This window comes from Salinicoccus kekensis, from assembly GCF_900220995.1.
Taxonomy (GTDB): domain Bacteria; phylum Bacillota; class Bacilli; order Staphylococcales; family Salinicoccaceae; genus Lacicoccus; species Lacicoccus kekensis.
In genome coordinates this window covers 1-57,671 of the sequence record NZ_OBQF01000004.1, presented here as the reverse complement: position 1 = coordinate 57,671, position 57,671 = coordinate 1, and the positions used below count along the sequence as shown (strand labels likewise).

At 48.3% G+C, this 57,671-nt stretch carries 63 protein-coding genes and 3 tRNA genes (1 of these 66 running past the window's edge); 58 read left to right on the top strand and 8 right to left on the bottom strand.

What is annotated here, in order from left to right; genetic code table 11:
- From CRN96_RS08540 to CRN96_RS08520, 5 genes are all read left to right on the top strand, one after another.
- A protein-coding gene (locus CRN96_RS08540; protein WP_097041176.1) for a carboxymuconolactone decarboxylase family protein crosses the window boundary here: on the top strand, positions 1-305 show its 3' portion. Its footprint begins 43 nt before the window's first position; the window shows 305 of its 348 coding nt (coding positions 44-348); the start codon falls outside the window, past its left edge; the stop codon is at positions 303-305.
- A 144-nt stretch (positions 306-449) separates the two neighbouring features.
- Entirely contained in the window at positions 450-1,361 is a 912-nt protein-coding gene (locus tag CRN96_RS08535; protein ID WP_097041557.1) for an agmatinase family protein, read from the top strand.
- Positions 1,362-1,405: 44 nt separating this feature from the next.
- Positions 1,406-2,626, top strand: coding sequence for an Nramp family divalent metal transporter (locus tag CRN96_RS08530; protein WP_097041174.1), 1,221 nt, complete (start codon positions 1,406-1,408; stop codon positions 2,624-2,626).
- A 65-nt stretch (positions 2,627-2,691) separates the two neighbouring features.
- Positions 2,692-3,915 carry an Nramp family divalent metal transporter gene (locus tag CRN96_RS08525; protein ID WP_097041172.1) on the top strand — a complete coding sequence of 408 codons (1,224 nt, stop codon included), beginning with the start codon at positions 2,692-2,694 and terminating at the stop codon, positions 3,913-3,915.
- A 36-nt stretch (positions 3,916-3,951) separates the two neighbouring features.
- Positions 3,952-4,368, top strand: a complete 417-nt coding sequence (locus tag CRN96_RS08520) for an OsmC family protein (protein ID WP_097041170.1) — start codon at positions 3,952-3,954, stop codon at positions 4,366-4,368.
- Between the two features lie 39 nt (positions 4,369-4,407).
- Here the strand turns inward: CRN96_RS08520 and CRN96_RS08515 are convergent, their stop codons facing one another.
- The 3 genes from CRN96_RS08515 to CRN96_RS08505 all read right to left on the bottom strand — a co-directional run bounded on the left by CRN96_RS08515 (position 4,408) and on the right by CRN96_RS08505 (position 7,548).
- Positions 4,408-5,028, bottom strand: coding sequence for a hypothetical protein (locus tag CRN96_RS08515; protein WP_097041168.1), 621 nt, complete (start codon positions 5,026-5,028; stop codon positions 4,408-4,410).
- Between the two features lie 67 nt (positions 5,029-5,095).
- The gene (gene coaW / locus CRN96_RS08510; RefSeq protein WP_097041166.1) at positions 5,096-5,899 is read right to left on the bottom strand and encodes a type II pantothenate kinase; all 804 of its coding nucleotides are present in this window, start codon (positions 5,897-5,899) and stop codon (positions 5,096-5,098) included.
- A gap of 65 nt (positions 5,900-5,964) precedes the next feature.
- A complete protein-coding gene (locus CRN96_RS08505) occupies positions 5,965-7,548 on the bottom strand; it encodes a BCCT family transporter (RefSeq protein WP_245844595.1) in 1,584 nt (527 codons plus the stop codon).
- Between the two features lie 297 nt (positions 7,549-7,845).
- Here CRN96_RS08505 and CRN96_RS08500 point away from each other — a divergent pair, with 297 nt between their 5' ends.
- From CRN96_RS08500 to CRN96_RS08490, 3 genes are all read left to right on the top strand, one after another.
- Positions 7,846-8,685: a GNAT family N-acetyltransferase gene (locus CRN96_RS08500; protein ID WP_097041162.1), complete on the top strand. Its 840-nt coding sequence runs from the start codon at positions 7,846-7,848 to the stop codon at positions 8,683-8,685.
- Positions 8,686-8,757: 72 nt separating this feature from the next.
- Positions 8,758-9,294: a DNA-directed RNA polymerase subunit delta gene (gene rpoE, locus CRN96_RS08495; RefSeq protein WP_097041160.1), complete on the top strand. Its 537-nt coding sequence runs from the start codon at positions 8,758-8,760 to the stop codon at positions 9,292-9,294.
- Between the two features lie 133 nt (positions 9,295-9,427).
- Positions 9,428-11,023: a CTP synthase gene (locus tag CRN96_RS08490; RefSeq protein WP_097041157.1), complete on the top strand. Its 1,596-nt coding sequence runs from the start codon at positions 9,428-9,430 to the stop codon at positions 11,021-11,023.
- Positions 11,024-11,046: 23 nt separating this feature from the next.
- On the opposite strand, the gene CRN96_RS08485 is transcribed toward CRN96_RS08490, so the two are convergent.
- Positions 11,047-11,559 carry a DUF2529 family protein gene (locus CRN96_RS08485; protein WP_097041155.1) on the bottom strand — a complete coding sequence of 171 codons (513 nt, stop codon included), beginning with the start codon at positions 11,557-11,559 and terminating at the stop codon, positions 11,047-11,049.
- A gap of 201 nt (positions 11,560-11,760) precedes the next feature.
- Between CRN96_RS08485 and fsa the strand changes: the two genes are divergently transcribed.
- The 27 genes from fsa (at position 11,761) to fabZ (ending at position 33,480) form a co-directional block, all read left to right on the top strand.
- A complete protein-coding gene (gene fsa, locus CRN96_RS08480; RefSeq protein ID WP_097041153.1) occupies positions 11,761-12,405 on the top strand; it encodes a fructose-6-phosphate aldolase in 645 nt (214 codons plus the stop codon).
- A gap of 29 nt (positions 12,406-12,434) precedes the next feature.
- Entirely contained in the window at positions 12,435-13,694 is a 1,260-nt protein-coding gene (locus tag CRN96_RS08475) for a UDP-N-acetylglucosamine 1-carboxyvinyltransferase (RefSeq protein WP_097041151.1), read from the top strand.
- 113 nt (positions 13,695-13,807) lie between these two features.
- Entirely contained in the window at positions 13,808-14,773 is a 966-nt protein-coding gene (gene glpX, locus CRN96_RS08470) for a class II fructose-bisphosphatase (protein WP_097041149.1), read from the top strand.
- A gap of 147 nt (positions 14,774-14,920) precedes the next feature.
- Positions 14,921-16,237 carry a transcription termination factor Rho gene (gene rho / locus CRN96_RS08465; protein ID WP_097041147.1) on the top strand — a complete coding sequence of 439 codons (1,317 nt, stop codon included), beginning with the start codon at positions 14,921-14,923 and terminating at the stop codon, positions 16,235-16,237.
- A gap of 116 nt (positions 16,238-16,353) precedes the next feature.
- The gene (locus CRN96_RS08460; RefSeq protein ID WP_097041145.1) at positions 16,354-16,611 is read left to right on the top strand and encodes a type B 50S ribosomal protein L31; all 258 of its coding nucleotides are present in this window, start codon (positions 16,354-16,356) and stop codon (positions 16,609-16,611) included.
- Positions 16,612-16,717: 106 nt separating this feature from the next.
- Positions 16,718-17,797 carry a peptide chain release factor 1 gene (gene prfA, locus CRN96_RS08455; RefSeq protein ID WP_097041143.1) on the top strand — a complete coding sequence of 360 codons (1,080 nt, stop codon included), beginning with the start codon at positions 16,718-16,720 and terminating at the stop codon, positions 17,795-17,797.
- The gene (gene prmC / locus CRN96_RS08450) at positions 17,784-18,638 is read left to right on the top strand and encodes a peptide chain release factor N(5)-glutamine methyltransferase (RefSeq protein ID WP_097041141.1); all 855 of its coding nucleotides are present in this window, start codon (positions 17,784-17,786) and stop codon (positions 18,636-18,638) included. The genes prfA and prmC overlap by 14 nt, the downstream gene beginning before the upstream one ends.
- A 5-nt stretch (positions 18,639-18,643) precedes the next feature.
- Complete coding sequence (locus tag CRN96_RS08445) at positions 18,644-19,693, top strand: L-threonylcarbamoyladenylate synthase (protein ID WP_179647157.1); 1,050 nt, start codon at positions 18,644-18,646, stop codon at positions 19,691-19,693.
- Positions 19,690-20,103, top strand: a complete 414-nt coding sequence (locus CRN96_RS08440; protein WP_097041137.1) for an arsenate reductase/protein-tyrosine-phosphatase family protein — start codon at positions 19,690-19,692, stop codon at positions 20,101-20,103. The genes CRN96_RS08445 and CRN96_RS08440 overlap by 4 nt, the downstream gene beginning before the upstream one ends.
- Before the next feature lie 68 nt (positions 20,104-20,171).
- Complete coding sequence (gene rpiB / locus CRN96_RS08435) at positions 20,172-20,600, top strand: ribose 5-phosphate isomerase B (protein WP_097041135.1); 429 nt, start codon at positions 20,172-20,174, stop codon at positions 20,598-20,600.
- Entirely contained in the window at positions 20,569-21,120 is a 552-nt protein-coding gene (locus CRN96_RS08430; protein WP_097041133.1) for a TIGR01440 family protein, read from the top strand. The genes rpiB and CRN96_RS08430 overlap by 32 nt, the downstream gene beginning before the upstream one ends.
- A gap of 24 nt (positions 21,121-21,144) precedes the next feature.
- On the top strand, positions 21,145-22,383 hold the full coding sequence (locus CRN96_RS08425; protein WP_097041131.1) for a serine hydroxymethyltransferase: 1,239 nt from the start codon (positions 21,145-21,147) through the stop codon (positions 22,381-22,383).
- A 37-nt stretch (positions 22,384-22,420) separates the two neighbouring features.
- Entirely contained in the window at positions 22,421-23,050 is a 630-nt protein-coding gene (gene upp / locus CRN96_RS08420; protein WP_072710485.1) for a uracil phosphoribosyltransferase, read from the top strand.
- Between the two features lie 22 nt (positions 23,051-23,072).
- Positions 23,073-24,206 carry a non-hydrolyzing UDP-N-acetylglucosamine 2-epimerase gene (gene wecB / locus CRN96_RS08415; RefSeq protein WP_097041129.1) on the top strand — a complete coding sequence of 378 codons (1,134 nt, stop codon included), beginning with the start codon at positions 23,073-23,075 and terminating at the stop codon, positions 24,204-24,206.
- A gap of 149 nt (positions 24,207-24,355) precedes the next feature.
- Complete coding sequence (locus CRN96_RS08410) at positions 24,356-24,709, top strand: ATP synthase subunit I (protein WP_230821902.1); 354 nt, start codon at positions 24,356-24,358, stop codon at positions 24,707-24,709.
- Between the two features lie 13 nt (positions 24,710-24,722).
- Complete coding sequence (atpB, locus tag CRN96_RS08405; RefSeq protein ID WP_097041126.1) at positions 24,723-25,460, top strand: F0F1 ATP synthase subunit A; 738 nt, start codon at positions 24,723-24,725, stop codon at positions 25,458-25,460.
- 47 nt (positions 25,461-25,507) lie between these two features.
- Positions 25,508-25,723 carry a F0F1 ATP synthase subunit C gene (gene atpE, locus CRN96_RS08400; protein WP_097041124.1) on the top strand — a complete coding sequence of 72 codons (216 nt, stop codon included), beginning with the start codon at positions 25,508-25,510 and terminating at the stop codon, positions 25,721-25,723.
- 96 nt (positions 25,724-25,819) lie between these two features.
- Positions 25,820-26,335: a F0F1 ATP synthase subunit B gene (locus CRN96_RS08395; protein ID WP_097041122.1), complete on the top strand. Its 516-nt coding sequence runs from the start codon at positions 25,820-25,822 to the stop codon at positions 26,333-26,335.
- Entirely contained in the window at positions 26,335-26,877 is a 543-nt protein-coding gene (gene atpH / locus CRN96_RS08390) for an ATP synthase F1 subunit delta (protein ID WP_097041120.1), read from the top strand. The genes CRN96_RS08395 and atpH overlap by 1 nt, the downstream gene beginning before the upstream one ends.
- 17 nt (positions 26,878-26,894) lie before the next feature.
- Positions 26,895-28,403, top strand: a complete 1,509-nt coding sequence (atpA, locus tag CRN96_RS08385; protein ID WP_097041118.1) for a F0F1 ATP synthase subunit alpha — start codon at positions 26,895-26,897, stop codon at positions 28,401-28,403.
- A 33-nt stretch (positions 28,404-28,436) separates the two neighbouring features.
- Positions 28,437-29,315 carry an ATP synthase F1 subunit gamma gene (atpG, locus tag CRN96_RS08380; protein WP_097041116.1) on the top strand — a complete coding sequence of 293 codons (879 nt, stop codon included), beginning with the start codon at positions 28,437-28,439 and terminating at the stop codon, positions 29,313-29,315.
- A gap of 21 nt (positions 29,316-29,336) precedes the next feature.
- Positions 29,337-30,749: a F0F1 ATP synthase subunit beta gene (gene atpD, locus CRN96_RS08375; RefSeq protein ID WP_097041114.1), complete on the top strand. Its 1,413-nt coding sequence runs from the start codon at positions 29,337-29,339 to the stop codon at positions 30,747-30,749.
- Positions 30,750-30,768: 19 nt separating this feature from the next.
- The gene (locus CRN96_RS08370) at positions 30,769-31,173 is read left to right on the top strand and encodes a F0F1 ATP synthase subunit epsilon (RefSeq protein WP_097041112.1); all 405 of its coding nucleotides are present in this window, start codon (positions 30,769-30,771) and stop codon (positions 31,171-31,173) included.
- Positions 31,174-31,217: 44 nt separating this feature from the next.
- Complete coding sequence (locus CRN96_RS08365; RefSeq protein WP_097041110.1) at positions 31,218-31,448, top strand: DUF1146 family protein; 231 nt, start codon at positions 31,218-31,220, stop codon at positions 31,446-31,448.
- 95 nt (positions 31,449-31,543) lie between these two features.
- Positions 31,544-32,833, top strand: a complete 1,290-nt coding sequence (gene murA, locus CRN96_RS08360) for a UDP-N-acetylglucosamine 1-carboxyvinyltransferase (RefSeq protein WP_097041109.1) — start codon at positions 31,544-31,546, stop codon at positions 32,831-32,833.
- A 14-nt stretch (positions 32,834-32,847) separates the two neighbouring features.
- Positions 32,848-33,036, top strand: coding sequence for a DNA-directed RNA polymerase subunit beta (locus CRN96_RS08355; RefSeq protein ID WP_097041107.1), 189 nt, complete (start codon positions 32,848-32,850; stop codon positions 33,034-33,036).
- Between the two features lie 3 nt (positions 33,037-33,039).
- Entirely contained in the window at positions 33,040-33,480 is a 441-nt protein-coding gene (fabZ, locus tag CRN96_RS08350; RefSeq protein WP_097041105.1) for a 3-hydroxyacyl-ACP dehydratase FabZ, read from the top strand.
- 6 nt (positions 33,481-33,486) lie between these two features.
- Here the strand turns inward: fabZ and CRN96_RS08345 are convergent, their stop codons facing one another.
- Positions 33,487-33,909: a YwpF family protein gene (locus CRN96_RS08345; protein WP_097041103.1), complete on the bottom strand. Its 423-nt coding sequence runs from the start codon at positions 33,907-33,909 to the stop codon at positions 33,487-33,489.
- A 183-nt stretch (positions 33,910-34,092) separates the two neighbouring features.
- Here CRN96_RS08345 and CRN96_RS08340 point away from each other — a divergent pair, with 183 nt between their 5' ends.
- From CRN96_RS08340 to yidC, 4 genes are all read left to right on the top strand, one after another.
- Positions 34,093-34,680: a single-stranded DNA-binding protein gene (locus CRN96_RS08340; RefSeq protein ID WP_097041101.1), complete on the top strand. Its 588-nt coding sequence runs from the start codon at positions 34,093-34,095 to the stop codon at positions 34,678-34,680.
- 531 nt (positions 34,681-35,211) lie between these two features.
- Entirely contained in the window at positions 35,212-36,177 is a 966-nt protein-coding gene (locus CRN96_RS13465) for a transglycosylase family protein (RefSeq protein WP_097041099.1), read from the top strand.
- Between the two features lie 225 nt (positions 36,178-36,402).
- Positions 36,403-37,302, top strand: a complete 900-nt coding sequence (locus CRN96_RS08330; RefSeq protein ID WP_097041097.1) for a nuclease-related domain-containing protein — start codon at positions 36,403-36,405, stop codon at positions 37,300-37,302.
- Between the two features lie 572 nt (positions 37,303-37,874).
- On the top strand, positions 37,875-38,750 hold the full coding sequence (yidC, locus tag CRN96_RS08325) for a membrane protein insertase YidC (RefSeq protein WP_097041095.1): 876 nt from the start codon (positions 37,875-37,877) through the stop codon (positions 38,748-38,750).
- A gap of 40 nt (positions 38,751-38,790) precedes the next feature.
- Here yidC and cls read toward each other — a convergent pair whose 3' ends face one another.
- Positions 38,791-40,272, bottom strand: a complete 1,482-nt coding sequence (gene cls, locus CRN96_RS08320) for a cardiolipin synthase (protein ID WP_097041092.1) — start codon at positions 40,270-40,272, stop codon at positions 38,791-38,793.
- A gap of 135 nt (positions 40,273-40,407) precedes the next feature.
- Here cls and CRN96_RS13460 point away from each other — a divergent pair, with 135 nt between their 5' ends.
- A complete protein-coding gene (locus CRN96_RS13460) occupies positions 40,408-40,557 on the top strand; it encodes an Lmo0850 family protein (RefSeq protein WP_269063303.1) in 150 nt (49 codons plus the stop codon).
- A 38-nt stretch (positions 40,558-40,595) separates the two neighbouring features.
- Here CRN96_RS13460 and CRN96_RS08315 read toward each other — a convergent pair whose 3' ends face one another.
- A complete protein-coding gene (locus CRN96_RS08315) occupies positions 40,596-41,777 on the bottom strand; it encodes an FtsW/RodA/SpoVE family cell cycle protein (RefSeq protein ID WP_245844593.1) in 1,182 nt (393 codons plus the stop codon).
- A 125-nt stretch (positions 41,778-41,902) separates the two neighbouring features.
- Here CRN96_RS08315 and CRN96_RS08310 point away from each other — a divergent pair, with 125 nt between their 5' ends.
- The 15 genes from CRN96_RS08310 (at position 41,903) to CRN96_RS08245 (ending at position 55,113) form a co-directional block, all read left to right on the top strand.
- Entirely contained in the window at positions 41,903-43,264 is a 1,362-nt protein-coding gene (locus CRN96_RS08310; RefSeq protein WP_097041088.1) for a UDP-N-acetylmuramoyl-tripeptide--D-alanyl-D-alanine ligase, read from the top strand.
- On the top strand, positions 43,254-43,958 hold the full coding sequence (locus tag CRN96_RS08305; RefSeq protein ID WP_342745144.1) for an alpha/beta hydrolase: 705 nt from the start codon (positions 43,254-43,256) through the stop codon (positions 43,956-43,958). The genes CRN96_RS08310 and CRN96_RS08305 overlap by 11 nt, the downstream gene beginning before the upstream one ends.
- A gap of 72 nt (positions 43,959-44,030) precedes the next feature.
- Complete coding sequence (gene cshA, locus CRN96_RS08300) at positions 44,031-45,518, top strand: degradosome RNA helicase CshA (RefSeq protein ID WP_097041083.1); 1,488 nt, start codon at positions 44,031-44,033, stop codon at positions 45,516-45,518.
- Between the two features lie 110 nt (positions 45,519-45,628).
- Complete coding sequence (locus CRN96_RS08295; RefSeq protein WP_097041081.1) at positions 45,629-46,093, top strand: PH domain-containing protein; 465 nt, start codon at positions 45,629-45,631, stop codon at positions 46,091-46,093.
- Positions 46,086-47,651 (top strand): PH domain-containing protein, encoded by a 1,566-nt coding sequence (locus CRN96_RS08290; protein ID WP_097041079.1) that lies wholly within the window; start codon positions 46,086-46,088, stop codon positions 47,649-47,651. Before CRN96_RS08295 ends, CRN96_RS08290 begins: the two co-directional genes overlap by 8 nt.
- The gene (locus CRN96_RS08285) at positions 47,608-48,081 is read left to right on the top strand and encodes a PH domain-containing protein (protein WP_097041077.1); all 474 of its coding nucleotides are present in this window, start codon (positions 47,608-47,610) and stop codon (positions 48,079-48,081) included. The genes CRN96_RS08290 and CRN96_RS08285 overlap by 44 nt, the downstream gene beginning before the upstream one ends.
- Entirely contained in the window at positions 48,078-48,425 is a 348-nt protein-coding gene (acpS, locus tag CRN96_RS08280; RefSeq protein ID WP_097041075.1) for a holo-ACP synthase, read from the top strand. Before CRN96_RS08285 ends, acpS begins: the two co-directional genes overlap by 4 nt.
- Before the next feature lie 12 nt (positions 48,426-48,437).
- Positions 48,438-49,586: an alanine racemase gene (alr, locus tag CRN96_RS08275; RefSeq protein WP_097041073.1), complete on the top strand. Its 1,149-nt coding sequence runs from the start codon at positions 48,438-48,440 to the stop codon at positions 49,584-49,586.
- A gap of 61 nt (positions 49,587-49,647) precedes the next feature.
- Positions 49,648-49,818 (top strand): hypothetical protein, encoded by a 171-nt coding sequence (locus CRN96_RS13270; RefSeq protein WP_179647156.1) that lies wholly within the window; start codon positions 49,648-49,650, stop codon positions 49,816-49,818.
- Positions 49,819-50,202, top strand: coding sequence for a type II toxin-antitoxin system PemK/MazF family toxin (locus tag CRN96_RS08270; protein WP_097041071.1), 384 nt, complete (start codon positions 49,819-49,821; stop codon positions 50,200-50,202).
- 31 nt (positions 50,203-50,233) lie between these two features.
- The gene (locus CRN96_RS08265; RefSeq protein WP_143544308.1) at positions 50,234-51,247 is read left to right on the top strand and encodes a SpoIIE family protein phosphatase; all 1,014 of its coding nucleotides are present in this window, start codon (positions 50,234-50,236) and stop codon (positions 51,245-51,247) included.
- Between the two features lie 98 nt (positions 51,248-51,345).
- Positions 51,346-51,672, top strand: a complete 327-nt coding sequence (locus CRN96_RS08260; protein WP_097041069.1) for an anti-sigma factor antagonist — start codon at positions 51,346-51,348, stop codon at positions 51,670-51,672.
- Positions 51,673-51,674: 2 nt separating this feature from the next.
- Positions 51,675-52,151, top strand: a complete 477-nt coding sequence (rsbW, locus tag CRN96_RS08255; RefSeq protein WP_097041066.1) for an anti-sigma B factor RsbW — start codon at positions 51,675-51,677, stop codon at positions 52,149-52,151.
- Positions 52,126-52,902 carry an RNA polymerase sigma factor SigB gene (gene sigB, locus CRN96_RS08250; RefSeq protein WP_097041065.1) on the top strand — a complete coding sequence of 259 codons (777 nt, stop codon included), beginning with the start codon at positions 52,126-52,128 and terminating at the stop codon, positions 52,900-52,902. The genes rsbW and sigB overlap by 26 nt, the downstream gene beginning before the upstream one ends.
- Positions 52,903-52,965: 63 nt before the next feature.
- Positions 52,966-55,113: a Tex family protein gene (locus CRN96_RS08245; protein WP_097041063.1), complete on the top strand. Its 2,148-nt coding sequence runs from the start codon at positions 52,966-52,968 to the stop codon at positions 55,111-55,113.
- A gap of 49 nt (positions 55,114-55,162) precedes the next feature.
- Here CRN96_RS08245 and CRN96_RS08240 read toward each other — a convergent pair whose 3' ends face one another.
- Positions 55,163-56,698, bottom strand: a complete 1,536-nt coding sequence (locus CRN96_RS08240; protein WP_097041553.1) for a catalase — start codon at positions 56,696-56,698, stop codon at positions 55,163-55,165.
- Between the two features lie 403 nt (positions 56,699-57,101).
- Between CRN96_RS08240 and CRN96_RS08235 the strand changes: the two genes are divergently transcribed.
- The 3 genes from CRN96_RS08235 to CRN96_RS08225 all read left to right on the top strand — a co-directional run bounded on the left by CRN96_RS08235 (position 57,102) and on the right by CRN96_RS08225 (position 57,518).
- Positions 57,102-57,173 (top strand) — tRNA-Glu (locus CRN96_RS08235).
- 134 nt (positions 57,174-57,307) lie between these two features.
- Positions 57,308-57,392, top strand: a tRNA-Leu gene (locus CRN96_RS08230).
- Positions 57,393-57,444: 52 nt separating this feature from the next.
- A tRNA-Gly gene (locus CRN96_RS08225) sits at positions 57,445-57,518 on the top strand.
- The last annotated feature ends 153 nt before the right edge of the window (positions 57,519-57,671 follow it).

Here is a 57,671-nt window from a genome sequence, read left to right as displayed (position 1 = left end):
CGAAAAGGATGCAGGAAATGTCCCCTGAAACGATGAGGGAATATAAAAAATTGCAGAATTCCGCATATGCGGCAGGTGCGCTTGATAAAAAGACGAAAGAAATTGTCGCTCTCACATATGCGATTGCGGATAAGTGTGAAGGCTGCATCGGCAACCACATCAACAAGCTGGTGGCGCTCGGCGCCTCGCGGCAGGAAATTGCCGATGTGGCCGAAGTCGCGATCGTCATGGGCGGCGGTCCGGGAATGGTATACGGCGGCAAAGCGTTGGAAGCATTTGATGAAGCTGTTGGAGAAGAAAATTAGAAAAAGTGCATTTATTGGAATACTTAATCATTAAATGATGGGATAATAGTTTTATAAACGGCGTATTAGGATATTTGATTAATATATAATTTAAAGGAGTGTTTTGACTTGGCTGAGAAAAATATTTACGGTAACACCCCGCCGATGCTCGGTGCGAAAAACCTGACTGATGCAAGTGAATACGATACGGATGTGCTCTTCTACGGCGTGCCGTGGGAAGCTTCGAGTACATGGGGGGACTATACGGGTGTGGAACTCGGGCCGAAGCAGATCCGCCTGTCTTCTGCGAGATACAGCACTTACCTCCCCGAACTCGATCACATCAACGTTGAAGATCATTTGACATTCGGGGATGTGGGCGATGTCACCATCAACCCGCATAACGTCCCGGACACTGTCGGCAACATTGAGGATTTTGCCGACAACCTTTGGAGCAGCGGTAAATTCCTGGTCGGGCTGGGCGGGGACCACAGCGTCACCTACCCGATCCTTAAATCATTGACGAAGACGGGGAAGAAAGTGGGCATCATCCACCTGGATTCCCATTATGACAACAACGAGGAATTCGAAGGGGATAAGTATGCGCGCAGTACACCGTTCAAGCGCCTCTATGAAACGGAGGGCATCAGGAACGAAAGCATGATCCATACAGGCATCAAAGGCCCGCGCAACAAGCCTGAAAACGGCAGGGCGGCTAAAGAGGCCGGCGCGGTGACACTCACAATCAATGACATACGTGCGCAGAGTGATCTGAAGGCATATGCGAACGAGATCTATGATATGGCGTCAAAGGATGTGGACGTCGTCTACCTGACGATCTGCAGCGACGTACTCGATTTCGCCTTCAACCCGGGCGGTCCGGTCGACGGCAACGGATTGAATTCCTATGAACTGCTCACGATGATATATGAATTCGGCAAACGCGGTCTTTGCGGCATGGACTACGTCGAGGTGTATCCGATGCAGGATGCGAACCAGAATTCCGCACATTTCGTATCCACTGCGATACTCTATGTCCTCGCCGGTCACGTACAGGGAGGTCACCATGATAAATAGGAGGTGATCTCCTATTTATTTTTCTAAAAAAGAGAGGTATTAGCATGGCTAAATCAACAATCATGGATAAACTGAAATCCATCGGCCCGGCCGCAATCATCACGGCGTCATTCATCGGCCCGGGCACCGTCACCACCGCGACACGGGCCGGTGCAGGATTCGGCTTCGCACTGCTTTGGACGATCCTTTTTGCGATTATTGCGACCATCATACTTCAGGAGATGGTGGCAAGGATCGGCATTGTCACAAAGCAGGGGCTCGGGGAGAACATCAGGGAGCTGTTCACCAATAAAATCCTGAAATTCGCCTCTGTGTACATCATCATGATCGCAGTGGCTGTCGGGTGTGCAGCCTATATCAGCGGGGATCTGCTCGGCACCTCACTCGGGGTTTCATACTTATTCAATGTACCGGAAAACATCGTGGCGCCGATACTCGGCACCATCATACTGATAATGGCGCTGACAGGCGGCTATAAGATCATAGAGAAGCTGATGGTGTTCTTCATCGTCATCATGAGCATCACATTCATCACGACGATGTTCGTCGCCGGTCCGAATGTTTTGGAGCTGTTGGAAGGGGCCTTCATACCGGGCATCCCGACCGGATCCACACTCATGGTGATCGCGCTGATCGGGACGACGGTCGTACCCTACAATTTCTTCATACATGCCCAGACTGCAAGTGAAAAATGGCAGGACACGAGCCAGCTGGGTGAAGCAAGGTTCGATACCATCTTATCCATCACCGTCGGCGGGCTCATCACCGCTGCAATAATGATCACCGCAGGCGCGCTGATCCAGGGCACGGAAGTGACGAGCATCGTGGAACTGGCTGCACCGCTTGAACCGCTGATGGGTGAATGGGCACCGATCTTCATCAGTGTCGGGCTGTTCGCCGCGGGATTCTCTTCAGCAACCGCATCCCCGATGGGGGCGGCGGCAACGGTCAGCAGCTTCATGGGCTGGAAGGGCAGTTTCCAGAACAGGAAGTATAAGATGGTCTTCAGCCTGGTGATCATCATCGGCATCATCACTTCAGCACTTGGGTTCGAACCGCTGGAAGTGTTATTGATTGCGCAGGCATTGAACGGCATGATCCTGCCGATCATCGCGATATTCATCATGGTCGTCATCAACAGGAAAGGTCTGATGGGCGAGTTCAAAAACTCGACGGCATTGAACATTGCTGGATGGGCAGTGACGGCCGTCGTGACGTTTTTAGGTGCATACAGCATGATTGATGCACTTATGAGTTTGTTTTAGGAGTGTTTGCAGCACCACGGTCAACCGGGGTATACGCCAGTTGACATAAAACAGGGGGGATAAACATGGGGAATTCATCAATCATCAACAAACTGAAAGAAATCGGTCCGGGGGCGATCATCACCGCTTCGTTCATCGGTCCGGGCACGGTGACCACAGCGACGCGGGCCGGTGCAGGGTTCGGATTCGCATTGCTGTGGGCGGTGCTGTTTGCAATCATCGCAACGATCATACTGCAGGAGATGGTGGCAAGGATCGGGGTCGTGACAAAAGAAGGGCTCGGGGAGAACATCCGGGAGCTGTTCACCAATAAAATACTCAAGTTCGCATCGGTCTACATCATCATGATTGCAGTGGCGATCGGCTGTGCCGCATACATCAGCGGGGACCTGCTCGGCACCTCACTCGGGATATCCTACTTATTCAATGTGCCGGAGAACATCGTCGCACCGATTGTCGGCGTCATAATTCTGATCCTGGCACTTGCGGGCGGCTATAAAGTCGTCGAAAAGCTGATGGTATTCTTCGTCATCCTGATGGGCGTCGTCTTCATCACGACGATGTTCATCGCCGGGCCGGATTTGCCGGCATTATTTGAAGGGGCTTTTATACCGTCCATCCCGAGCGGCTCGATCATACTGGTCATCGCGCTGATCGGTACGACGGTCGTGCCCTATAACTTCTTCATACACGCACAGACTGCAAGTGAAAAATGGGGGGATACATCAAAACTTTCCAGCATGAGATTCGACACCATACTGATGATCACGGCCGGCGGCATCATCACTGCAGCGATATTGATCACTGCAGGCGCACTGATCCAGGGCAGGGAAGTGACGAGTGTGGTCGAACTTGCGGCACCGCTTGAGCCGCTGATGGGCGCATGGGCGCCGATATTCATCAGTGTCGGCCTGTTCTCTGCAGGTTTCTCGTCGGCCATCGCGTCCCCGATGGGGGCGGCTGCGACAGTCAGCAGTTTCATGCGGTGGAAAGGCGGCTTCCAGAATAAGAAGTATAAAATGATATTTGCGATCGTAATCATCATCGGCATCATCACATCGGCCATCGGCTTTGAGCCGCTTGAGGTGCTGCTCATCGCGCAGGCACTGAACGGGATGATCCTGCCGCTCATTGCGATATTCATAATGATTGTGATCAATAAGAAAGGCCTGATGGGCGAGTTCAAAAACTCGACGGCTCTGAATGTCGCAGGCTGGATCATCACCGCGGTCGTGACATTTTTGGGCGTATACAGTTTCATTGATGCAGTGACGAGCTTTTTCCAGTAGAATGGTATGTGACTATTGCTGATCGGAGGAATCATAATGAAAGTGAATACGAAATGGCTCGGGGACATCTCATTCGAATCAACTGCGGATGTTTCCGGACACACCGTCAAAATGGATGCGAGGAAAGAGGCGGGCGGTTCGGGAAGTGCACCGTCACCAATGGAAATGGTGCTCCACGGTGTCGCAGGATGCATGGGCATCGATATGTGCGTGATCATGAGGCACCAGATGGATAAAGTGGAAAGCCTTGAACTTGAACTCGATGGAAAACGTGCAGAAATCGAACCGAAACGCTTCACCGATGTCGAGATCACAGTGAAGGTGGAGGGGGATGTGCCTGCGAAGATATTGAACCGTGCGCTGAATTTATCCCACGAGAAATACTGCTCCGCCGTGAACTCATTGAATGCAGACTTTACGGTCAAAGCGATTTTGAATGGTGAAGAGATATAAAACATGCTCCCCGGATGTCCGGGGAGCATGTTTTAATGCTTAATCATCAGCGAGGGAAGTGTCCTGGAAATCTTCAGTGTGCAGCAGCAGGGCCGTCACATAATCCTCCTGATCGTAAGGCATCATGATATAGTAGCCGTTGTCAGGGTCGCTGTCATAGAGCATCCTGAAGTTCCCGACGTCATCTTGGGTCGGCCAGCCGTAATTTTCAACGGCATCCATCTTGGAGAACTCTTCCGGGAAGATGATGATTCCGTCTATACGCATTTCCGAGGTATCGGCATCTTCTGCAGACGCAGGAAAATTGAAGCCGATATGTTCATAGTGGTAATAAACGCCGTCGGTGATTTCACCACTGCCTTCCGGCTCACCGAGTACGCCGGTCATATAATCGTAGCTCGAGCCGATCGAAATGGTGCGGTATTCGTAGGCTGCCGTGAAGAAATTGGAAATGAAGGCTTCAGATGTTATGTTTACAGGCGTCACCTCCGGAGGTTCCGGATCTTCTTCCTCGGCTTCTTCAGCATCATCCGTTTCCGCCACTTCCTCCTGCTCCGCTTCCTCCGGTAATTCCCCGTCCCCGGAATCCAGGCCGGCGAGCGTAGTTATACAGGAGATGAGCAGAAAAGGTACAGACATCAGTAATAGTATGAGTTTCATCGAACCCCTCCCGATATTCCTCTACCTTCCATTTTAAAGCACCGGAACGATAAAAACCATACGGAGATCACACCATCAATACACCGAGTGCTCCTGAGAATTCACCGTTTTCGATGAAGTGCGGCTGCATGCCTTTGAGTGAGACATAGTATCTGATCGTATCGATCATCACATCATTGTTCAGCAGTGTGGAACCGATGAAGACGATGTCTCTGGTGCCGAAACCATCCGCCAGATTGATGCCGACCGTGCTGACGGTTTCAGCGACGAGTCCAATGACCGCCCGGAGCTCATCGGCATGCCTGACCTTCTCCCTGTCCCCGGATTTCACATTGCCGAAATTACTTGCCGTAAGATCGCCGGGTATGGGCGAAGCGTCCCCTGCATATATATGATGGACTTTCAGGTCGATTGCGTCGCGGTCACCTTCTTTTGCGAGTGTGACGATTTCTTTAAATTCCTCGACACCTGTCAGGAGGTAGGATAATCCCATCAGTGTTCCGCCGCCGACGCCTGTCCCACCGGCCCTTTTCTGGCCGCGGGCATCGGCCTGGTGGAAAGAGGTGCCGGTGCCGACATTCAAATAGACGAATCTTTCAATATGTAAATCCTGTTCTTTCATCAGATATTTGAGTCCCTTATATGTTGCATCGAACTCGATGGCATGTTTCACTTCATGGGTCAATATGCGGCCCATGTATTCTGCCTTGCCCCCGGTGAGGTGGATTTCCGCTTCCGGATATTCCCGGTTCAACTCATCTGCGAAGCGGTCTATATCCAGGGCGGGCACCTTCCTGAAAACATGGCTGCCATCGTCCTTGATAAATACGATTTTCAATAAAGTGCCTCCGGCATCGATCCCTATCTTCATAAATCTGCCCCCAAAAAAATGTCATTGGCAATAGTATACCAATGACATTAAAAATTTTGTATAAATTATTTAAGTTTTGTCCTTCTTGGACGTCGCTTCAATGCTTCGTTGGATTCACGTCTGAGGGATTTTGAAACTGCAAAGATCATCAGTATCAGTATCAGTGTGAACGGCAATCCTGCAAGGAGCGAAGCGGCCTGTAGACTGCTGAGTCCGCCTGCAAGGATCAGTGAGATCGTCAGGAAACCGAGCAGCAGCCCCCATAACACTTTCAATCGTGTTGATGGATTTTCCGTGTTTCCTGAAGTCATCCCCGCAACGATGAATGTCGCCGAATCCGCGGAAGTCACCAGGAAGGTGAAGATCAGGACGATTGCGATGGCTGATGTGATGGCAGTCATCGGTATTTGCTCAAACATGGTGAAAAGTGCTGCAGTCTGGTCATCCAGGACGATTTCACCAATGTTCGTGCCATTGAATAAGTCGGAGTACATTGCCGTACCGCCGAGCGCTGCGATCCACAGGAATGAAAGCAGCGGAGGGACGATCAGTATGCCGAGTACATATTCACGTATTGTGCGCCCTTTGGATACCCGGGCGACGAACGAACCGATGAAGGGACTCCACGCGATCACCCATGCCCAGTAGAAGACGGTCCATTCCTGAACCCATGTCTCCCCTGAATAAGGCTGCGTCCGGAGTGAGTATCCGACATAGCTCCTCAAGTAGTCCCCGATGCCGAGGACGAAAGTTTCCATGATGAATGTGAAAGGTCCGGTGAACATCACGAATAACGTGAGGATCAATGCAAGGGCCATATTCAGGTTGCTGAGCCACTTGATGCCCCGCTTCAATCCGGTGATCGTCGAGAACAGGAACAGAACGACCATCAGGACGGTCAGGGTGATTTGTGTAGCAGGGCCTGAAGGCAGGCCGAAGGCGAAGTTCAGACCGCCGTCCATCTGCAGTATCCCAAGTCCGACCGATGTCGACATCCCTGTGATTGTTGCGATGACCGCCAAAATATCAATCAGCCTTCTGGACGGCTGATTATAATTCTGGCCGAACAAAGGTTCAAGTGATGTGGACACCATGCCGTTCTTCTTTTTACGGTACTGGCTGTACCCGATTGCGAGGCCCGCGACCCCGAATATCGACCACTGTGAGATGCCCCAGTGAAAGAACGTGTAGCCCATGGCGGTGCGTGCCGCTTCATAGGATTCGACTTCCCCGCCCGGGAAGGGGGCGATCATGAAATGTTCCATCGGCTCTGCGACCCCGTAGAATACGAGGCCGACCCCGAGTCCGCTCGAGAACAGCATGCCAATCCATGAGCGGAATGAAAATTCCGGCTTCGAATCATCCGTTCCAAGTTTGATGCGGCCGTACGGCGAAATTGCAAGAAACAGCAGGAATACGCCAAAACCGAAAACACTGATCAGAAACAGCCAGTTGAAGTTCCGGGCAATCGTATCGTAAATGCCATATGAGGCATTTTCCACCGTTTCAGGGAAAATGATGGCGAGCAATGCGGCGATCGCAATGACTCCGCCCGCACCCCAGAAGACAGTGCCAAGCTTGGAGCCCTGTTCGCCGGGTAAAATCTCTCTGTCGTTTTTAGCTTCATCCTGTCCTTTTCCTTTACTCACTCTGAAAACCTCCATAAATTTTTTTCAGCATGTCTACGGAAATATGGTCGCTATGTATATTCTGGGAAGTTTCCATAAAAGACACCGCTGGTACCCCGTACCAGCGGTGAGACGCTGATAGTAAAATAATTGCTGAGTAAATTGTCAATTAAATTACTTTGATATTGATTTGATGAAACTGAAATGTTTGTCCAACTACATTTCGGGTTAATCTTTTAGAAAGACCGAAGTATAATTGAAAAGGTATATTCAGTATCATAACAAATTAAATACATATGTCAAAAAGGGGTCACAATTATGAATAATATCGAAATACGCCCGTTCAAAGAGGCGGACAGGGAAGAACTGAAAAGTTTCAAATTGAGCGGCGCACAGCTCGAATACACCAGCCTGCCGCTTGAAGTGCTTGATGAGGCGGTGGGGGATGAGGAGCGGATGCCGTGTGTCGTCGTCAATGAGGAAGATGGGGTCGTCGGCTTTTTCGTGCTCCATAAGCATTACAGGCATGAAGGGTATGATACGGTGAAGGAAGCGGTGTTCGTCCGTTCCCTGTCCATCAACGAAAATGTCCAGGGGAAGGGGTATGGAACCGAAGTGGCGATGAATCTGCCGCTTTTCGTCCAGGAGCATTTCTCCGATTTCGACCACCTGCATCTTGTCGTGGATACAGAGAATGCCGCGGCATGGAACTTATATGAGAGGGCGGGTTTCATACACACGGCGACCAAGGAAGACGGGCCTGTGGGTTTTGAGCGGCTGTATTATCTGGATCTCGACCGGAAATATGTCAGCAACATTAAATTGAAGCTGGATGGTGAAAAAGAGCATCCCCATTTGAAAATCGATATAGTGCTTGATAATGAGAAGGTTGTCGGTTACCTTGAAGGGGTGATTGATGAGGAGAGGCTTCATCTGAAGCATATATTCGTCGAGGCCGACAAAAGGCAGCGGGGCATCGCCTCCAGTGCCTTAAGGCAGCTCGGCACATTCCTCAGGAGGAATGTGGGGGATGTGACGGTCGTGGCAGTGGAGGCGGACGAAGACAGGTACATCAACAGACTGTTCGAACATGTCGGTTTTACACGTTTCAAAGAGACGGATAAAGCGCACTTGTATATCAAGTATGTTAAATATTAAATACTTCTTGCGCGGGCGTATAAATAGCTGTATCATATCTAAAGATACGAGCGAACGAAAGGGTGCAAATCAATGAGAATAGATAATTATTCAAAAGAAATGATGGATGAGAATTCGTTTATAGATATGTCCTATATCTACCTTCAGGATAAGGGCGAAGACACTGACCTTTACGACATCATAGACAAATTCAAGGAAGTCGGCGGATACAGAGATGAAGAAATCGAAAACCGCATACTCCAGTTCTACACCGACCTGAACACGGACGGCAGATTTTTATCGACGGGAGAGAATGTCTGGGGTCTCCGCGACTGGTATTCCGTAGATGACATCTCCGATAAAGTCGCACCGACCATCCATAAGATCGAGCTTGCGACAGAAGAAGACGAGGTTGTGTTTGAAGAGGAACAGGATGACACGCCTGCGGATGCATTCGATCAGGATAAGGACCTCGTTGACAGTGACACCGAAGATCTGCACTCACCATTGAACGAGAGTACGGATGAGGAACTGGACGAAACACTTGATGAGCCCCTCGGTGAAACGCTGGAATATGACGATACGGATGATCTGGAAGATAATTATGAAGATGATGAAAAAAGTGTCTGAGCCAAATTATAGTTGACTTTAGTACAGAAAGTGCTATTATTTTATTTGGGCTCCCTGAAACAGGGAAGAGAAGAACGGCTCCTTTTCACCTTGCGTGAAAGGGAGCATTTTTATTTTTACAGGAGGAAAACAGATGACTAAATATATCTTTGTTACCGGCGGGGTCGTATCTTCACTGGGTAAAGGCATCACTGCGGCATCACTTGGCCGATTATTGAAAGACCGTGGTTATAAAGTGACCATCCAAAAATTCGATCCATATTTGAATGTGGACCCGGGGACGATGAGTCCGTATCAGCACGGAGAGGTGTTCGTCACCGATGACGGTGCTGAAACCGATCTCGACCTCGGCCACTATGAACGTTTCATCGACATCAGTCTGCATAAATATTCCAACGTGACGGCGGGTAAAGTGTACTCGGAAGTCATCAGGAAAGAGCGCCGCGGGGACTACCTGGGTGCGACGGTGCAGGTGATACCGCATATCACGAATGAAATCAAATCACGTCTGATCAAAGCCGGTGAAGTGTCGAAGGCGGATGTCGTCATCACCGAAATCGGCGGCACGATCGGAGATATCGAGTCACTGCCGTTCCTTGAGAGCATCAGGCAGCTCCGCAGCGATATCGGGCGTGAAAACGTCATGTACATCCACTGTACACTGCTGCCTTACATCAAAGCGGCGGGCGAGATGAAGACGAAGCCGACACAGCACAGCGTCAAAGAACTGCGCGGCCTCGGCATCCAGCCGGATATGATCGTCGTCCGTTCCGAGCATGAAATGGAAGAGGATCTGAGGGATAAGATTGCGCTGTTCTGTGACATCGAAAAGGAAAATGTCATCGAGGCCCGTGATGAGGAGACGATCTACAACATCGTCATAAGGCTGCAGGAACAGCATGCGGATGACCTGGTCATCGAGAAGCTTAATCTGAAACCTTCCAAGCAGGCGGATCTGGTGGAATGGAAACATCTGCTTGAAAATCTGGATAAAATCGATAAGTCGATTTCGATCGGCATCGTCGGCAAATACGTCTCCCTCCAGGATGCTTATCTATCCGTTGCAGAGTCGTTGAGACATGCGGGATATGAGCGCCAGGCGGATATCGACATCAAGTGGATCAATTCGGAGCATATCGCATCCGACAACTATGAAGAAAAACTCGGCGGACTTGACGGCATCGTCGTGCCGGGCGGGTTCGGCGAGCGCGGTGTCGAAGGGAAAATCCTTGCGCTGAAATATGCGAGGGAGAATAAAACCCCGATACTCGGCATCTGTCTCGGCATGCAGCTCGCGACGGTCGAGTTCGCAAGGAGCATAGTGGGAATTGAAAATGCCCATTCGAGGGAGCTCGACCCGAACACGCCGGATCCGATCATCGATCTGATGCCTGAGCAGAAAGATGTCATCGATCTCGGCGGCACACTCAGGCTCGGCAGCTTCCCGTGCGAGCTCAAAGAAGGAACTAAAGCCAGAGCGCTTTACGGGAAAGAGCTGATCAGCGAAAGGCACCGCCACAGATATGAGTTCAACAATGCCTATAAAGAGCAGCTGGAAGAACACGGCATGACCTTCTCCGGCGTGAGCCCGGACGGCCGCCTTGTGGAAATGATCGAGCTTGAAGACCATCCGTACTTCCTTGCGGTCCAGTTCCACCCGGAATTTTTATCAAGACCGACAAGGCCGCATCCATTGTTCCAGGGTCTGATTGATGCGAGCTTGAAATAAAAAAATCCCCTCCGGGGGATTTTTTAATATTCCTCATTCGTCATTTCATCAATCAGTACATACAAGTGGTAATAGATGTAGGTGAATGCGTTGATGTAGGGATTGACGATTTTATCGAAGGCGGGCGTCGGTATGAGCGGCCTCGGTGAAGATAGGTCAATATAGTGGTGGAAACTGTCGATCGTCTCCGCTTCATGCCTGTTGTAGTTTGAAATCAGGGCGAATTCGACCGCATTGTCGTATAATGTTTCCGTGAACGCCCTGACTTCCTCATCGAAAGTGTTGGCGACGACAAGCACCCTGTCGGGAGTGTCGAGCGCTTCCAGGGAGGAAAAAGGGACAGGGTTACCGAGCTTCAGCTCCCCCTGGGTGAGGAGCGGTTCGATTTTGGTGAAATCATGAAAAGTTTTCACCACCACGCGGCCTTCCCCGTGCACGGCCTGCGCGAGCAGCCTGGCTGCGGTCTCGACCTCTTCTTCCTGGGCGTTTATTTGGTTATATATATTATTCATTTGTGTCTGCAATATCTTATCCATGATATCCACCTCGAAATTGTAGTCAATGTATGTATTTTAACATTAAATCGAATGTTTATTTGAGGATTATCAAAAAAACTGTGCCATCCGGCGGGAAAATCAGTTTCAAAGATGGATATGTATCATTCCATCGTTTTCTTTGCCGGTATAAACAATAATCTTATATAATGGATGAAAGAATATAATGGAGGACTTTTGATTATGAAGTATTTTATTGATACAGCAAATATGGATGAAATTAAAGAAATACATGAGTGGGGTGTCCTGAGCGGCGTGACCACGAACCCGTCGCTCGTTGCAAAGGAGAAGGACATCTCCTTCCATGACCGTCTCGTTGAAATCTGCGAGCTTGTGGACGGACCGGTCAGCGGCGAAGTGATCGCCCTCGATGCTGAAGGCATGATCGAGGAAGGCAGGGAGCTTGCGAAGCTCCACAAACATATCATCGTCAAGATCCCGATGACGGGTGAAGGCATGAAAGCTGTGAAAGTATTGGCGTCTGAAGGAATCAAGACAAACGTCACACTCGTGTTCAATACGGTTCAGGCACTGACTGCCGCACGTGCCGGTGCAACTTACGTTTCACCGTTCATCGGCCGCCTGGATGACATCGGCCTTGAAGGCCTTCAGCTGATTGAAGACATCAGTGTGATTTTTGAACTGCACGGCATCGACACCGAAATCATCGCTGCATCGATCAGGAATGAAGGCCATGTGCACGGTTCTGCCCTGAAAGGTGCGCATATCGCGACGATCCCTTACAAAGTGCTGAAGAAACTGACGGATCATCCTCTGACGGACAAAGGCATCGAACAGTTTTTGAATGACTGGAACAAGGACAAATAAACGTCCTATTTTAAGTTAGGAGTAAGCATATGACTAAAGAAGTGATAAAAGTACGCGGCGGACGGACCCTGACTGGGGAAGTGGACATCAGCGGCGCAAAAAACAGTGCAGTGGCATTGATACCCGCTTCATTGATGGCATCTGAAGGGGAAGTGCTTTTGGAAGGGCTGCCCGAAATATCGGATGTCAACACGCTGATGAGCCTGTTGAACGACTTGAACATCAGGACAGAACTGGAAGGTACGAATCTTAAGATCAATGGCGGGGAAGCGGAGAATATGCCGCTTGCAAACACCAAAGTCCAGTCACTCAGAGCTTCCTATTATATGATGGGTGCGATGCTTGCGCGCTTCAAGAAATGCGTGATCGGCCTGCCGGGCGGATGCCCGCTCGGCCCGAGGCCGATCGATCAGCACATCAAAGGGTTTGAAGCACTCGGTGCCAAAGTGACCAATGAGTACGGTGCAATGTATCTGGAAGCGGAGAAATTGACCGGTGCCAAAATATTCTTTGATGTGGTCAGCGTCGGTGCAACCATCAATCTGATGATGGCGGCAAGCTGTGCAGAAGGCCGGACTACCCTTGAAAATGTGGCGAAGGAGCCCGAAATCGTGGATGTCGCTTCGCTGCTCAACAAGATGGGCGCGGACATCAAAGGCGCCGGCACGGACACGATCAAGATCAACGGAGTCGAAAAGCTTCACGGCACGCGCCACAGCATCATCCCGGACCGGATCGAAGCAGGCACTTATATGATAGCAGGTGCAATTGCAGGGAAGGATTACCGGGTGAACAACATCATCCCGCTGCACATGGAGTCGCTCACGTCGAAACTCGAGGAAGCCGGCGTCCACATCGAAACCGGTGATGATTATATGGTCATTTCCCGTCCGGAAACATACAAACCCGTGTCAGTGAAGACGCAGGTTTATCCGGGCTTTGCGACAGATCTGCAGCAGCCGATCACGCCCCTGTTATTTTTGACAGAAGGTGTGAGTAAGATCACCGAAACGATTTATCCCGCGAGGTTCAGGCATGTGGATGAGCTGAGGCGGATGGGTGCAAAAATCGATAAAAACAGCGGCACTGCCCTGATTTATCCATCGACCTTGCAGGGTGCGGATGTGTATGCGAGCGATCTCCGGGCCGGCGCATGCCTGTTGCTTTCAGGACTGATTGCCGAGGGGGTCACGACGATCCACAACGTCGCGCATATCGACCGGGGCTATACGGACATCGTCAGCAAACTGGAGGCACTCGGTGCGGACATCTGGAGAGAAAAATTGTAAACGTTCATAATAACCGGTACTGGTCATCGATCAGTGCCGGTTCTTTATTGTATATGCCACACTGTTTTCCAATGTGATATACTATTGAGGAAAAAATTACAGGAGGTTCCCTTATGGAAAGAAGTTTATCGATGGAGCTGGTCCGGGTGACCGAGGCTGCTGCCCTGCAGAGTGCCAGATGGGTGGGGAAAGGTTTGAAGGAAGCGGCGGATGATGCAGCGACGGAAGCGATGCGTACCGTCTTTGATACGATACCGATGAAAGGTGAAGTCGTCATCGGTGAAGGTGAGATCGATGAGGCGCCCATGCTTTATATCGGCGAAAAACTGGGTACGAAGGAAGGACCTGACATCGATATCGCAGTCGATCCCCTGGAAGGCACATCAATCGTGGCCACAGGCGGTTGGAATGCGCTCACGGTGCTAGCAGTCGCCGATAAGGGCAACCTGCTCCACGCACCGGACATGTACATGGACAAGATCGCCGTCGGCCCGGAATGCAGGGGGCTGGTGGACCTGGATGCCACGGTGGCCGATAACCTCCATGCCGTCGCCAAAGCGAAAGATAAGGAAATCTCCGAAGTCACGGTGACGATCATCAACCGTCCGCGCAATCAGGCGTACATCGATGCGGCAAGGGAAGCCGGCGCCCGGGTCAAGTTGTTTGAGAACGGTGACGTAGCCGGTGCAATCAACACATGCTTCGACTGGACGGGTGTCGACATCATGCTCGGCATCGGCGGTGCCCCGGAAGGTGTGATCTCGGCCGTCGGCATCAAATGCCTGGGCGGGGATTTCCAGGGCCGCCTGCACCCCGTGAATGACGATGAAGTGGTGCGGTGCGAATCCATGGGTGTCGATGCGGGGAAAAAGTTCCTGATGGATGATGTGGTCAAAGGGGACGATTCGATTTTTGCCGCAACGGCCGTGACCGACGGGGAAATGATGAAGGGCGTACAGTTCAAGGGCAGCTATGCCGAGACGTCATCGGTGGTCATGAGGGCGAAGTCCGGGACGGTCCGCTTCATCAACGGGCGGCACAGCCTGAAGAAGAAACCGAATATGGTGATGGACAACTGAGCATCAGGAGCATGGTATATGCTCCTTTTCTTTTGGTCCAATATGCTGTAGAATACAGTTGTTCTAATTGAGACGCTTCAATACTTCCTCTGCAATCTCTTTAAACATACTATACATCACCCAAATATATGAAAGCGAAGTGAATACATGACTGATCAAAACAGGGAAGGATTGAAATATGAATCCTTCGATTCGCTGTATAAAAATAATTCAACAAAAGTCCTCACTGCACGGGCAAAAGAACTCAGGCTGACGAACTACAGCAAGCTGAATAAAAAAGAGCTTGTGCTTGCGATAATGGAAGCTGAAATGGAAAAAGACGGGAATTATTATATGGAAGGCGTCCTGGATGACATCCAGCAGGACGGCTACGGATTCCTCAGAACGGTCAACTACTCCAAAGGGGAAAAGGACATCTACATTTCCGCTTCACAAATCCGCAGGTTCGAACTTAAAAAAGGCGATAAAGTCACCGGCAAAGTCAGGAAGCCCAAAGAGAACGAGAAGTACTACGGGCTGCTGCAGGTGGACTTCATCAACGACCAGAATGCAGAAGACGTCAAGAAACGGCCGCATTTCCAGGCACTCACCCCCCTCTACCCAGAAGAGCGCATCCATCTTGAGAATAAAGCCGGTGATTTATCGACGCGCATCATGGATCTCGTCACCCCGATCGGGTTCGGCCAGCGCGGTATGATCGTCGCACCTCCGAAGGCGGGGAAGACGTCGCTGCTCAAAGAGATTGCGAACGCCGTCTCCCACAACCATCCGGAGTCGAAGCTCTTCATTCTGCTGATCGGTGAACGGCCGGAAGAGGTGACGGATCTGGAACGTTCCGTCGAAAATGCCGATGTCGTCCATTCCACTTTCGATGAGCCGCCCGAGCACCATGTCAAAGTGGCGGAGCTGCTGCTTGAGAGATCGAAGCGCATGGTCGAGATGGGGGAGGATGTCATCATCCTGATGGACTCCATCACCCGTCTCGCAAGAGCCTACAACCTGGTGATCCCGCCAAGCGGCCGTACACTCTCAGGCGGCCTCGACCCTGCCAGCCTGCACAGGCCGAAGCACTTCTTCGGCGCAGCGCGGAACATAGAAGCTGGCGGAAGTCTCACGATCCTGTCCACGGCGCTCGTCGATACGGGCAGCAGGATGGATGATGTGATTTATGAGGAGTTCAAAGGAACCGGAAACATGGAGCTTCATCTTGACCGGGGCCTGAGTGAAAAACGCATATATCCGGCAATCGACATCCGCCGGTCGAGCACGAGGAAAGAGGAGCTCCTGCTGGACAAAAAAGAGCTGGACATACTGTGGCAGCTGAGGAAGCTCTTCACGGATTCACCGGACTTCACGGAACGGTTCCTCCGGATATTGAAGCAGACGGAATCGAACGAAGAATTTTTCGACGTGCTGCGGGAGCGGATGGTCTCCTCCCAGAAGACCGGAAAACCCGTCATATAAACGCTTTGAAAAATGGTTGATTTTTGCATCGCCGTCCTGTATAATACACAAGTATTGTACAGTAAAATCACAAAATAACTCTGTTCCAGATGGTTCAGGGCAAGGAGATGAATATTATGAAACAAAACACTCATCCGGAATACCATAAAGTCATATTCCTGGACTCTACTACGGATTATAAATTTCTAAGCGGATCTACACGCACTTCCAGTGAAACGATGGAGTGGGAAGATGGCAATGAATACCCTGTCATCCGCCTGGATATCTCATCCGATTCGCACCCATTCTATACCGGACGCCAAAAATTCGCATCAGCGGATGGCCGTGTTGAGAAGTTCAACAAAAAATTCGGTTTCAAATCACAAAACGAATAGGCTTGAAGGCAGTATGACTGCATTGGGACAGAAGTTTCAATGCAGTTTTTTTGTGCCGGAAATATGATATACTTATGAAGATTACAAAGACGGAAAAGGTGAAAATATGTTTGATCAATTGGAGATAATCGAAAACCGGTATGAACAGCTGACAGAACTGCTGAGTGACCCGGATATAGTCAGCGACCCCGACAAGCTGAGGAAGTATTCCAAAGAGCAGAGCGACCTGCAGAAGACGGTCGATCTTTACCGGGAATATAAAAAGCACACAGAAACCATTTCCGAGTCGAAAGAGATGCTGGGGGAGACAGACGATAAGGAAATGCTCGACATGCTCAAAGAGGAAATTTCCGAATCTGAAAAGGCACTGCCGGAGCTTGAAGATAAGTTGAAGTTCGAACTCATTCCAAAAGATCCAAATGATGATAAGAACGTCATCATCGAGATACGCGGTGCAGCCGGCGGGGACGAGGCGCAGATATTTGCAGGCGATCTGTTCCGGATGTATTCCCGTTTTGCCGAAGACAACGGCTGGAAAACGGAGGTGGTCGAAGCGAATGCGAGCGATCACGGCGGCTATAAGGAGATCAGCTTCATGATCCAGGGCCACGGGGCATATTCCAAACTGAAGTATGAGAACGGCGCCCATCGTGTCCAAAGGGTGCCTGAAACGGAATCCGGCGGGCGCATCCATACATCGACCGCGACCGTCGCAGTGCTGCCGGAAGTCGAAGATGTCGAAATCGATATCAGGAACGAAGACTTGAAGATCGACACTTACCGTTCGAGCGGGGCGGGCGGACAGCACGTCAACACGACCGACTCGGCCGTCAGGATCACCCATCTGCCGACAGGTGTCGTCGTGACTTCCCAGGATGAGAAATCCCAGATCAAAAACCGTGAACGTGCGATGAAGGTGCTGAAGGCGAGGATTTATGACCTGATGCAGCAGGAAGCTGAGGCTGAATATGCGGAACAGAGAAAGTCAGCGGTAGGGACCGGGGACCGCTCCGAACGCATCAGGACGTACAATTACCCGCAGAGCCGCGTCACCGACCACCGTATCGGACTGACGATCCAGAAACTCGATCAGATCATGGAAGGGAAACTCGATGAAATCATTGACGCGCTGGTCATTGAAGAGCAGACATCAAAACTGGAAGAGTTGAATAATGCCGTCCTCTAACTATGGAGAGGCCATAAGGACGGGGAGGGAAAAGCTCTCCGGGTGCAATCAGGAGCCGGGCATCGCGGAACTGTTGATGTCGGATCTGTTTTCAATGACGAAAACAGAGCTGATGCTTGGCGCCCGCGATGAAATTCCGGCTGCGGACAAAGCACATTATGATGAAGCTGTCGGAAGAGTATGCGCCGGGGAACCCTATCAATATGTTGTGGGGTTTTCGTGGTTCTACGGAGAGAAATTCAAAGTGACGGAGGATACGCTGATACCGAGGAACGAGACCGAAGAGCTTGTGCTGTTCGTCCTGGAACATGAAAGTGATGACGGCAGAACCGTCGTGGATATCGGCACCGGCACCGGGGTCATACCGGTGATGCTGCAGAAGGAATGGTCTGAAAATACCGTCATTGCCACCGATATCTCCCCGGCAGCCCGGCAGGTTGCAGAAGAGAATGCGGCGGCACACGGGGTCCACATCACTTTCCATGAAGGTGATTTATATGAGCCGCTGATCAGGGCCGGCGTGAAGGCGGATGTGATCATATCCAACCCGCCGTATATCTCAAAGGATGCCACGGCCATCATGACGCCGTCAGTCATCCGTCACGAACCCCATGAGGCGCTTTTTGCCGATGACTCGGGCCTCGGGATGTATAAAAGGCTGATTGACGGGCTGCCTGATGTGCTGAATGCCGGCGGCAGGGTCTACTGCGAGATCGGCTTCGATCAAAAGGCGCCACTCCTGGAATATTTACTGGAGAAATGGCCCGGAACCGACCATTACGGTGTGGTCAAAGATATCAATCAGCAGGATAGAATATTTTATTTCACCTGGGAAGGATGAGATGGTTGAAAACAAAAGTCTGGCATATATCAGCAGAAGAGCTGGACAGCCCGGAAACGGCTGAAAAACTTGAAGAGATCAAAACAGCACTGACATACGGTGAAATCATCGGGCTGCCCACCGAAACCGTCTATGGGCTCGCAGGGGATGCAAGGAACCCCGAAGCGATCCAAAAAATATTCCAGGCCAAAGGACGGCCGCAGGACAACCCCCTGATTGTCCATATACACAGTATCGACCAGCTCGAGGAATTTGCGGAGATACCGGATGAACGGGTGTTGAAATTGATGCGTACATTCTGGCCCGGCCCGATTTCATTCATACTGCCGCTGAAGGGCGACCATATCGCTGCCAAGACGGTCGCGGACTTAAGGTCGGTCGCAGTGAGGATGCCAAGCCATCCGGTCGGTCTGAAGATACTGGAATACACCGGCATCCCGCTTGCCGCACCAAGTGCGAACATCAGCGGAAAACCATCACCGACGGATTACCGGCATGTGGTCGATGATCTGAAGGGCAAGATGTACGGCGTGGTCAACAGCACCCCGGCAGACTACGGGATTGAAAGCACCGTGCTCGACTGTACGACTTTCCCGTACCAGATCGCAAGGCCCGGCGAGATAAAGAAAAGTGATCTGGAACGTGTGCTCGACAATGAAATCAAAGTGCATGAAGGCGATGCAGCCAGACCGATTTCACCCGGCATGAAGTATAAGCACTATGCACCGAAGCAGCCGCTGATCCTGATTGAGGGCATCGTGATGGCACAGACGCTGGCTGCGGAGAAAGAGGATAGGAAAATCGGGGTCATCGCACCTGAATCGTTCAGGGAAGTGGTGCCCGAGGAAGTCGAATTCATCAGCCTCTGCCAGAAAGAGGATGACTACAGGGAAGCTGCGAAGAACCTCTACGGGGCACTCAGGAAGATGGATAAATCCGATGTCGATATGATTTATATCTACAGGTTCAGGGAGACGCCCTTTTCAGCGGCGTTATTGAACAGGATCTATAAAGCGACAGGAGATGTCATGATAAAAGGAGACCAGGCAAATTGAACAGGCAGATCATTTTCGTATGTACAGGCAACACCTGCAGAAGCCCGCTTGCGGAAAGTTATGCGAAGACGATGTTCAAGGACCATAGTTTCGCCTCCCGCGGACTGATGGTCTTTGACGGGGAAGTGAACCCGGCGACCATGAAGATCATCGAGGAAGAAGGTCTGATCCATCCGGATGAGCCCGGACAGCTGGAAGATGAAGATGTGCACTCCTCGATCCTTCTTGCTATGACGAGGGAGCATGAAGCACTCATCAGGAGCCGGTACCCGGAAGCGGAAGTGCATCTTCTCAGCGAATATGCCGATGGTTCCACAGTGGATATAATGGATCCGATCGGCGGCAGTGATGAAGATTACAGGGCAGTATATTCACAATTGACGAAATTTTTGGGGAAATTGTTTAAATAATTCTCCAAAAGTACTATGATTACTTTGCAGTACGAAATTTTTATATATAATATGAATGAGGTGAAAACATGAAAATAATAGTTGGCTCAGACCACGGCGGCTTCAAACTGAAGCGCGCGGTCGTCGATGACTTGAAGGAAAAAGGCCTTGATGTGACGGATTTCGGACCGGAAACGGCGGATTCCGTGGATTACCCGGACTATGCAAAGCCTGTCGCGGAAAAAGTTGCATCAGGAGAATATGATAAAGGCATTTTGATCTGCGGCACGGGGATCGGCATGAGCATTTCAGCAAATAAAGTCAAAGGCATACGCAGTGCCCTGGTGCACGACACGTTCTCAGCAAGAGCGACGAGACAGCACAATGATTCGAACGTCCTTGCGATGGGCGAGCGGGTGATTGGTGAAGGTCTTGCGCTGGACATCGTAGATATTTGGTTAAATACTGAATTCGAGGGTGGTAGACATGAACGAAGAGTTTGCAAAATTGAAGAATGATTTGGAAACGCTTATCAGTGAGCTGGAAGCTGAAGATTTCTTCTTCGAAGGACAAAAGCTGATCATCGGCTGTTCGACTTCGGAAGTCATCGGCCAGCATATCGGTAAAAACAGCTCGATGGAAGCAGCGGAAGTCATTTATGACTGCCTGAAGAAAATCAAAGAGAAGCATGATGTCCATCTGATGTTCCAGGGCTGTGAGCATATCAACCGTGCCGTCACGATGGAAAGGGAGACGCTTGATGCATTCGGTTACGGTGAAGTGAGCGTCGTACCGCACAGAAGTGCCGGAGGCAGCCTGAGTGAGCATGCATACAAACAGATGGACGATGCCGCTGTTGCGGAATTCGTCGATGCGGATGCAGGCATCGACATCGGCCAGACATTGATCGGCATGCATTTGAAACATGTAGCAGTACCTTTCAGGACCGATACGAAGATGATCGGGCAGGCGGTGGTCACCATGGCCAGAACGCGGCCTAAGCTGATCGGCGGTCCGAGAGCAAAATATAATAATTAAATAAGATGAATGGAGAGAGTCAATATGTCACATATCAAATCACAGGATTCAAAATTATTTGAGGCAATAGAATCGGAATTCAACCGTCAGGATAAAAACATTGAATTGATTGCATCGGAGAACTTTGTTTCAAAAGCTGTACTGGAAGCGCAGGGCTCCATCCTGACCAATAAATATGCGGAAGGATACCCTAACAAGCGTTACTACGGCGGTTGTGAACATGTTGACGTGGTTGAGGATCTGGCAAGGGACAGACTGAAGGAAATCTTCGGTGCCGAGTATGTCAACGTCCAGCCGCACTCCGGTTCCCAGGCGAACATGGGTGTTTATTTCTCTATACTTGAGCCGGGCGATAAAGTCCTCGGTATGAATCTGAGCCACGGCGGGCATCTGACGCACGGCAGCCCGGTGAACTTCAGCGGAACGATGTATGAGTTCAGCGAGTACGGTGTCAAAGAAGATGACGAGACGATCGATTATGACGTGGTCATGGAAATCGCTAAAAAAGAGCAGCCTAAACTCATCATCGCAGGGGCCAGCGCCTATTCCAGAAAGATCGATTTCGCCAAATTCCGTGAGATCGCAGATGAAGTCGGTGCTTATTTCATGGTGGACATGGCGCATATTGCAGGCCTTGTTGCAGCTGGACTGCATCCAAATCCGGTACCGCATGCGGACTTCGTCACTTCCACAACGCATAAGACTTTAAGAGGGCCGAGGGGCGGAATCATCCTTGCTAAGGAAAAGTATGCAAAATCCCTCAATAAAATCATCTTCCCGGGCATCCAGGGCGGACCATTGATGCACATCATCGCAGCCAAGGCAGTGGCATTCGGCGAAGCGCAGCAGGATGGCTTCAAGGAATACCAGCAGCAGGTCATCAAAAACGCACAGACACTGGCCAAAGGATTGACTGAAGGCGGTCTCAGAATCGTTTCCGGAGGCACGGACAACCATATCGTCCTTGTCGATGTGAAGAGTTTCGAACTGACAGGCAAACAGGCAGAGGAAGCACTGGATGAGATTGGCATCACAGTCAATAAAAACACCATCCCGTTCGACACCGAGTCACCATTCGTGACAAGTGGCGTACGTCTCGGCACACCGGCCATGACGACAAGAGGATTCAAGGAAAAAGAGATGGAGAAAGTGGCTGAATTGATGGTTGAAACGCTGAAGCGTACAAGGGACGGGGAAAGTCTCGAAGGCATCACGGAGCAGGTCCATGCACTGACTGCCGACTACCCATTATACAGCGAATAATACCTCAAAATAGAATTTGACGGACAGGAGGACAAATATGTCAAAGGTTCAAGTGATGGAGCATCCCCTAATCCAGCATAAGATGGGTTTTATTAGGGATAAGAATACTCCGACGAAAACTTTCAGGGAACTGGTCGATGAAGTGGGCATGCTGATGGCCTATGAAGTGACCAGGGACCTGGACCTGGAAGAGGTTGAGGTGGAGACGCCGATACAGACGACGACAGCGAAAAGGCTGAGCGGCAAAAAAATCTGCCTTGTGCCGATCTTAAGGGCGGGGCTCGGGATGCAGGAGAGCATCCACAAGCTCATACCCTCGGCGCGCGTCGGCCATATCGGCCTGTACCGCGACCCGGACACACTGCAGGCCATAGAGTACTATGCAAAGTTCCCGGGGGATATCGAGGAACGGGATATCTTCGTCATCGACCCGATGCTTGCCACGGGGGCATCCGCAGTCGAGGCGATCACCGCAATCAAAAAGAGGGGCGGCAGTAAAATCCGCTTCATCTGCCTGATAGCGGCGCCGGAAGGCGTGGAGACGCTGCAGAAGGCCCACCCTGATGTGGACATCTATATCGCAGCACTCGACGACAGGCTGGATGACCACAGCTATATCGTCCCGGGCCTCGGCGATGCAGGCGACCGCCTGTTCGGGACGAAATAATCCGGATAACAGGAGAATGGCATTGAAGAAGATAATGACGGTTTTCGGCACCCGTCCGGAAGCGATCAAAATGGCACCATTGGTATTGGCATTAAAGGAAGATCCGGAACTTGAACCTGTTGTGGTGGTCACTGCACAGCACAGGGAAATGCTGGATCAGGTCCTGGAGACTTTCAAGATCGAACCGGACTATGACTTGAACATCATGAAAAAGGGGCAGACATTATCTGAAGTGACCGGCAGGGTGATTGAAGGGCTCGAGGGTGTAATAAAAGAATCGAAGCCGGACATGATGCTCGTGCATGGTGATACGACGACGACTTTTGCAGGCAGCCTTGCAGCATTCTATAACGGCCTCGATATCGGCCATGTGGAAGCCGGGCTCAGAACCCACAACAAGCACTCGCCGTTTCCAGAAGAGATGAACAGGCAGATGACAGGGGTCCTCGCGGACCTCCATTTTTCGCCCACTGAAAATTCCAGGCAGAACCTGCTCGCTGAAAACAAGAAAGAGGCATTCATCAGCGTGACAGGGAATACGGCGATCGATGCATTGAAGACCACGGTCGATGAAAGTTACTACAGTGAAGTGATCGACAGGCACAAAGACAATAAAGTGATCCTGCTGACGGCCCACAGACGCGAAAACATCGGTGAGCCGATGCACAATATATTCAGTGCCGTCAGGGAGATCGTCGACGAGTTCGAGGATGTCACGGTCGTCTATCCAATCCATAAAAACCCCAAAGTCCGGGAAATTGCACAGGAGCACCTTGGGGATCATGAACGGATCGAAATCATTGAACCTTTGGATGTCCTTGATTTTCATAATTTCGCAGCCAAAAGCCACATCATCCTGACCGATTCCGGCGGGGTGCAGGAAGAGGCACCCTCGCTCGGGAAACCGGTCATAGTGCTCAGGGATACGACGGAACGCCCTGAAGGTGTGGAAGCAGGCACTTTGAAGCTGGCGGGCACTGAAAAGGCGGATATCTACAATCTCACCAGACAGCTGCTCACCGACCGGAATATTTACGAAGAGATGTCCCGCGCATCCAACCCGTACGGCGACGGTGAGGCTTCAAGGCGGATATGTGAAAACATCAAGCATTATTACGGATTCGTGAAGCAAAAACCTGAAAGTTTTCAGGTGTGATAAATTGTGTCGATAATATGGCGGGGTGGAGAGTTGGTTAAATAAATCCAAGCATGTTATTGACACAAAAATTGCTCTCATATATCATTACAAGGGGAATGTGAAAGTTGCTCAAGGAAGCTTCAAACCATTAGGAGACTGTATTGATAGTGTCATTTTTCAGAAGATTTTACACTCATTTCTTACGATATTTTTCCATCCCTCTCATCGGCAGTTTACTCTTTGCCATTTTTACACAATCATCAATAGCGGCCGGGTTATTTTTAGGCACCGCTGCGTCCACACTCATGATTTTCAACTGGTACTACCATCTGGAGCAGGCGCAGGATGAAGAAAACGGCAAAGTCAGGCTCGGCGTGGTGACGAGGTTCATCATTGTAATAGTGACACTGCTTGTGTGGCTGAGGTTCCCTGAAACATTCAACATTTTTGCGATAGCTATAGGAATTCTCCTTGGTTATATATTGATTATTTTTCATGCTGTCAGAGAATTAACGAAGTGAAAGAGGTGAAATAATGGAACACGGAACTCCAACGTATACGATTGACTTATTCGGTTTGCCGGTAATGTTCGATCTGTCGACTTCATTGATGATCATCATTACATGTTTGATTGTGTTCTTCGTGTTTTTCTTTGCAACACGTAAAATCGCCGTCAGGCCGACAGGAAAGCCGCAGGTTCTTGTGGAAGCACTGGTGAACTTCGTTAAAGGTATGATTTCAAGCAACATGGCCTGGAAGCAGGGTGGGAAATTCCACTTCATGGCAATTACTCTGATTGCGTTCATCTTTGTGGCCAATATAATCGGTATACCATTCACGATCATCCTTCCGGACGAGGAGCATACACTATGGTGGAAATCACCTACGGCAGATCCTACAGTGACGCTGACACTCGCAGGGCTGATGATTGTACTGACACATTATTACGGGGTCCAGGCCCAGGGCATGGGGAACTATGTTAAATCGTATTTTCAACCGATGTGGTTCATGGCACCGATCAAGTTCATTGAAGAATTTACATATAATTTAACGTTAGGTCTTCGTCTTTACGGAAACATCTACGCAGGGGAAATCCTGTTGTTACTGCTTGTCTCCCTGATCACAACCGGTGGAATAATCGGAGCGGTCGGCGGGTTCATACCGTTGATGGTATGGCAAGGGTTCAAACTGTTCATCAGTGCGATCCAGGCATTCATTTTCGTTATGTTAACGATGGTTTATCTCTCTCATAAGCTGAGCGATGATCATTAATATAAAAATTAAAATTTTATTTATATCTATTTAGGAGGAAATATTTTATGAGTTTACTTGCAGCTGGTATTGCAGCAGGATTAGCAGCACTTGGAGCGAGCTTTGGTATTGGTATGGTAGTTTCGAAAACAGTTGAGTCAGTGGCACGTCAGCCGGAAGCAAGAGGTCCGCTACAAACGATCATGTTCATCGGTATCGGTGTTGTTGAGGCTGTTCCGATCATGGCCATCGTTATTGCATTCCTACTTATGTTCACGTTCTAAGAGTCGTTACCATGGCGAAGTCTTACATCAAGATTTCGCCCTCTTATTATGTTGTCTGAAGAGTGAACGAAACTTTCTTGAAAGGAGTGTACATAAGTGGAATTTCTTATACTAGGAAATACTGGAGATGTTGGCGTGGCGATCGGAAGCAGTCTTGTGCTGCTTGTGAGTTTCCTTGTTCTGCTTGGAGCTCTGTCATATTTCGTCTGGAAGCCTTTGAAGAATGTGATGGATGAAAGAGAGAACCTCATACATTCTGAAATTGATGATGCGGAAAACCGCAGGATAGAAGCCCAGCGCCTTCAGAAGGAAAACGAAGAATTACTTAAACAGACTCAGGCGGATATCTCTTCAATCATGGAAGATGCAAGAGCACAGGCGACCAAGGAACAGGAAACGATCATCCATGATGCGAATACCCGCGCAAATCAGCTTATGGCAAATGCGAAGGCTGATGTTGAAAGAGAAAAAGAAAAAGCGATTTCAGAAATCAACGATCAAGTGGCGGAGCTGTCAATACTCATCGCCGAGAAGATGATTTCCAAAGAAATCGATCATCAGGATCAGCAGCAGCTGGTTAAACAGTACTTACAGGAAGCAGGGGGTAAATAATGGCTATTTCAGCGAATAACTATTCCAAAGCCCTCTTCAATGCGATCCATGATGATGAAACATTGAATAAAGTTAGAGACGATTTCAGCGAAGTCATGGAATCGGTGCGGAATGTGCCGGCTTTCCATGATTTCATATCGAATCCGAAGATTTCCAGGGATGAGAGGAAAGCGGTCGTTGAAAACACATTCAAAGAAGTTGAAAAGCCGCTCTTCAATATGCTGCGTGTTTTGTCCGACAAGGGCAAGATGACCCATATTGAAAGCATCTACGAGGATTTCATCAAGCTCTACAATGCGCATTTCAACCAGGCATATGTAACTGTGGAATCCGTCTATAAATTATCCGGCGAAGAATTGGATGAAATCGGCAAAACCTTCATAAAGAAGACCGGACTGAAAAAATTATTGATTGAAAACGAAGTGAACGAAGACTTGATCGGCGGCATCAGGGTATTCATCGATACGAAAGTTTACGATGCATCCATACGTGGTCAGTTGAACACTTTAAAAGGTCAATTCAAGGCACACGCGAATAGTTAATTTGAGGAGTGACATTCATGGCAATCAAAGCTGACGAAATTAGTGCTCTTTTAAAAAGCCAGATAGAAAATTATGAACAGGACATGTCAGTATCTGACACAGGTACAGTCATCCAGGTTGGTGACGGTATCGCACTTGCTCATGGTTTGAACGATGCAATGGCTGGAGAGTTGCTGGAGTTCCCCAGTGGAGTATTGGGACTGGCTCAGAGCTTGGAAGAAAGTAATATCGGTATCGTTATTTTAGGACCATATGATGACATTAAAGAAGGCGACGAGGTCAAGCGTACAGGCAGAATCATGGAAGTGCCCGTAGGTGAGGAACTCATCGGCCGTGTTGTAAACTCTCTGGGACAGCCTATAGACGGCAAAGGCCCGATTGCTGCAACTAAAACAAGACCGATTGAAAGTCCTGCCACAGGTGTAATGGACCGTAAAAGTGTTGACGAACCATTACAGACAGGCATCAAGGCAATCGATGCCCTCGTACCGATCGGCCGCGGTCAGCGTGAGCTGATCATCGGTGACCGTCAGACGGGTAAAACGACTGTTGCCATCGATACGATCCTGAACCAGAAAGACCAGGATATGATCTGTGTCTACGTAGCGATCGGCCAGAAAGAATCGACCGTTGCATCAACTGTTGAAACATTACGTAAGAATGGTGCGCTGGATTACACGATTGTTGTATCAGCAAGTGCTTCACAGCCTGCACCCTTGTTATATATTGCACCGTACGCCGGTGTATCCATGGCTGAAGAATTCATGTTCAACGGCAAACACGTATTGGTTGTATATGACGACTTGACGAAACAGGCTGCTGCCTACCGTGAGCTGTCATTGCTCCTGCGTCGTCCACCGGGCCGTGAAGCTTACCCTGGTGACGTCTTCTACGTACACAGCCGCCTGCTTGAGCGTGCTGCGAAGCTTAACGACGATCTTGGCGGAGGCTCGATCACTGCACTTCCGTTCATCGAAACCCAGGCAGGGGACATCAGTGCGTACGTTCCGACGAACGTCATCTCCATCACAGACGGTCAGATTTTCCTGCAGTCCGATTTATTCTTCTCGGGTGTAAGACCTGCGATCAACGCCGGGCTCTCCGTTTCCCGTGTTGGTGGATCGGCACAGATCAAAGCAATGAAGAAAGTGGCGGGTACGCTGCGTCTCGACCTCGCGTCCTACCGTGAGCTGGAGTCATTCGCCCAGTTCGGTTCAGACCTTGATGAGGCGACAGCTGCAAAACTTGAACGCGGTAAGAGAACCGTTGAAGTCCTGAAGCAGGGCGAAAACAATCCGCTGAAAGTCGAATATCAGGTCGCCATCCTCTATGCACTCGTCAACGGCCATCTCGATGAAATCCAGGTCGAAGACATCACCCGTTTTGAAGATGAATTCCTGAGCTGGTTGGATTCGAACGAAAAAGAATTGCTCAACGGCATCCGCGATACGAAACAGCTTCCGGATGACGAAGCATTCGTCGGAGCGATCAACAGCTTCAAGAAAATATTCAACCCTTCAAAATAAGCCTGAAACGAAGAAGGATAAGGTGGTGAATTCATGGCTTCACTAAGAGAGATAAAAGGACGCATAGGATCGACGAAAAAGATGAGTCAGATCACCAGTGCAATGCACATGGTGTCGAACTCGAAACTGCGCCGTGCCGAGGAAAATGCAACCAGTTTCCAGGCATACCGCGAAAAGCTGCAGGAAGCAGTACAGGCGATCGCAACCGGAGACACGGGCTCGGATCATCCGATGCTTGAAGAACGGCCTGTCAAGCGCACAGGTTATGTGGTGATCACTGCAGACAGCGGACTTGCAGGACCTTATAACGCGAACGTGCTGAAGAAACTGACCGGTGAAATAAAAGAGCGTCATAACAATGATCCGGACTTTTACGATATTCTTGTCATCGGCAAAATGGGTTACGAGTTTTTGACCGCAAGAGGTTACAACGTTTCCAAATACCGTACAGGACTGGCTGATCAGCCTGACTTCAGCAGTGTTAAGGAAATCACCCACGAAGCTGTAAACAGTTTTATAGATGAAGATATAGATGAACTCATCATAATATATAATGAATTTGTCAACGTGCTTGAGCAGAAGGTAAGGGCAGATAAACTCCTGCCGCTGACAGCTTCCGAATTGGAAGAGGAAGGGACAGGAGACTCCACGCTTACAAATTATGAATTTGAGCCGGATAAAGACTCCCTGCTTGCAGTCATACTGCCCCAGTATGCAGAAAGTCTCATCTACGGATCTTTATTGGAAGCTAAAGCGAGTGAGCATGCAGCAAGGATGACTGCAATGAAAGCTGCGACTGATAATGCCAAAGAACTTATTGATGATCTATCATTACAATATAACCGTGCAAGGCAAGCGGCAATCACACAGGAAATCACAGAAATTGTTGGTGGCGCAGCTGCACTTGAATAAGATTTGCTAGGAGGAAAACGAATGGCTTTAGGTCAAATAGTACAAGTCATGGGGCCTGTCGTCGATGTACGTTTCAATGAAGGTGAACTGCCTGAATTGAATAACGCGTTGACTGTAGACATCCACAAAGGCGAGGAAATAATTCCCCTTACGCTTGAAGTGGCACTGCACCAGGGTGACAATGTGGTCAGAACGATTGCCATGGCATCAACTGATGCACTGCAGCGTGGCGCTGAAGTCACCGATACAGGCAGCCCGATTACGGTACCTGTCGGTGAAGTGACTCTTGGTCGTGTATTCAACGTATTGGGAGAGCATATTGATTTGGGTGAACCTGTTCCGGAATCTGAGAGAAGAGACCCGATCCACAGACAGGCGCCGCAATTTGATGAATTGACTACAAACGTAGAAATTTTAGAAACCGGGATCAAAGTCGTAGACTTGCTCGCACCTTATACAAAAGGTGGTAAGATCGGCCTGTTCGGCGGTGCGGGAGTAGGTAAGACCGTACTGATCCAGGAACTGATCAACAACGTTGCACAGGAACACGGCGGTATTTCAGTATTCGCCGGTGTCGGTGAACGTACGCGTGAAGGTAACGACCTGTATTACGAGATGAGTGACTCAGGTGTTATCGAAAAGACCGCGATGGTGTTCGGCCAGATGAACGAGCCGCCTGGTGCGCGTATGCGTGTTGCATTATCCGGCCTTACGATGGCTGAGTACTTCAGGGATGAGCAGGGGCAGGACGTCCTTTTATTCATCGACAACATTTTCCGTTTCACACAGGCTGGTTCGGAAGTATCGGCGCTCCTTGGCCGTATGCCTTCAGCCGTTGGTTACCAGCCGACACTTGCAACTGAAATGGGTCAGCTGCAGGAGAGGATCACAACGACAAGCACCGGTTCAGTAACGTCAATCCAGGCAGTGTTCGTACCGGCGGATGACTACACCGACCCGGCACCTGCACAGACTTTCGCACACCTGGATGCAACGACGAACCTGGAGCGTAAATTGTCCGAGATGGGCATCTACCCGGCGGTGGACCCGCTCGCATCAACTTCACGTGCACTTTCACCTGCAGTCGTCGGTGAAGAGCATTATGAAGTGGCAAGGGAAGTACAGGCGACGATCCAGAAGTACCGTGAATTACAGGATATCATCGCCATCCTTGGTATGGATGAATTATCTGATGAGGACAAAGTGACGGTTTCACGTGCACGCCGCATCCAGTTCTTCTTAAGCCAGAACTTCCACGTTGCTGAACAGTTCACAGGCCAGAAAGGTTCATATGTACCGGTCGAAGAAACTGTCAGAGGATTCAAGGAAATCCTGACAGGTGATTATGACCATATTCCTGAGGATGCATTCCGACTGGTCGGAAGTATTGAAGATGTACTTGAAAAAGCACGCGGCATGGGTGTGGAAGTATAAAATCGGGAGGTAAAATCACATGACAATTTCACTCGACATAGTGACTCCTAATGGTTCCGTCTTCTTCGAAGAGGACTGCGAACTCATTGTACTTCAGTCAAAACAAGGTGAACTTGGTATACTGGGTGGACATATCCCGACTGTAGCTGCACTTAAAATAGGTAGTCTGCGGGCAAAGATTAATGGTCAATATGAATATTTTGCTGTAACTGAAGGTTTTGCAGAAATCAATCCTTCCAAGGTCACTGTTCTTGTTCAGGCAGGTGAATTCGCTGAAGATATAGATACGGAACGTGCCGAGGCCGCACGTCAGCGTGCAGAAGAATTGCTGCAGCGGTCACAGGATGAAAAAGTGGACAGATACCGTGCAGAGTTAGCGTTGCGACGCGCAATAAACCGCATAGATGTTGCAAAACACAAGTAAAGCTTGGGGTCTATCCCCAGGCTTTTTTTAAAGGATGATTATTGATGATATTTTCACAGCTGGCTTTCATGCATATAATACTGCACATCCTCAGTGTGATGTTCTGCTTCTGGCTGGTCCAGGGATTGAACATTCAAAGGTTTTTCCGAAAGGGCGAGTCGGGTAAAATCATTCTTCTGATGATTGTCATCTCGGTATTGCTCGGCAGTGCCTTAAGCAATTTCATCATGGACTTCTTTACACTCGTTCAGCAGGCTTCATTAATATTCAATTAAAATGCAACTAAAAAACTTTACATCATGTTTAGACAGCTATAATATAGACTATAGTTAAATAGTTCGTATTTTAACTAATTAATGGAGTGTGAACAATGGATAAGATAATTGTCAAAGGCGGCAGGAAGTTGAAGGGTTCCGTCACTGTAGAAGGTTCTAAGAATGCCGTGCTGCCCATATTGGTGGCTTCTTTACTGCCCGAAAAAGGGAAATCATATATAACGAACGTCCCGAATCTATCGGACGTGGATAATTTAACAACATTGGTGAAGCTGCTCGGTGCAGAAGTCGAGACAGGCGACGGCACGGTTTCAGTCGATGCTTCAAATGGATTGAATCATAATGCACCATATGATCTGGTGAGCAAAATGAGGGCCAGCATGCTCGTGATGGGACCACTTTTGGCCCGTTATGGCAAATGCACGATCGCCATGCCGGGCGGCTGTGCGATCGGCAGCCGACCGATTGAGCAGCATATCAAAGGGCTTGAAAAAATGGGTGCTTCTTTTTCAAATGTCGATGGCAATATTGTAGGATATACCGACGGGCATTTGAAAGGCGCAAGAATCAACCTTGATTTTCCGAGTGTCGGTGCGACGCAGAACCTGATGATGGCTGCAAGCCTGGCCGAAGGTACGACACACCTTGAGAACGTGGCGATGGAACCAGAGATCGAGGACCTCGCAAAGTATATCAATGCTATGGGTGGTAATGTCAAAGGTGCCGGAACAAGCCATATCATCATAGAAGGTGCAGAAGAATTAAGAGGGGCCGACCACGAGGTCATCCCGGACAGGATCGAAGCCGGGACTTTCATGATCGCCGGAGCGATCACGAGAAGTGAAATCACTTTAAAAAATGTCGTCCTAGATCATCTCTCCGCACTCGTATCCAAGCTTGAAGATATGGGCGTGAAAATGGTGGAGAACGGAGACGAGGTCACGGTGATCCCTGCTGAGAACTTGAAACCGATCAAAGTCAAAACCATGCCGCACCCGGGTTTCCCCACTGATATGCAGAGCCAGATGATGGCACTTTTGACAACAGTCAAAGGTATGAGCACCATCACCGAGACGATATTCGAGAACCGCTTCATGCATGTCGACGAGTTCACACATATGAACGCCAACATCCAGCTTGATGAGAACACTGCGATGGTGAAGGGTGTGGAAAACCTTCAAGGCGCGCGCGTCAAGGCAACTGACCTGAGAGCAGCTGCAGCATTGATACTGGCAGGATTGGCAGCCGAAGGCCACACCGTAGTGACGGAACTTAGGCATCTGGATCGCGGATATGTCGATTTTCACGGAAAGTTAAGCCGGTTGGGCGCAGATATTGAAAGAGTTAGTGACACGGATAAGACGAAAGAACCTGTGACTAACTAGAGTGAGGTTTTAATATGGAAGAAACACCAAAAAAACTTGTTCACAGACGTTTCCCCCTGGTTGTTCGCATTCTATTATTCCTGTACGTGGCGATCATCATTTTCTTCGCAGGGCTGATGATCGGCTACGGTATTCTGGCTAATCCGTTCGAAGTATTCAGGCTGGAAACCTGGGAACACATCATTAATTTAACAGAGGTATAAAATATGCTTACTTATGATCAGATTAAAGCAATCATCCCGCATAGACCCCCATTTTTACTGATTGACCGTGTAACGGAAATCGAACCCGGCGTGAAATGCACAGGGATAAAACAAGTTTCAGGAAACGAACCGTTCTTCCCGGGGCATTTTCCGGAATATGCTGTCATGCCGGGCGTCCTCATAGTGGAGGCCCTTGCCCAGGTGGGCGGCGTAGCATTGCTGCAGCAGCCTGAGTTCAAAGGGAAGCTTGCATTCTTTGCAGGCATCGACAAATGTAAGTTCAGACGTCAGGTCACGCCCGGGGACACACTTGAACTGACTGTGGAAATCACAAAATTGAAAGGTCCGATCGGCAAAGGAAAAGCAGTCGCCCTTGTCGATGGCGAGGTGGCATGCCAGTGTGAAATCACTTTTGCCATCCAGGACAAAAAAACATCCAACTGATGAAAATCAGTTGGATGTTTTTATATCTTCCTTCGACTCCATGCGTGCTTTGAACTCATTGAGCAGCGCTTCGCCTTCGTAATTCTCCTCCATAAGTTTTTCGAGCAGCTCTTCTGCATAATGAGGACTCTGCTGGATGATATCCCCGATGAACAGGAGGGACAATCCGACACTGATACTGTTCATCTCCATGAACTTACCCTTGAAGAGTGCAGGTGTGTTGGATGCCCTTGTAATCCGGATCAAGAGCCTTACATCAGTGCCGACAAAACTTTCAAGTATATCCTGGAAATCCTCTGAGGTGGCGACCTCGACAATCCATGAATCTTTCCCGGCTTCGTTATTTATGATGACCCCGTCAATCAAATCCAGGATGATATAGTTGTTTTCATCCTGCATCTTTATCTCTACAATCTTAAAAGATTTCATGAAATCCCCCTTAATTTTCAAAAACTACAGATTTCGTATTTCTGCAGACAGTTTTCCGATATCTGTTCATTTTTGGATACAGTTATAAGTTTATTGTATAATACTTGCCTCAAAATTTAAATTGTTGTCATTTGCAGAAAATTCAACAGCCACTTAAGCTGATAACAGGAAGGAGGTGGACCAATGCTGAACAAAGTGGTGCTAGTCGGGGAGCTGGTCAGAAACATTTCAGTAAAGCAGGGCAACAATACACAAGTGAACTCATTCATCCTGGCAACAATAAGAATACCAAAGGATCATAAACGCGATCATGAAGTGCATTTCATCTATTGTAAAGGGTTCGGAAAAGCGATACCGAATTTACTGGACAGCATCAGTGACGGCCAGATCATCTGCGTGAGCGGACAGCTCGCCACGACAATGCACACGACAGAAAGCGGCACAAAAGAATACCGGATGGAAGTATGGGCTGAAAGTGTCAAACTGATACCGGAAAAATTGAGTAATAGCCCGAACATCAAAAACCCGAATGAATTGATCAATGAAGCAATCAGAAATTACAACCGCTACGATTTCGTTGGAGAGGAACGGATATTGACGCTCACAAAAAGTAATTTCAATGAAAACGCCCGCGAAGAATCATTTAAAGAACCGATCAAGGATAAGAATGTCGAAATCCTTGAAAAGATGATCAATGAAGCTGAGGAAATTGAGATTGATGAATCCCATGAAAACGAAGAAGAACCGGGTGAGGAAAAAGTCCTCGCCTGAATGAACCAGACGGACATCCCAAAACCCTTTTAACCATCCTGCATCCAACCATTCACACTCACAACTGACATCATCCGGTATTTTATCTGCGTAAAGATACCGGCGGATGTCTTTTTTGGTATTTGTAAAGGAAATATGAAATCTTTTTTGTTACAAGACTGCGGGGTTTATTACAGTTGTCTGACTATATGATGGATGGACGGTTATTCGATGTTTTTTGCATAATTGCTGTGAGCCTTGATATGACAACGTTTTCTGAGGGTTTTATTTAACACTAAAGATGTAAACTGTGAATCATTACATATCATTGTACCCGTCTGCAACATTCAGGAGACTTGAGAAATCTTTTTGTAACATTACTGTAAAAGAAGGCTTTACATTTTATCTTCCTGTAACCTATGAAATATTTTTATCTGTTATAGTTCTACTTAGCGATTAGGAAAACATTAAGCGATTAGGAAAACATTAAATGAATCAGTCAAATATAGAATTTCTAATATATACGGGTAAAAAACAGGAGGAAATATCTTAATGAAAAAATTATTATCAGTAGGAACAGCAGTCGCTGTTTCATCAATCATTGCAGCCAACGCGGAAGCTTCTGAAAAAGGACATGAAGTACAATCAGGTGACACTTTATCGGAAATCGCAGCAGCCAACTCTACAACGGTATCTGCTTTGAAGGCAGCAAATGATCTTTCATCAGATTTGATCTTCCCTGGACAGGTGCTTCAGGTAGCTGAAGGTGCAGAAGAAAAAGCAGAAACTGAAGAGGGCGTCTATGTGATCCAGCCTGGCGATACACTGTTTGAAATCGCAGTGGAATTCGACCTGACTGTCAAAGAACTGATGGACCTGAATAATTTAACTTCAGATTTGATTTTCCCTGGTAACGAATTGATCGTATCAAAAGATGCAGTGGCTGAAGTTGCTCCTGTACAAGCTCCAGAAGTTGTTGAAGAGGAAGTAGTATATGAAGAGCCTGCGACTGAAGTTGTTGAAGAAGAAGTAGTATACGAAGAGCCTGCAGCTGAAGTTGTCGAAGAAGAAGTAGTATACGAAGAGCCTGCAACTGAAGTTGTTGAAGAGGAAGTAGTATATGAAGAACCTGCAGCTGAAGTTGTTGAGGAAGAAGTAGTATACGAAGAGCCTGCAGCTGAAATTGTCGAGGAAGAAGTATACGAAGAACCAGCTTCTGAACAGGCACCAGCTCAACAGGAGCCGGTTCAAACTCAAAACCAGGCAGCTGCACCAAGCAACAGCGGCGGCCAAAACTGGGGCGCACTTGCAGCATGTGAGTCAGGCGGAGATGCGAGCATCGTAAGTGCAAACGGCCTTTACCACGGTCTTTACCAGTTTGATGTTCAAACTTGGAAATCAGTGGGTGGATCAGGACTTCCATCCCAGGCTTCAGCAGCTGAGCAGACACAAAGAGCCCAGGCGCTTTACGCGGACAGAGGCGCACAGCCTTGGCCTGTATGTGGTGCCAGACTGTAATATAATGTATGATTTAAAAGTACGGACAAGTGATGCTTGTCCGTACTTTTTTGTTTTTTACGATTATTGTATTTCTGTGCGCAGTTTTCCTAAATCTGTTGAAAATCAGGGCCGGAATTTGAATAACTGTATATTTTACCGTCAGAAATTGAATTGTTGCGATGTGTGCACAATTCAAATCCATAATATTATACAAAGGAGGACAATTTATAAGGGGGAAAGCCATTGAGAAATAAAAGCCGGAGACACAGGCAGCTGGAAATACTGTCATACCGCTGCGATTTATCGGAAGCAGATCTGAACGAGCTGAAAGTATTGGCGGGCGGTTATGAAGGCGAAGTGGAGTTCGATCGTATTCTGGAGGAAGACTTTGGAGACGTGGAGTTTATTCACATGAAGGATTTTTGTTTTAAAGTTGGAAGGAACGGCAGTCAGACGAAGGCGGAGTCGAGTGTCGACCAGGAAATCCAGATCGATAACATCACCATCGCCGGGGACAGGATGCTCACTTTTGAAGTGAAAAACTATAATTTTGACCTGATTTACGTAGAGGATCAGTGGACATATGAAAATGGCAGGAAGTTCGGGGATCCGATGCTGCAGGTGGGGAGGCAGAAAGCCGCGCTGCAGGGATTCCTGGACAAGGCGGGTTTCAACATCAACCTCTATGGCACGATCGTTTTCATAAATCGGAAGCAGACGATATTCAGGCTGCCCGATAAGCCTGAAATCCTCGTATGGAGCAATATGCGGAAGAAGTTGAGGAAGGTGCTGCACCCAAACCGCTATGACCACTCTGATCTGGTCGGGAGACTTGAAGCGGAGCGATTGGTCGAATCCCAATACCAGGGCGATGTCGGGGTTTTATTTGAAGATTTGACGGAAGGAGTGTTCTGCCGGGATTGTGGGGAGCGGGCAGCCCGACATAATCAGCAGAGATTCAGATGTCCGAGCTGCGATAGCACCTGGACGCTACTTGAGGTGATTAAGAGACTTATCTACGAAATAAAGACCCTTAATCGGACGTGGGAGATCACACCGACTATTATAAACAGATTTTCGGGTGGAGAAATCTCGGAAAGCTGTGTCAGAAGACATCGAAAGAAGAGCCATATATCTTTTTGAATGCGTATTAGAAATATTGAGGTGCTGAATTCGCAACGTTGACCCGGCACTCGGCCTGAGGTTGCGAAAACGGGTGCTCGATTCGCAACATTGCCCCGGCACTCGGCTTAAGGTTGCGAAAACGGGTGCTGGATTCGCAACGTTGCCCCGGCACTCGGCCTGAGGTTGCGAAAACGGGTGCTGGATTCGCAACGTTGCCCCGGCACTCGGCCTGGGGTTGCGAAAACGGGTGCTGGATTCGCAACGTTGACCCGGCACTCGGCCTGAGGTTGCGAAAACGGACGTTGGATTCGCAACGTTGCCCCGGCACTCGGCCTGAGGTTGCGAACCCGGGTGCTCGATTCGCAACGTTGACCCTAAAAACACTTTAAGGTTCCGCAAATATAGAAGATCAGAACAGAAATTGAGACTAGACAAATAAAGACATCCCCATCAACCCGACACTTCAACCTAATCTGTTCAAACTTACCGGAAACCGGGAAAGTTCGCATAATGAACATAATATTTATTTTTTTAGATATGGAATTATGGTACAATTTCTATTATGTGAGATAAATTTTTGAGGTGAAAGAATGAATAAGAAATGGTTACTGGCTGGGATGATGGGGCTTGTGCTTTTATTGGCAGGCTGTGATTATTCTCAGGAAGAAAACAGAGATGGGTTCTTCTTTAATACATTTGTCCAGCCAATGGATAATCTACTGCATTTTCTCGGTGATAATTTAGGCAACAACTATGGTCTGGCAATCATTGTCATCACACTGATCGTCCGTCTTGTTATTTTCCCGTTCATGATGAATACATATAAGAACCAGATGATGATGCGCGAGAAGATGAAGATCGTCAAACCTGAAATGGAAGAGATCCAGAAGAGGGTCAAAGTCGCAACAACTCAGGAAGAGAAGATGGAAGCTCAGCAGGAAATGATGGGTCTTTACAAAAAGCACGGCATCAACCCGCTGAACATGGGCTGTCTGCCGATCCTCCTGCAGATGCCGGTCGTCATGGCGCTTTACTTTGCGCTGCGATTCCCTTCAGAGGGCGGCATCACTGAATATCCGGAATTCCTGTGGATGGATCTGACGCAGACGAACATTCTGATGACAATCATCGCAGGTCTCGTCTACCTTGGACAGGCATGGGTTTCAATGCAGTTCGTTTCCGAAGAGCAGCGTAAACAGATGCGTCTCTTCATGTATATTTCACCATTGATGATCGTCTGGATTTCCTTGATTTCTCCTTCGGCACTGCCTCTGTACTGGGCTGTCGGCGGTATATTCCTTATTTTCCAGACATGGGCAGGCAACACCTTCTGGAAGAAGAAAGTCAACGAAGAAATGGCACCGATCATCGAAGCACACGAGCGCGAGCAGGCTGAAAAAGAGCGTCGCATGAAGAACGCCAAATTGATGCCTAAGAATAAAAAGAAGCGCAGAAAAAAAGCATAATACAAAAGCGGTTGAGTGTATAATACTCAACCGCTTCTTTTTATAGTATCGGCGCAATCAAATTGGCGATGCCTTCCTTCACCTTGATCCATTTGCTCCGCGATTCATATATCTCCTCGGTGAGGCGGGTGCTGTGCTTCACATCTTCTTCATATATATGACGGTGTTTCTCAGCTTCCCGCCTGCTGTATATGAAGGCATTCACTTCGAAGTTCAGAAGGAAGCTTCTATTATCTATGTTGGTCGTCCCGACACTCACAACTTCGTCATCTATAAGGACCACTTTCTGATGGAGGAACCCTTTCTCATAGACATGCACTTCTGCACCCATCTTGACGAGGGAGCCTGCCCTCGAATAAGTGCCCCAGTAGACGAAGGGGTGATCGGGCATGTTCGGTATCATCAGATGGACTTTGACACCGCTGAGTATCGCGATGCGCAGTGCTTCCATAACGGACTGATCCGGAATGAAGTAGGGCGACTGGATATAAATATTGCTTTTTGCACGGTAGATCATCTTCAAATAGCCGTATTTGATCTGCTGCCACACTTCATCCGGACCGCTTGAAGCAATCTGCATATAAGTGTCGCCGTCATTGTAGATGGGTGGGAAGTATTGCTCGTTGTATACAAGGTTGTGGCGTTTCGAATGGGAGTTCCAGTCGAGCATGAAGCGGAGCTGCAAGGACTTGACTGCATTGCCCTTGATCCGGAGGTGGGTGTCCCGCCATCCGCCGAATTTCTCGCTTTTTCCTAGGTACTCATCCCCGACATTCGATCCGCCGATGTAGCCGATCTCGCCGTCTATGACGACGATCTTACGGTGATTCCTGTTGTTGATCCTTGGATTGATGAGGTTCAGGAAGGAAGGGAAGAAGGCCTCAACCCATCCACCGTACGATTTTATCTTCCTGAACTGGCGCAGGCTCAAAGCACGGGATCCCATATCATCGTAGAGGATCTTGACCGAGACGCCCTCCTTCTGTTTTTCGAGCATCGCATTATAGAGCTTTTTACCGATGCCGTCCATCCGGAAAATATAATATTGAAAATGGATGTGGTCTTTGGCATTCTTGATATCTTCGAGCATAGCCTCGAATTTCTCATTCATATCCGTATAAGTGGTGATTGTATTATTATTGGTCAAAAAAGAATGGTTATTGTAGAGCAGCATATGGATGAGCTTTTTATATTTATTTGCCAGGGGATTGACGAAGCTGAAGTTTTTATTCTTTATATCCTCCAGCTGTTCCTGCACAAGGTGCTCCAGACCGACTTTGTCTTTTTCATCGATTTTGAAGATGCCCTGATTATAAATCGTCCGTCCGAAGGCCATGTAGATGATGAATCCGAAAATGGGTATGAAGAATAAAACCAGCACCCATGCCCAGATGCTCTGGGCGCTTCTGCGCTCAAGGAAAATGATACTGATCGCAAGCAGTATATTCACGAGGAACAGGGCCGCAATCACTATGGATAAGACGAAACTCCAGTCGATATTCTCAAATGACAGCCATGACATAATATTTCACCTCACACTTATTGTATATTATAATGGGAAGTTTTAAAATTCGTAATAATTAATTTGAAAATGTTATGGATATTCAGGTGCGAACAGTGGTAATATGTAATTAACCAATCAGATAGGAGTGTCATTATGCACAAAATCGACAATTCTAAAGTCAGACAAGTCGTCACGTTGCTAAATGAACTCGGGGTCAAGGTAAAGGTTTCGAGCTCAAGGTTCGATATTATGAATCGTATCGCTACAAACGAAAAATTAAAACTAAAAGAACAAAATATTTAAAAAAATGCAGTCAGGATAAAAATCCGACTGCTCTTTTTTTATCTCTTTAATTTGTATTGATGGAAATAGATGCTCATTACGATACCCATCGCAATCATATTCGCCCACAGGCCGCTTCCGCCGTAACTTAAGAATGGCAGCGGCAGGCCGGTGATCGGGACAAGCTGGATGGTCATGCCGATATTCTGGAAAATATGGAATATCAGAAGCGATAAGTATCCGGCTATGAAATACGAAGAGAATGGATCTTTGACCGTCAGCGCGATCCTGACAAGATGGAGCATGAGCATGAACAACAGGGCGATGACGAGTGTTGCACCGAGAAAACCGAACTCCTCACCGATGATCGTGAAGATGAAGTCGGTATGGTTTTCGGGTATATAGACGATGCCCTGGCCGAATCCCTTGCCTTCAATCCCGCCGGAGCCGATGGCCCGCATGGAGTTCGACAGCTGGAAACCGCCTTCTGTGGCATACATTTCAGGCTGAAGCCAGGAATATATGCGCTCAAACTGGTAAGGGCGTATGCCGAGATACGTCTGCAGCAGATCCGGCCTGTAAAGGATGCCGAGGATGAGTGCCGTTCCGGTCGTTGCAGCGACGGCGAGCGTTGGCAGGATGATCCACAGGCTGATGCCGGATACGAGGATCATCCCGAACAATATGGCAATCAGGACAAGGACCGTCCCGAGGTCATTCTGCAAGAGTATGAAGATCATCGGCAGTACGGATACAAGGAAAAGCTTGAAGAGCAATTTGATGTCGGCGCTTAAATCAGTGGTGATCCTGTATTTGTTGTGCTGATGGATCACGTAGGCCATCGCCATTATGTACAGCACCTTCATGAATTCCGACGGCTGTATGCTGATGAAGCCGAACTGGTACCAGCTCTTGGCACCGTTTATGATCGGGGTGACCGACGACACCGGCGCAATGAATAAGATGATGAGGCTCAACACACCGATGCCGTACAGCACCCATATGTAATTCTTGAAAAACTTTACGGGTATGAAAGTGATGATGAATAATGAAATGAAGCCTAATATATAAAATAAAGTCTGCCGCACCGCAAAATCAGTCTCATACTGGCCGCTGGTCATTGCTGATGAAATGGTGAATATGCTGATCAGGGCGAGTGTAGCCAGCAGCAGCACCAGTATCCAGTCGATGCGGGACAGAAAATTGGCATTCTGTCTTTTGTATCCTTGGTTATCTTGCAAGAATATCACCCTATCCAAAATAAAATCGTGAATTCAAGTATACTATATTTTATAATTGGATATGAGACATATGATATAAAAATTTCAACAAATTTATTATAACTGTGAAATGGACGGATAAAAAAATGATCAGAATTTTCATCAATCAAGTTGCTGAATACTGTAATGGCAGGATGAATGAAAAAGCCGCCGCCCTGGGGGAGACGTTCGTCGCCGGGGCTTCCATAGATACAAGGACGATACAAGAAGGGAATATCTTCCTCCCCTTCAAAGGTGAAAATGTGGACGGGCACCGGTTCATAGAGGATGCATTTTCAAAAGGGGCGGGCGTCTCGCTGACGGAAGTGCCGCTTGAAGAAACGGATGAGGACCACCCCCTGATCCATGTCGAAGACGGTCTCCGGGCACTGCAGATGATTGCAAAGCGCCATCTGGAAGCGGTCGATCCGACAGTCATCGCAATCACCGGTTCAAACGGCAAGACGACGACGAAAGATATGGTGGAGTGCCTGCTTGCTGAGGATCACAAAGTCAAAAAGACCATGGGGAACTACAACAACGAAATCGGGCTCCCGCTGACCCTCCTCGAGCTGGATGATGACACGGAAATCTCGATACTCGAAATGGGCATGGATCAGAAAGGCGACATCCACTTTTTGAGCACACTCGCAAAGCCGGATATCGCAATCATCACGAATGTGGGTGAATCGCATATAGAGAAGCTCGGGTCCAGGGAAAAGATCGCAGAAGCGAAGTATGAGATCGTCGACGGCCTGAAGGAGGACGGGGTGCTGATCTACTCCAAAGACTATCCCCTGCTGAACGAATTGACGGGGAAAGGGGCACATCATTTTAAAATGACGAGTGCCGGCCTGTCCGAAGAAAACGATCATATCATCTCCAATATCACACAGAATGCGGACGGCACTTCATTTGAAATGGACGGGTTCCATGTTGACATCCCGCAGCTGGGCAGTCATAATGCAATGAACGCATCCCTCAGCCTGCTGGCAGCAGAAGCGGCCGGGAAAGATATGGCAGCGATCGCCGGCAGATTCAAAAACCTGAATGTGTCATCGATGCGCATGGAACAGGCTGTCCACCGGAGCGGAGCGCTCATCATCAACGATGCCTACAACGCCAGTCCTTCAAGCATGAAAAGTGCGGTGGACACAGTGGCGGGCCTCGATTACCCTAAAAAGATCCTGGTGCTTGCGGATATACTTGAACTGGGTGAATACAGTGAAGCACTCCATCAATCCGTCGGTGACCATATCGGAAGATCCGGCAGTGACTTCGAACTGCTCACTTTCGGCAGTGATGCAAAATTCATAGCAAAGGCCGCGGGACTCGCCGGCAGCCGGCATTTCGACGACATAGAAACACTCGCCGCACACCTTGAAGGAATGCTTGATGAAGACACGGTGGTGCTTTTGAAAGGTTCACGCGGCATGGAGATGGAGAGGGTGAAGAGCCATATCTGGTAAAATCGGTGTTTTATTCCTGCATGGATATACCGGGGGACGCTATGAACTCGAGCCGCTGTTCCGTTATCTGAAATCCAGGTATGAATTCGAGTACGAGTTCCCGGTCTATCCCGGTCACGGCCATCATCTGGATTTTAACAATGTGACCGGTGATGACTGGTACGAGGAGGCATTTGAGGCATACGAGGTCCTCTCCCGCAAAGTCGATGAAATCTACATCATCGGGTTTTCGATGGGCGGTCTGTTTGCGAGCCATATCGCACAGCATAACCATGTGGATAAGCTTTTGCTGATCGCCCCGGCGTTCGAACACACGCATATCAACCGGCTTGCACGCCTGAACCTCAGGCCGGAAGGCCTGGCCGAGCATTTCAAACTGAAGACGATGGATGTCGTGAGGAGCAGGCTGCCGAAATTATCCCTGCAGGCGTTCAACGAATTCCGTGCCATCATGGATGCGAAGATGCCCAATTATGAGGAGATTGAATCGGAAACATTGATCGTCCACGGGACGATCGATCTGCTGGTACCTTATATGTCGAGTGTGGATGCCTGGAAGAAAATGAAGAACTGCCGGCTCGAACTGATTGAAAACGCACCGCATATCATGGCTTATACAGAAAACCACCAGCATACGCTGAACATCATTGCAGAACGCTTTTTATTCCTGGACATGAAAAGAGTCCTTGAGTAATCGTGTAAATGGTGTTAGTATAGAGTAGTTATACTAAATAATTGAACGTTAAGAGTCAAAGGAGACTAAAAGTTGAAGTTTTTTAAAGAATTAGGTGTCAGTGAGGAAATACTCAAAGCCGTAAGTGATATGGGATTTGAGACACCTACACCGATACAGGAAAAAAGTATTCCTATAGCACTGGAAGGCCGGGATGTACTCGGCCAGGCGCAGACAGGAACGGGTAAAACAGGTGCATTCGGCATACCGATCATAGAGAAGTCAGTCAAAGGCGAAGGCATACAGAATATCATTTTAACACCAACCCGTGAGCTGGCTGTCCAGGTCTCAGAGGAATTGAACAAATTTGCGAAGTATAAGAAGCTGCACGTAGCAGTGATCTTCGGCGGCATGAGCATCGATCGCCAGATCAAGGAATTGAAGAGAAGGCCTGAAATAGTGGTCGGCACACCAGGCAGGATGATCGACCATATCAAGCGCCGCACATTGAAGCTGCAGGATGTGAATATGCTTGTACTGGATGAAGCGGATGAGATGATGAACATGGGCTTCATTGATGATGTCAAATTCATCATGTCCGAAGTGCCGCTTGAAGGCCGTCAGACATTGCTCTTCTCTGCAACGATGCCAAGGGCGATCCAGGAGCTGGTCACACGCTTCATGGTGAATCCGGAAATTGTCAAGACGATGAGCCAGTCGGCAAACAACCCGCAGATCGATGAGAACTACACGATCGTCAAGGAGCTTGAAAAGCTCGATGTATTCTCCGACTTCCTGGATGTGCACCAGCCGGAACTCGCGATCGTCTTCGGACGTACGAAACGCCGGGTCGACGAACTGACGGGCGCACTCATCGCGAAAGGCTACCGTGCCGAAGGACTGCATGGTGACATCACCCAGTCGAAGCGGCTTGAAGTGCTCAAGAAATTCAAGAATAATTCACTGGATATACTTGTTGCGACCGACGTTGCAGCGAGGGGCCTCGATATTTCAGGCGTATCCCACGTGTATAACTTCGACATCCCGCAGGATGCAGAAAGCTATACGCACCGCATCGGACGTACAGGCAGGGCCGGCCACAAAGGCATGGCACTGACATTCGTCAATCCGGTCGAGATGGATTATCTCAGGATGATTGAAAACGACAAGAATAAAACCATCCGCTCCCTGCGACCGCCAAACAAAAAAGAGGTTGAAGCATCAAGGCAGAACGAAGTGTTCGATAAGATCACAGAATGGATTGAAAAAGACGACAGTTCAGTGACCAAGGAAATCGCAGAGAAATTAATTGAAGCGCACGGCGCTGAAAATGTCATTTCTGCAATGCTGAATGAATTCATGTTTTCAAGACAGGATGAAAACATCCAACTGTCATTTGAAAAACCGTTATCCAAAAGAGGCGGAGGCGGCGGACGCCGCGGCGGCAAACCTTCTTCAAACTACAAAGGTTCCAAAAAAGGGCGCCCGCAAAAACGCAACGACAACAGAGGCGGAAGCGGCAAGCCGCAGTCGCAGCGCCGGAACAAAACCGGACGTACATTCAAAGATCACCTTAAATAATGAAACTTATGAAAGCATCCCCTTAAGGTGGATGCTTTTATTTAGTATAATGGTGAATGAAGGTATAATAACAGAGCAGGAAAAATCTTTTATGCCGAAGGAAGGTCAATATGAAAAGATTATCGAGTGAAGCTGTACCTTACATGAGGGTGAGGGCGATGATCGATATGTTGTTCTGGTTCATCATCGCAGGTGCCGTCACGGGTCTTGCGCTGTGGTTTGACTGGCCGGTTTACGTCATATGGATTGCTGCCGGTATTTTCATTCTTTTATTCATTATTAACGTAATCATCAGGCCCCTGATATTTTACAGGGTGACGCGGTATGAGCTTGCAGAAGAACAGATCATCGTAAAAAAGGGGTTCATCATCATCCGGACCACCCTGATACCGATCAAGAGGATACAGGGCGTGGAACTCTCGACCGGACCGGTCTCGAGAAGGTACGGCCTTTCCATCCTGCGCGCAAAAACAGCCAGCATGGGCATAGATATGCCTCCGATTGAAATCAGTGAAGGCAGGCAGCTCAAGAAACAGATCATCGATATGGTAAAGGAGGAGATTTCTGATGTATAGTCCTCAGAAGCTTCATCCGATTGCGTACCTGGGCAGTGTGCTCAATGCGTTCAGGAATTTATGGATACCTCTGGTGATCGTCTTCTTCAACCAGAGGGAGACGATCATGTCCGGCAATATTTCACTGCCATGGATCATTGGGGTCGTGGGGATATTCCTCCTCCTGGTCATCCTGTTCGGCGGACTGGACTTCCTCAATAAGTACAGGACGAGATTCTGGATAGAAGACGGAAAGTTCATTTATAAGGACGGGATTTTGACAAGGCGTGAAAAGGAATTCGATATAGAACGGATCCAGTCGATCGACTTCTCGGAACCGATTTTCCACCGCCTGTTCAAAGCCGTGAAACTCCAGGTGTTCACACCGGGTGAAGGCATCGTCATAGATACTATGAAGAAAACGCAGGCTGAAGCGCTGCAGTCGATCATCTACGATGAACAGGAGAAGATTGCACAGGATAAACAGGATGTTGAGAATGTGCGCATCGGTGATGCCAGTCCCTGGCCAAGAGAGGATGGGGACGCGGCACCGGCCGAGGTACAGCCGAAGAGGACTTTCGAAGTGCTCCACAGGCTGAGCCGTGCGGAATTGCTGCTGATGAGCATGACGAGTGGTGCACTCGGGGCGTTCCTCGCCATCGTTTTTGCGATACTGAACATCATAGGCACGCAGTTCATCGTGGAACAATATATCGATTATTTCGGCACCCTGTTCCAAAACTCCATGATTGCACTGTCGGTCGCTGTAATATTCTTCGTGGCCGTCGGCTATGCAGTCGGGGTGATCATCCTTTACATCAAATATCATGATTACGCGTTGTATAAAAAAGGCGATGATCTCGCAGTGGAGTACGGCCTGCTTGAAAAGAAGCATAAGAGCGTGAATGTCAACAGGGTCCAGAACATCATCATCAGGGATTCCCTGATCAGACGGATGATCGGTTATTATTCGTTGTCGGTGACGATAACGAGTGACACTTTCGAAGGCGAGGATGCAACCAGCACAGTGGAACTCATGCCTTTTATAAAAAGGGGCACTTTGTATGAAGTCATTGAAGAGATACTGCCGAACTATGATGTTATCAAGCCGGACGGCTGCGTGCCGCTCCGGGGTTACCGCAGATATTTCCAGATTTCGACGGTCATACTGATCCTTGCCACCGCAGCCGTCCAGTATTACCTGCTCAGCTGGGCATGGATACTTGGGCTCGGGGTGCTTGCCGTCACGATCGCGGCCGGGGTCTATGCGGCGAGGAATAACGGTTATGTGATCAGGGACGATGAGATCAACCTGCTTACAACAGGATTTTTCACGAGAAGCCATTTTGTCATCAAGCATGATAAGGTCATCGAGGGTCAGATTACGGAAAATCCATTTCTCATCCGTTCAAAACTTGCCAATATATCAGTGACGACCGCGGCCGGCATCGTCGGTTCGACTGCGACGGTCAGGTTCATAGACAGGCAGGATATCGGCATCATATGGGATTGGATAAAAGAAGGGGGCAGGAAGGATGAAGAAGATTTCTCCGAAAGCGATCAGATTGTGGAGGATTAAAGCAGGTATTTATGCGTTCATATTTTTACTCGCGACGGCACTGGTGTACATCCTCTCCATCACCGTCCTGGATTTCCTGCCCTGGTATATACCTGCGGTATTCCTTTTAATCACAATATATATCGTCATCGTGGATATATGGCTCGTGCCCAAATTGAAATTCCGTTATTTCAGATACGGCATCTTTGATGATGAAATCCACGTCCATGAAGGCATATTCATAAAAAGACAGAAAACCGTGCCGATATACAGGATTCAAAACATCGATACGACAGTCGGTCCGTTGATGAGAAGGATGAATCTGAAAGGCATCAGTTTAAGGACACCGGCTGAAAGAGTGTATATCCCCGAACTCCATGAAGGGGATGCAGATCAGCTGAGGATCATGATACGTGACATCATCAACAATCAATCGAGGGTGGAAGTATGATTTTAGGCATAGGTACAGACATAGTGGAGATAGGACGCATAAAAAGAGTGAATAAAGATCACCGTCTTGCCAAAAGGATATTGGCGGACGAAGAGTTCGACAAGTACAGGAATATCTCCAATGAAAACAGGCAGACCGAGTTTCTGGCAGGACGTTTCGCCGTCAAAGAAGCATATGCAAAAGCACTTGGCAGCGGCATAGGCGAATCCATAGCGTTCAATGAGATCAACTGCATGAATGACAGCCGGGGAAAACCATCCCTCGTAAATGACCGGCGGGCCCATGTTTCAATTTCGCATTCGGAAGATTACGCAATGGCGATGGTTGTTCTGGAAACACAATAAGGAGGCAGTTCAGTGAGTGAGAGGTACTATAGAAGCACATTGGTCAATGTAGATTTGGAAGCGATCCACCACAATTACAGAGTCATCCAGGTCAGGCACCCGGACAAGACGTTCATCGCCGTCGTAAAAGCGAACGGATACGGGCTCGGCAGCAACACCGTCGCCGGATATCTTGCAGACAGGGGTGTCGGTTACTTTGCTGTGGCGACACTGGATGAAGCCATCGATTTAAGGATGCACGGCACCAAGGGAAAAATCCTCGTCCTCGGCCGGGTCGACCCTGAAGATATCAACAAAGCCATCCAGCACAGGGTTGCGGTGACGGCGGCGGATCTCGATTGGGTGAGGGAAGCCATATCGAATGTGAACGACATTTATGAAAAAAAGGTATGGATCCACATAAAGGTGAACACCGGCATGAACCGCTATGGTACACAAGACGTGGCGGAAATCCGTGCCATGATCGAGGAGATCAACGGCTTTGACCGCTTCATATATGAAGGTATCTTCAGTCATCTGACTTCCGCCGATGAAGACCGGGATATCACGGAACAGGAAATCGAAGCGTTCCGTGCAATCATCGACCAGGTGGAACGCCCAAGGTACGTCCATATCCAAAACTCTGCAGGCGCATTGTGTTATGATGTGGATTTCTGCAATGCACTCCGGATCGGCATATCATTATACGGTTACTATCCGAGTCCGGAGACGAAGGCCGCAACGGATATCCGGCTGAAGCCTTCCATAGAACTGACGGCGCGCGTGGCGGCGGTCCATCGGCTCTCGCCGGGGGATGCAGTGAGCTACGGGCGGACTTATACAGCGGGACAGGAAGAAACCGTCGCAACTCTGCCGATCGGTTATGCGGATGGCTTCATCCGCAAAAGAAGCGGTTATGAAATTGAAGTGGGCGGCGTCCAGTGCCCTGTGGTCGGCAGGGTCTGCATGGATGCCATCATGGTGCGGGTGCCCGAGGGCACGAAAGTCGGAGATCACGCATGCATCATCAGCAATGACCCCGATTCACCGCAGTCCATGGATGAGTACAGTGCTTATGTGGACACCATCCCGTATGAATCACTGACGCTTCTTGCACGGCGCATACCGAGACAGTACGCGGGCGAGGATGTCGATTTCATTTACAATGAGGTATTGAAATAGCTAGTCACCTGTGAAACAACATGGTAAGATTATATATATTATCGTCCAGGGGTGATTAATTATGAATTTGAATGATCAGCCAAACACGAGCAGTCTGGATACAGCACTTAAAAAGGGTTATATTGAAATGAGGGATATCAATCTCTCAATCGTCAGCGAGTTTCACATTGTGGAATGTGAAGCCCATAAGCGCAATGAAAGATACCTTGAATATATAAAAGATGGTGAATAGATGAAAAGAGGAGAAGTTTATCTTGCGGATCTATCACCGGTGGAAGGTTCCGAGCAAGGTGGTAAAAGACCTGTCGTTATCATTCAGAATAATGTGGGCAACTATCACAGTCCAACTGTGATAGTTGCTGCTGTTACAGGCAGGATCAACAAAGCAAAGATACCTACACATGTGGAGATTTCAAAGGATACATATAACTTGGATAAGGATTCAGTGATTTTATTGGAACAGATCAGAACCGTCGATAAAAAACGGCTGATGGAAAAACTTACATATTTGAAAGATGATAAAATGGCTGAAGTGGATGCTGCCCTGAAAGTCAGTCTCGCATTGGATCAGAATCAGAAAAAGAAGAAGAAAAAGACCAAGCGGTCAGAGGGATGATATAGCCCCAATTCATAAGGAGGTGCAACGATTGACCTATGTAGACGATTTAGCAAATGAATATAAGGATATCATGACGAAGTACCTTTTTAACGATCAACAGTACGAAGCAATTGAAATGTGTCATACGTTCAGTGATAAAGTCATTCAAATCGATACCTCGCCCGAGGAAATAGTGACCCTTCATATGGATCTCATCGAGGAGATGTCCATCAAAGACGGGGAATTGATACATTCATCATTGAACATACTGCAGGAAGTGCTGATTGCATTCGGCTTTACATACCGCGACTACAAGGCGATGCTGGCCAAACTGGAGACACATGACAAAGAGCTGGATGTTGCTTCAAGCCTTCAGGAGACAATGCTGAAAACGCCGATACCGGTACTGGACAGTCTGGAGATCGGAGCGATTTCCGTCCCTGCCGGCAAGGTGAGCGGGGACTATTTCAATATCATCAATCATGAAAACGCCTTGTTGAGTTTTGGTGTGGCCGATGTCATCGGTAAAGGGATACCTGCGGCCATAGCGATGTCCATGGTCAAATTTGCCATGGATTTTCAAGGTGCGACCATCAATCCCAGTGAAAGTCTGCAGAAGCTCAACAGGGTGGTCGAAAGAAACGTCAACCAGAATATGTTCATCACGATGTTCTACGGCCTTTATGACCTCAAGACCGGGACGCTCGACTATTCTTCCGCCGGCCATGAACCGGGGCTGATATACAGGAGCGCAACGAATGAGTTCGAAGAAATCGATGCCAAAGGCATTGTGCTCGGGGTGACGGATTCTGCGGAATACGAACAGCGCCGGGTGACGCTTGAAAAGGATGATATGCTGATCGTCTGCACCGATGGAGTGACGGAACTTAGGAAACATGATGACACTTTCATCGATTTGAATGATATCAAGGACATGATCTATGAAACGAAGGACCACCACCCCCAGGATATCGTCCAATACGTATATGAATCCCTGACACGCATGCAGCATGCCAATAAAAAAGATGACCTCACTTTATTCATCTTGAAAAATACAGGGTGAAATCCATAAAAAAATTGGTCATGTATGTTTATCTTTATACTGGACGGGTAATTATATATGACTTGCGTTTAGAATTTGGTTAGGAGTGGAAATACATAATGAATATCAACATAAGCACAGAAGAAAAGAAAGATGAGTATATCATTGTCATGAGCGGGGAGCTTGATGTCTATACTGCCCCCGAACTGCAGGAAGTTCTGAATCCGATCAGACAGGACGGCAGCCATCATGTGAAAATAGATTTGAAGGATGTTTCATATATGGATTCGACGGGACTCGGTATCTTCGTAGGCACACTCAAAGATTTGAACAAACATGATAAAGAACTGCGTGTGACAGGTGTTTCCGACCGTATTTTGAGACTCTTTGAAATCACGGGTTTAAGAGACTTGATGCATATTAATGAATCATCGGAGGTGGAATGAGGATGAGTCATCAATATGACTATATAGAGATGAAATTTCCATCAAGTGCAGAATACGTTGGGCTGATCAGGCTCACACTATCCGGCATATTCTCCCGGGTGGGCGCGACTTATGATCAAATCGAGGATGCTAAAATTGCGGTTTCCGAAGCCGTCACCAACGCTGTTAAGCATGCCTATGATGAAGATGAAGGCGGCACGATCCTCGTTGGATTCGCCGTTTATGCCGATAAAGTGGAAATCATCGTATCCGACAAAGGCCAAAGTTTCAATTATGAAGAAATAAAATCTGAATTGGGCCCATATAATGAAGATGATAACGTCAATTACTTGAGAGAGGGCGGTCTCGGGTTATTCTTAATTGATACACTGATGGATGAAATTGTTGTAAGAAAAGATCCAGGTGTTACAATAAGTATGACTAAGTACATTGATGAAAGCCAGGTGCATTCGGATGGGGAAACAATCAGCAACAGATAATGGATATTCTGCTGAGGAAATCAATTTTTTAATCAAGAGCTATCAGCAGGAAAGTGACGATATTGCACAGACCAAACTGGTTGAACATTATCAGAAGCTTGTTGAATCACTTGCATACCGCTACTCCAAAGGGCAGAGCCATCATGAAGACCTGGTGCAGGTCGGCATGGTCGGCCTGCTTGGCGCGATAAAAAGGTTCGATCCTTCTTTCGACAGGCGTTTCGAAGCTTTTTTGGTGCCGACAGTCGTCGGTGAGATCAAGCGATATCTCCGTGATAAAACATGGAGTGTCCATGTACCGAGACGAATCAAAGAGATTGGCCCGAAAATCAAAAATGCAAACGACACCCTTGTTGCCGAACTTGAACGCTCACCGACCATCCAGGAGATTGCAGATTATCTCGAGGTGACGGATGAAGATGTGCTTGAAGCGATGGAAATGGGCCAGAGTTACAATGCATTATCCGTGGACCATTCGGTTGAAGCCGACAAGGACAGTTCCACGGTCACCCTTCTTGATGTGATGGGTGAGCAGGATGACAATTACGACCTTGCAGAGAAAAGGCTGATGCTGGAGAGGATACTCCCGATACTGACCGACAGGGAAAGGGAGATCATCCAGTTCACCTTCATGGAAGGTCTGAGCCAGAAAGAGACGGGAGAACGTGTGGGCTTGAGCCAGATGCATGTCTCCCGCCTGCAGAGAACGGCGATCAATAAGCTGCGTCAGGCAGTTGTGGAAAATGAATGACCCCGACCCGTGCGGTTGGGGTTTTTATTTTTAATACTATACTGAAATTTAGGAGAAACGATAATGTCACAAAGTTTGATTAAAGTGTTGGAGAAAACGACGTCATTCAAGGAAAAATACATAAGGAATGTTTTGGAGCTGCTCGAGGATAAAAACACGGTGCCATTCATCGCCCGTTACCGCAAAGAGATGACCGGCGGCATGAATGAGGAGGACATCAAGCAGATTGCGGACGAATACAATTATATGGAATCGCTCCAGAAGCGGAAAGAGGAAGTCATCCGCCTGATTGATGAGCAGGGTATGCTGACGGAGGAATTGAAGGCCGAAATCAACAAGCAGACCGTGCTGAACAGGGTCGAAGACTTATACAGGCCGTTCAAACAGAAGAAGAAGACGAAAGCGACTGAAGCAAAAAGGAAAGGTCTGGAACCACTCGCCAAAATCATACAGGCCCAGGATGATGCTGACATCCGTCAGTATGCGGAAAGTCATCTGAATGATGAGGTGTCTTCAGTTGATGAAGCAATCAGCGGCGCCCTGGACATCATTGCCGAGGACATTTCCGATGAACCGAAGTTCAGAAGGTACATTTTAAAAGTGGTGAAGGACACTTCCTCCATCACTTCAACCAAAAAGAAAAATGCAGAAGATGATAATAAAGTATTTGAAATATATTACGATTATGAGGAGCCGGTCAAAAAGATCGTGCCTCACAGGGTGCTCGCGATCAATCGGGGCGAGAAGCTCAAAGTTCTGAACGTGAAACTCGTGCATGACCTCGAACGCCTGAAAAATTATATCGGCAAACAGATCATCAAAGAAGAATCAAAGGCAAAAGATTATATGGAGAGAGCGATCGATGACAGTTTGAAGCGGCTGATCATCCCTTCCATCGACCGCGAAGTCCGGAATGACTTGACGGTCGAAGGTGAGGCGCATGCCGTCGATATTTTCGAAGAAAACCTGAAGCGGCTGCTTTTACAGCCGCCATTGAAGGGGAGGACAATCCTCGGGGTCGACCCTGCCTTCAGATCGGGATGTAAACTTGCCGTAATCAATGATAACGGGGAATTCCAGGATAAAAGCATCATCTATCCGCATACTTCAAAAAAGAGAGTGGAAGAAGCGAAAAATGAAATGCTCCGCATAATCAAAAAGCACGATATCTCACTGATTGCAATCGGCAACGGTACAGCTTCGAGGGAAACGGAACACTTCACTGCCGAACTCCTGACTGAAGAAAATCTCGACGTACCGTTCATCATCGTCAATGAAGCGGGAGCGAGTGTTTACTCGGCATCACAGATTGCACGGGATGAATTTCCTGATTTCAATGTCGAAGAAAGAAGTGCCGTTTCAATCGCAAGACGTGTACAGGATCCGCTCAGTGAACTGGTGAAAATCGATCCGAAATCCATAGGTGTCGGCCAGTACCAGCATGATGTCAATCAGAAATATTTGACCGAATCACTGAACTTCGTTGTGGAGACGAGTGTGAACCAGGTCGGGGTGAACGTGAATACGGCATCCGTGACATTGCTTGAGCATGTAGCGGGCTTATCGCCCTCCATCAGTAAAAACATCGTCAATTACAGGCTTGAGAACGGCCGGTTCAAAAACCGCCGGGAGATCGGCAAAGTGCCGAGGCTCGGTAAGAAGACATATGAACAGTGCATCGGATTCCTCCGCCTGCCGGAGGGGGAGGAGCTGCTCGACAGGACACCGATCCACCCCGAACAGTATGAAACCACAAATGAATTATTGAAACAGCTTGGAATCGAAAAAGAGCAGATCGGCTCGGATGAGACGCGGCGGAAGCTTGAAGACATCAATATAAAGGAATATGCAGAAAAACTCTCCGTAGGGGAGCCGACGCTTGAGGATATTGTTGAAAGTCTGAAATCACCGACGAGGGACATCAGGGATGACTATGAGACTCCGATGCTGAAATCCAATGTATTGAATATGGAAGACTTGAAGCAGGGGATGAGGATGTCAGGGACTGTGAGGAACGTGACCGACTTCGGTGCCTTTGTCGATATCGGTGTTAAGCAGGACGGACTTGTCCATGTTTCGCAATTGGCGGATCGTTTCATCAAACATCCATTGGAAGCGGTGGGCACGGGGGACATCGTCGAAGTGAAAGTGCTCGATGTGGATTTGAAGAAGGGCAGAATATCCCTGACGATGAAAAATATGAACAATTAAAAATAAAGACAAAAAAAGTACAGGTCAATTGACCTGTACTTTTTTGCGTTTACTTATCGAGTAGGTGAACGCTCTTGTCTTCAAGCTCAACATCATTGATGTCTATGCCGAGAGCATTGGCAACACCGCGGCCGTAAGCCGGGTCTGCCTGGTAACAGTTGAAGATATGACGGTGCTGCACCTGTACTGATGCGCCGCCAACTTCGTCTGCCGTGTTTTTGAAGAGATTCTGTTTATCTTCTTCAGACAGAAGGTTGAAGAGTTTACCTGGCTGCTCGTAATAATTGTTATCATCTTCGCGGAAGTTATGCTCGTAAACCAAACCTTCGATTTCGAGACCCGGATCCTTCACTTCCGGCTGATCCTGGTACTGGCTGTAGCTGTTAGGGTAGTAGTTCGTATGTGAACCCATATTGCCATCAACCCTCATTGCGCCGTCACGGCTGAACGGGCAGACGTTTTGCGCAGCTTTTGGCGAGTTGACCGGAATCTGATGGTGGTTCGCACCAAGGCGGTATCTCTGAGTGTCTCCATAGGAGAACAGACGGCCCTGAAGCATTTTATCCGGTGAAAAACCGATGCCCGGGACGATGTTCGTCGGTGCGAACGCTGCCTGTTCAACTTCTGCGAAGTAGTTTTCAGGGTTGCGGTTCAGTTCGAACTCACCTACAGGAATCAATGGATATTCACCTTTGTACCATACTTTAGTCAGATCGAACGGGTTATGGTAATGATTTTTAGCCTGTTCTTCAGTCATGACCTGGATGTAAACTTTCCATTTAGGGAAGTTGCCTTCTTCAATCGCATTGAACAAGTCTCTTTGTGAAGACTCACGGTCCTTAGCAATGACTTCTTCTGCTTCTGCACCTGTGTAGTTTTCAATGCCCTGCTGTGTTCTGAAGTGGAACTTCACCCATACGCGCTCATTGTCAGCATTGATCATGCTGTATGTGTGTGAACCGAAACCATGCATGTTTCTGAAACCTTTTGGAATACCACGGTCCGTCATGATGATCGTCACCTGGTGGAGTGCTTCAGGAAGCAGCGTCCAGAAATCCCAGTTGCTTTGCGGGTTATGCATGTTCGTTTTAGGGTCACGTTTTACAACGTGGTTAAGGCTTGCGAAAAGCTTAGGGTCGCGGAAGAAGAACACTGGTGTGTTGTTACCGACGAGGTCCCAGTTGCCTTCCTCAGTGTAGAACTTGAGTGCAAAACCACGGATATCACGTTCAGCATCTGCTGCACCGCGTTCGCCTGCTACAGTGGAGAAACGTGCGAACATTTCAGTTTTCTTGCCGACTTCGCTGAAAATCTTAGCTTTCGTATATTTAGTGATATCATGAGTTACAGTGAAAGTTCCGTAAGCACCTGAACCTTTGGCGTGCATACGGCGTTCAGGAATCACTTCGCGGTCGAAATGTCCCATCTGCTCCAGGAAATATGGATCCTGCATCACCATTGGACCACGTGGACCGGCAGTGGCAGAGTTTTCACGGTCGCCGACCGGCGCACCGAATAATGTAGTCAGGTGGTCTGCAGGCTTGTTCGCGCCTTGCTCCCTGCCCTGATGAGCGCCGCCCGCCATTGCAGTACCAGCGAACTCATCTTTTGGATTGCCAGTGAATTCATCTTTAGACTGATTCTGGTTTTCGTTAGTCATTAATAATATCCCTCCGAGAATTATTATTATAACATTCTTGTTTAGAATGATTATAAATAAAGTTTAACACATTGCTAAGTAATTTCAAGCAAATAAGCCCCAAGTAATGTAAAATATTTTTAAATAGAGATGTTCGGGTCTAGGAGATGGAAAACATCTCAGAGACATGAAAACTGCCTTTAATAGAAGGAAAAATTTAAAATGCCGGTTTTAATCATCGAAAAGGGCAGTCAAATAAAAAAGTATAAAGGAAATGTTAAAAACACGTAAAAATGTATTGACTTATTTAACATAAACCTTTATTATAAATATCGTTGCACTAAGCAATGGCCCGTTGGTCAAGCGGTTAAGACACCGCCCTTTCACGGCGGTAACACGGGTTCGAATCCCGTACGGGTCACTTCTTCTTTTTAGAGAAAAAAGTTTTTAAAACAAAATAGACGAACTCATTGACATAATGATTTATATGTTATACAATGGTTCTTGTCGCTAAAAAAAGAAGCGAAGCACTGAAAAGCAACATTATAATGATGAGCGGTTGTGGCGGAATCGGCAGACGCGCTAGGTTGAGGGCCTAGTGGGAGTTAATCCCGTGGAGGTTCAAGTCCTCTCAGCCGCATCAATCTTGCAATACTGATTCAAACAATTACTATTATATACTAAAATTAAATGCGGGTGTAGTTAAGTGGTATAACCCCAGCCTTCCAAGCTGATGTCGTCGGTTCGATTCCGATCACCCGCTCCATTACATTTAAGAACATTGAAAACTGAATGACAATATGTCAACGTTAATTCCGATAAACAAGTCTTCCATTATGGAAGCAGTTGAGGCGACCAACGCAAAACGCAATTGATACTGTCAGTATCATACGAGCTCAAGATGAGCTTTCCATTTATG

Bases quoted from the DNA above. Each gene is read 5' to 3' on its own strand.
- CRN96_RS08535 (WP_097041557.1), top strand. From the start codon at position 450: ATGCTCGGTGCGAAAAACCTGACTGATGCAAGTGAATACGATACGGAT.
- CRN96_RS08530 (WP_097041174.1), top strand. From the start codon at position 1,406: ATGGCTAAATCAACAATCATGGATAAACTGAAATCCATCGGCCCGGCC.
- CRN96_RS08525 (WP_097041172.1), top strand. From the start codon at position 2,692: ATGGGGAATTCATCAATCATCAACAAACTGAAAGAAATCGGTCCGGGG.
- CRN96_RS08520 (WP_097041170.1), top strand. From the start codon at position 3,952: ATGAAAGTGAATACGAAATGGCTCGGGGACATCTCATTCGAATCAACT.
- CRN96_RS08515 (WP_097041168.1), bottom strand. From the start codon at position 5,028: ATGAAACTCATACTATTACTGATGTCTGTACCTTTTCTGCTCATCTCC.
- coaW (WP_097041166.1), bottom strand. From the start codon at position 5,899: ATGAAGATAGGGATCGATGCCGGAGGCACTTTATTGAAAATCGTATTT.
- CRN96_RS08500 (WP_097041162.1), top strand. From the start codon at position 7,846: ATGAATAATATCGAAATACGCCCGTTCAAAGAGGCGGACAGGGAAGAA.
- rpoE (WP_097041160.1), top strand. From the start codon at position 8,758: ATGAGAATAGATAATTATTCAAAAGAAATGATGGATGAGAATTCGTTT.
- CRN96_RS08490 (WP_097041157.1), top strand. From the start codon at position 9,428: ATGACTAAATATATCTTTGTTACCGGCGGGGTCGTATCTTCACTGGGT.
- CRN96_RS08485 (WP_097041155.1), bottom strand. From the start codon at position 11,559: ATGGATAAGATATTGCAGACACAAATGAATAATATATATAACCAAATA.
- fsa (WP_097041153.1), top strand. From the start codon at position 11,761: ATGAAGTATTTTATTGATACAGCAAATATGGATGAAATTAAAGAAATA.
- CRN96_RS08475 (WP_097041151.1), top strand. From the start codon at position 12,435: ATGACTAAAGAAGTGATAAAAGTACGCGGCGGACGGACCCTGACTGGG.
- glpX (WP_097041149.1), top strand. From the start codon at position 13,808: ATGGAAAGAAGTTTATCGATGGAGCTGGTCCGGGTGACCGAGGCTGCT.
- rho (WP_097041147.1), top strand. From the start codon at position 14,921: ATGACTGATCAAAACAGGGAAGGATTGAAATATGAATCCTTCGATTCG.
- CRN96_RS08460 (WP_097041145.1), top strand. From the start codon at position 16,354: ATGAAACAAAACACTCATCCGGAATACCATAAAGTCATATTCCTGGAC.
- prfA (WP_097041143.1), top strand. From the start codon at position 16,718: ATGTTTGATCAATTGGAGATAATCGAAAACCGGTATGAACAGCTGACA.
- prmC (WP_097041141.1), top strand. From the start codon at position 17,784: ATGCCGTCCTCTAACTATGGAGAGGCCATAAGGACGGGGAGGGAAAAG.
- rpiB (WP_097041135.1), top strand. From the start codon at position 20,172: ATGAAAATAATAGTTGGCTCAGACCACGGCGGCTTCAAACTGAAGCGC.
- CRN96_RS08430 (WP_097041133.1), top strand. From the start codon at position 20,569: ATGAACGAAGAGTTTGCAAAATTGAAGAATGATTTGGAAACGCTTATC.
- CRN96_RS08425 (WP_097041131.1), top strand. From the start codon at position 21,145: ATGTCACATATCAAATCACAGGATTCAAAATTATTTGAGGCAATAGAA.
- upp (WP_072710485.1), top strand. From the start codon at position 22,421: ATGTCAAAGGTTCAAGTGATGGAGCATCCCCTAATCCAGCATAAGATG.
- atpB (WP_097041126.1), top strand. From the start codon at position 24,723: ATGGAACACGGAACTCCAACGTATACGATTGACTTATTCGGTTTGCCG.
- atpE (WP_097041124.1), top strand. From the start codon at position 25,508: ATGAGTTTACTTGCAGCTGGTATTGCAGCAGGATTAGCAGCACTTGGA.
- atpH (WP_097041120.1), top strand. From the start codon at position 26,335: ATGGCTATTTCAGCGAATAACTATTCCAAAGCCCTCTTCAATGCGATC.
- atpA (WP_097041118.1), top strand. From the start codon at position 26,895: ATGGCAATCAAAGCTGACGAAATTAGTGCTCTTTTAAAAAGCCAGATA.
- atpG (WP_097041116.1), top strand. From the start codon at position 28,437: ATGGCTTCACTAAGAGAGATAAAAGGACGCATAGGATCGACGAAAAAG.
- atpD (WP_097041114.1), top strand. From the start codon at position 29,337: ATGGCTTTAGGTCAAATAGTACAAGTCATGGGGCCTGTCGTCGATGTA.
- CRN96_RS08370 (WP_097041112.1), top strand. From the start codon at position 30,769: ATGACAATTTCACTCGACATAGTGACTCCTAATGGTTCCGTCTTCTTC.
- CRN96_RS08365 (WP_097041110.1), top strand. From the start codon at position 31,218: ATGATATTTTCACAGCTGGCTTTCATGCATATAATACTGCACATCCTC.
- murA (WP_097041109.1), top strand. From the start codon at position 31,544: ATGGATAAGATAATTGTCAAAGGCGGCAGGAAGTTGAAGGGTTCCGTC.
- CRN96_RS08355 (WP_097041107.1), top strand. From the start codon at position 32,848: ATGGAAGAAACACCAAAAAAACTTGTTCACAGACGTTTCCCCCTGGTT.
- fabZ (WP_097041105.1), top strand. From the start codon at position 33,040: ATGCTTACTTATGATCAGATTAAAGCAATCATCCCGCATAGACCCCCA.
- CRN96_RS08345 (WP_097041103.1), bottom strand. From the start codon at position 33,909: ATGAAATCTTTTAAGATTGTAGAGATAAAGATGCAGGATGAAAACAAC.
- CRN96_RS08340 (WP_097041101.1), top strand. From the start codon at position 34,093: ATGCTGAACAAAGTGGTGCTAGTCGGGGAGCTGGTCAGAAACATTTCA.
- CRN96_RS13465 (WP_097041099.1), top strand. From the start codon at position 35,212: ATGAAAAAATTATTATCAGTAGGAACAGCAGTCGCTGTTTCATCAATC.
- yidC (WP_097041095.1), top strand. From the start codon at position 37,875: ATGAATAAGAAATGGTTACTGGCTGGGATGATGGGGCTTGTGCTTTTA.
- cls (WP_097041092.1), bottom strand. From the start codon at position 40,272: ATGTCATGGCTGTCATTTGAGAATATCGACTGGAGTTTCGTCTTATCC.
- CRN96_RS13460 (WP_269063303.1), top strand. From the start codon at position 40,408: ATGCACAAAATCGACAATTCTAAAGTCAGACAAGTCGTCACGTTGCTA.
- CRN96_RS08310 (WP_097041088.1), top strand. From the start codon at position 41,903: ATGATCAGAATTTTCATCAATCAAGTTGCTGAATACTGTAATGGCAGG.
- CRN96_RS08295 (WP_097041081.1), top strand. From the start codon at position 45,629: ATGAAAAGATTATCGAGTGAAGCTGTACCTTACATGAGGGTGAGGGCG.
- CRN96_RS08290 (WP_097041079.1), top strand. From the start codon at position 46,086: ATGTATAGTCCTCAGAAGCTTCATCCGATTGCGTACCTGGGCAGTGTG.
- CRN96_RS08285 (WP_097041077.1), top strand. From the start codon at position 47,608: ATGAAGAAGATTTCTCCGAAAGCGATCAGATTGTGGAGGATTAAAGCA.
- acpS (WP_097041075.1), top strand. From the start codon at position 48,078: ATGATTTTAGGCATAGGTACAGACATAGTGGAGATAGGACGCATAAAA.
- CRN96_RS13270 (WP_179647156.1), top strand. From the start codon at position 49,648: ATGAATTTGAATGATCAGCCAAACACGAGCAGTCTGGATACAGCACTT.
- CRN96_RS08270 (WP_097041071.1), top strand. From the start codon at position 49,819: ATGAAAAGAGGAGAAGTTTATCTTGCGGATCTATCACCGGTGGAAGGT.
- CRN96_RS08260 (WP_097041069.1), top strand. From the start codon at position 51,346: ATGAATATCAACATAAGCACAGAAGAAAAGAAAGATGAGTATATCATT.
- rsbW (WP_097041066.1), top strand. From the start codon at position 51,675: ATGAGTCATCAATATGACTATATAGAGATGAAATTTCCATCAAGTGCA.
- sigB (WP_097041065.1), top strand. From the start codon at position 52,126: ATGGGGAAACAATCAGCAACAGATAATGGATATTCTGCTGAGGAAATC.
- CRN96_RS08245 (WP_097041063.1), top strand. From the start codon at position 52,966: ATGTCACAAAGTTTGATTAAAGTGTTGGAGAAAACGACGTCATTCAAG.
- CRN96_RS08240 (WP_097041553.1), bottom strand. From the start codon at position 56,698: ATGGCGGGCGGCGCTCATCAGGGCAGGGAGCAAGGCGCGAACAAGCCT.